Source organism: Caloramator quimbayensis (assembly GCF_900167605.1).
GTDB lineage: Bacteria > Bacillota > Clostridia > Clostridiales > Caloramatoraceae > Caloramator_B > Caloramator_B quimbayensis.
Genome location: NZ_FUYH01000005.1, coordinates 57,672 through 115,342, shown reverse-complemented (window position 1 = coordinate 115,342; position 57,671 = coordinate 57,672). Strand labels below are relative to the sequence as shown.

Here is a 57,671-nt window from a genome sequence, read left to right as displayed (position 1 = left end):
TTTTCTAATTCATATATTTCAGTTTTTCCTTCTGCTAAAATAGATGCAAGCATAATGCAGGATTTTACCTGAGCTGAAGGAACATCCATTTGATAACTTATTCCATGAAGTTCTTTTCCCCTCACAACAATTGGTGAACAGCCATTATTATAAATAGACTTTATATCTCCACCCATCATGCGAATAGGCTTAATTATTCTTTCCATTGGCCTATTGTTTAATGAATCATCTCCATAAATCAGGAAGCTGCCTTTAATACCTGAAAGCAATCCGCAAATCAGCCTCATCAATGTTCCTGAGTTACCAGAGTATATGAAAGAATTAATATCTTTTATTTTGTTCCTATTATTTCCTCGTATCTTAAGCAATCCATTTTCAATCTTAATATCAGCACCTATAATTCTCATAGCCTTAAGGGTATTAAGGCAATCTTCGCTGAATAAAAAGTTTTTAACCTCAGCACAGCCCTGTGAAATAGAAAGCAGTATTGCAGCTCTATGGGATATAGATTTATCTCCGGGAAGATTAAATTCCCCTTTTAAGTTTTTTGATTTCTTTATAATTATATTCAAATTATCATTCCACCTATGTAGTTATAAAGATTTACTATGTTTTTATATATAGACTTAAACTCTTCAAAGTTTACGGATTGTTCCCCATCGGAGAGTGCTTTATCAGGATTTGGATGAACCTCAACCATAATTCCATCAGCTCCAGATGCTATTGCAGCAAGGCTCATAGAATTTATGAGTTCTCTTTTGCCTGTACCATGACTTGGATCCACTATTATTTTAAGATTTGTTTTCTGCTTTATTACAGGTACACAATTTAAATCGAGGGTATTTCTTGTATAAGTCTCAAAGGTTCTTATTCCTCTTTCGCAAAGAATTATATTGCTGTTTCCTTCAAGTGCAATATATTCAGCAGCGCTCAGCCACTCCTCTATTGTTGCAGATATGCCTCTTTTTAAAAGTATTGTCTTACCTGCTTTCCCGACTTCTTTTAAAAGAGGATAGTTATACATATTTCTTGAACCAATCTGGATTATATCAGCAATCTCAATAAGACTTTCTATATCCCTTAAATCAAGAAGTTCTGAAACTATTTTTATATTATACTTTATTTTTATAGACTTTAATATCTCAATTCCCTCTTCTCTGAGGCCTTGGAAGCTATAGGGTGAGGTTCTTGGCTTAAATATACCTCCCCTTATGTATTCAACACCGCATTCTTTTAAAAAAGCTACAGTTTCTTCAAATATATCATAGTTTTCAACGCTGCAGGGACCTGCAATGATTAAAGGCTTTTCTCTTTCTTTTGCTTTATTATTGTTTTCTTTTTTTAAAACTTTTTTTAGTTTAACCACTTTACCACCTGCACATACTGTAAATCTTTATTTTGTAAATTCCTTTAAAGTTTCATGAATAAAACTTTCCTTTATTTCAGATGTAATTATAGCATGACCAATACCATCAGGTAAAACCAATTTATTATCATTTGATATTTTTTTCTTATCTTTTTTTATGTATTCAAGTATATTTTCAATTTTTAAATCAAATTTTACTGGAAGATTAAAAAATTTTAGTAAAGAAATTAATTTATCATAAGATTTTGTATCTATAAGTCCAAGTTTAAGTGCAATAAATGATTCTGCCGCCATACCAATCGATACTGCCTCGCCATGCAGAATATTAAAATCAGATGCGCTTTCAATACCATGTCCTATTGTATGTCCAAAATTCAATATATGTCTTTTATCAGTATCAAGTTCGTCCTCTTCAACTACCCTGCCTTTTATTTTGACACATTCATAAACTATATGAAGTAGTTTATCTGCTTCCCTTTCCATGATTCCTTTTTTGTTATCATTTAAATAATTAAAAAAATCTTTATTGCAAACAAAACCATATTTAATAACTTCAGCCATCCCATTAATATATTCCCTTAAGCTTAAAGTCTTTAAAAAATTAACATCAATATATACTAAATCCGGCTGATATATATTACCAATCAGATTCTTTATATAATTGAAATTGTATCCATTCTTTCCTCCTATGCTGCTGTCACACTGAGATATTAAAGTTGTAGGTATTTGAACAAATCTTAAACCTCTCATAAATGTTGAAGCAGCAAATCCTGCTAAATCTCCTACAACTCCTCCACCTATCGCTATAACAGCTGTTTTCCTATTTACCTTTTTTTTTATCATATCTTCATATATCATTGAAATTGTATCATAGTTTTTATAATCTTCACCTGCTTTTATAATAAAAATCCCTGAAGCTTTATCCGTCAATAAATCGAAATACGTTTTATGGATATTATAAACATTTTCATCGGTTATAATATAAAAATTTTTTAATTTATGATTTTCAAGCTGAAATAATAGGTTATGCCATCCTGAAGTTATAATTACATCATATTCTTTTGATGCCTTTATCTTTATCTCTTTCATCACTAAGGCTCCTTTATAAAATGTACTATCCATATTATAGCAGACAATTAGAATTTTAACACTAACAAAGTTAAAAAGACAGCATTGCTTATGCTGTCTTTTTAATACTAATAAATTTAATAGTTTAATCTCTTTTGAAATTTTAAAAAGCAATTATAAATTAGCTGCACATTTTGCACAGATTGTTGGATGCTCCTTATTCTGACCTACAGTTTCACTATAAGTCCAGCATCTTTCGCATTTCTCACCTGGCGCTAAAGATACAAATACTGCGAGATCACTATTAACATCTGAAACATAGCATCCCTCTGAAAGATTCTCAAGTCCACTGTGAAGTTCAACCTTTGAAACTATAAAAACAGTTTCAAGGTAGCTTTCCACTTCCTTAAGGAACTTATAAGTTTCTCCCTTTGCATAAATATCTACTTTAGCATTAAGTGAATGTCCTATTGTTTTATTTGCTCTTGCTATTTCAAGAGCCTTTGAAACCTCGGTTCTTATATTCAGTATGTTATCCCATCTGTTTTCAAGTTCTTTATCAACGTATTTTTCCGAAACTTGCGGCCAATCAGAAAGAAGTACGCTATCATATTTATCTGAAGCATCATGAGGCATAAAGCTCCATATTTCCTCAGCAGTAAAGGAAAGAATTGGCGATATCATCTTTACAAGGGATTTTAATATATCATACATAACAGATTGTGCTGCTCTTCTTTCCTTAGAATCAGCTTTAAAAGTATAAAGTCTGTCTTTAATTATATCAAGATAAAAATTGCTCATATCAACAACGCAGAAATTGTGGATTGCATGATACATAATATGGAATTCATATCTGTCGTAGGCCTCAGTAACCTCTTTAATTAAGTGCTGAAGCTTTAAAAGTGCCCATTTATCAAGTTCATTCATGTCTTCATATTTAACCATATCAGTATCAGGATTAAAGTCATAAAGATTTCCCATTATATATCTTGCTGTGTTTCTTATCTTTCTATAAACTTCTGAGAGCTGCTTTAATATATCCTTAGAAATTCTTACATCATTTTTATAATCAGCAGAAGAAACCCAAAGTCTTAAAATATCTGCACCGAATTCGTTTATAACATCCATTGGGTCAATTCCATTTCCAAGGGATTTTGACATCTTCTTGCCTTCTCCGTCTACAACCATTCCATGGGTTATAACTATCTTGTAAGGAGCTTTCCCTCTTGTTGCAACTGCAGTTAAAAGGGATGATTGGAACCATCCTCTGTACTGATCATTCCCTTCAAGGTACATATCCGATGGCCAGCTTAAATCTTCTCTTGTATCTAATACTCCTGCATGGCTTGAACCTGAATCAAACCAAACATCCATAATATCAGTTTCTTTAGTGAATTCACTGCATCCGCATTCGCATTTTGTACCCTCTGGTAAAAGCTTTTGTGCTGAAAGTTCATACCAAGCATCTGAACCCTTTTCGCTGAATATATCAGCAACCTTTTTTATTGTTTCCTTTGTAATGAGCTCCTTTCCACAATCTTTGCAATAGAATATTGGAATTGGGACTCCCCAGATTCTCTGTCTTGAAATACACCAGTCCGCTCTTTCAGAAACCATGCTTGAGATTCTATCCTCACCCCAAGCTGGAACCCATTCTACTTCTTTTATAGCATCAATCGCTTCATCTTTAAAATCTTCAACAGAAGCAAACCACTGCTCAGTAGCTCTGAATAATATAGGATTTTTACATCTCCAGCAGTGAGGATAGGAGTGAGTTATTTTTTCATCTGCAAGCAACGCCCCTGCATTTTTTAAATCCTCAAATATTACCTTATTTCCTTCTTTATAGGTCAATCCTTCGTATTTTCCTGCTTCCTTTGTAAACCTTCCTCTGCCATCAACAGGATTTAAAACATCAAGGTTGTATTTTTGACCTATTATAAAGTCCTCTTCACCATGTCCAGGTGCTGTATGAACACAACCCGTACCAGATTCTAATGTAACGTGATCTCCAACTATAACAACTGAATCTCTTTCATAGAGAGGATGTTTTGTTACCTGTCCTTCAAGCTCACTTCCTTTAAAGGATGCAATTATTTCTCCTCCCTCAAGGTTTGCAGCTTTCTTTAAGTTATCTAAAAGTTCTTTAGCTACTATATATATTTCATCATCAAACTTTGCAAGTACATATTGAAAATCTGGTCCAAGGCATATTGCAAGGTTTGCAGGTATAGTCCATGTTGTAGTAGTCCAGATAACATAATATACTTTATTTAAATCTACATTAAGATTTTTAAATAAACCTTTGTCATCCTTAACATTAAATTTAACATATATTGAAGATGATGTTTCATCAGCATATTCTATTTCTGCCTCAGCAAGAGCTGTTTCACAAGAAGGACACCAATATACTGGCTTTAGTCCTTTGTAAATGTATCCTTTTTCAGCCATTTTCCCAAATACTTCAATTTGTTTAGCTTCAAACTTAGGTTCCAGAGTAAGATACGGATTTTCCCAATCACCTGTTACTCCAAGCCTCTTAAACTGCTCCTTCTGCTTTTCAACCTGATCTAAGGCATAATCTTTACAGATTTGTCTAAACTTTAAAGGACCTACTTCATGGGCTTTTATTCCGAGTTTCTTTATAGCCTGAAGTTCAATTGGAAGACCATGGGTATCCCACCCTGGAACGTAAGGAGTATAATATCCACGAATTGCCTTATATTTATTTATTATATCCTTTAAAACCTTATTTAAAGTATGACCAAGGTGTATATCTCCATTCGCATAGGGAGGACCATCATGTAAAATAAATGAATCATTTCCTTTGTTTTTATTTAATGACTTTTCATAAATATTTTTTTCCTCCCAGAATTTTAAAATGTTAGGCTCCTTTTGAGGAAGATTTGCCCTCATTGCAAAATCAGTTTTTGGAAGATTTAGCGTTTTACTATAATCCATTTCTTTCCCTCCTGTATTAAATATATTACATCGTAGATTAAAAACAAATAAAAAAACAGACTTCCCCTGGGGCGAGAAGTCTGTCGCGGTACCACCCAATTTTTTACTTGATTTTAATAACGGCAGAAAAATAATGCCGGCACGGCTTACTTAATTCAGCCTGCAACTCGAGGGTGATTTTCAACATATTTATATCCTGCAGGCTTTCACCTTTACCCTGCTCTCTGTAAGGCATCAATATGTTTACTCTTCCCTGTCATAGTTTTTCAATATTATGCAATAATATACTACAAAGCAATAAATATGTCAATATATAAAGAATTACAGCATAAAATTTTTTACTCTTTATCAAGCTCTCTCAGCTGTGCTTCGAGCAGGGATTTAAATCTTGATTTAAACATATTATATTCTTGTTTTAATACTTCATATTCTTTATTTATTTGAAGCACATTCTGCTGGGCCTTATTTATAATATCATTTGCCTGTTCCTGAGCATTTTTTAAAATAAGTTCCGATTCCTTTTTGGCAGATTCCTTTGCCTGATCAGCAGCTCCCTGAGCTAAAAGAAGAGTGCTTTGAAGAGTAGTTTCTATATTTGAATATTGCTCGAGTTTTTCATTGAGAATCGATATCTTTTCCTTTTGATCCATACATTCCTTATAAAGTTTTTCATAATCCTCTAATATTTGATCTAAAAATTCATCTACATCATCTATATCATAACCTCTAAACGCTTTTTTAAATTCCTTATTGCTTATTTCATTTGGTGTAATACTCATAAATTCTACCTCCTATATATATTTTTTTATTAATAAGGAAATCCTGTCCTTCTTTGTTATTCCTAACAAACTATTTATATAAAATCTTCCATATCCTCTTATTGAAACCAAATCACCTTCATTAAGCTTCTTTGAAGAATCGTCACATAAGCAATAGTTTATTTTAACACTTCCATTTCTAATAAGTGATGAAGCTTTTTCTCTTGAAAGATTAGCAGCAGAAGAAACTATACAATCTAATCTCAATGATGCTACATTTATTTTCTTTTCGCTAAACTGCTGTATCCTCTCCCTCGCATCATTATAATTAATTTTTAATGCTTTAACTCCTGTATTTTTTATTTTGGTTAAGTTAAAACATACATAATCACTAATTTCCTTATGTAAATATACTTCAGCTCCATCCTCATATAAATTTATATCTCCAACTTTTTCCCTTTTTATTCCAAGCGACAATACTGCTCCTAAAAAATCCCTGTGAATCAGATTTTCAAATTTAAAGTTTCCACTTACTTTAATTACATCTATAGGAGCACTTCCGTCATATTCCTCAGTACCTATTATCCCTACAGCTCTTTCAAAATCCCCTAATCCTCCAAAAAAAGTCACAAATAATCCTTCCTCAAAACAGACTTTTTTTAAAAATTCCTGAGCATCTGGAGAAATAAAATCCGTCTGTATATATTTGAAACTTTTTTTTGCTCTTTTTACTTTATCTAAAAGTTCAATACAAAGCTGCTCATCATCTGTAAAATAATAAGAATATTTTTCTATATCCATATATCCACCTGCATATTCTTTAGTATATAATCTATAAATTATAGCAAAATATTTAAAATCAATCTTTTGATTATATCAAGAAACAAAATAGCTATCATAGGTGAGAAATCTATTGGAAGATTTGGGGCAACAGACTGTTGTAATCTAAAACAAGGCACTATTATAGGATCTATAATAGTTCTAATTATCCTTATTAAATTATTATTTTTAGGAGGATTTATAAAGGATAATAATGCATCGATAATTATAAGTATCTCTAATAAATCTATAAAAGCCTTTATTGCTGAAATTAAAGCATACTGCAATTTTACTCCTCCTATCTATCATTAAAAGAGAAAAAATTATTTCTGCTGATTTCGCTCTTTAACTCATTTGATACCTCCACATTTTCAGGAGCAAATATATAAATCGATTTTGTTATTTCTTCAAATGAACCGTTAAGAGCATAACATGCACCAACAATATAATCTATCATCCTCTGAGCATGTTTTGAATCAACTTCAATCATATTTATTACAACTGTTCTCTTAGACTTTACATCGTCAATAATCTCCATTATATCTTGGAACTCAACAGGTTTTTTCAGAACTATCCTGGGAAGAATATTATTATTTTTTATGCTTACTATTTTATTCTTCTTAGAATTAATTACCTGAGGAACTTCTTCAATTTCATCATCAGTATCTTCACTTGATACATCTTCCTCTTCATAATCAGTAAGTCCAATTGCTCCCATCATCTTATTTAAAGGCTTAAACAAATTACCTGACATTTCTATCCCTCCTAATATTTTCTTTCTCCAAATATTCCTGTACCAACCCTAACAATATTAGCTCCCTCTTCAATAGCTATTTCAAAATCTGCTGTCATACCCATTGACAAATATTTTATATCAAAATTGTCGTATTTATAGTCCTTTAAATTTTCAAAAATTATTCTCATCTTTTTAAAATACATCCTTGCCTCTAATTCATTATCGGACTTTGGAGGTATTGTCATTATACCGGATATCAAAATATTTTTAAAATCAATCAATTTTTCAATAAATTCTTCTAACTCTTCTTCATATATTCCTGATTTAGAATCTTCTCTTCCTATATTTATTTGAATAAGAACAGGCATAATCTTGCCTATCTTTTCTGCTCTCTTATTTATTTCCTGTGCTAATTCAATGCTGTCCAAAGAATGTATCATTTCAACCTTGTCTATAATATATTTTACTTTGTTTCTCTGAAGATGACCTATCATATGCCATCTAACATTTTTAACCTCATCATACTTTGATAATATTTCTTGAACCTTATTCTCTCCAAAAACTTCAAGCCCTAAATCTCTTGCTTTTATTATTTTCTCTGCGCTCTGAGTCTTACTTACTGCAATAAGCATAATTTCTTTTGGATTTCTTTTAGATTTTTCGGCTGCCCTTTCAATCCTTTCCTTAACATGTTCTATATTTTCAGATAAATTCATCCTACCACCTCTAATTATACTTTTGCCATAATTTTGTATTTAATACCTTCTTTTCACTTAAATATACGTTATACTTATATATTCTTCATATAATTTCAATATCCTTCAATTTATTTTTATATTTTAATATTAATCATTATAAGAAGCATTAGTTTATCTATCAATGTATGTAGGAAGTAGGAGGACTTTGCAGGACTTTTGAGGAAAAAATATATTATTAAATTTAATCCTGATTAATCAAATATTAAGAAATTTTATACTGATTAATTGAATTTGTATTATTTTATAGGGCATGTTATTATATAATCACACAGATAATAAATGTGTTTCATATCGTTAGGAGGTTTTAAAATGGTATCCGATAATGGGGTATCCCACAAACGGGTATTCCACAAGAATGATGAATCTTTTACCTAGAGCCGACATCGCAGATGCAACCAAACCAAAATATGAGAAAGGGGAGGATATTATGGATATCGGCAACATTAAAATGGTAAAAGAAAATTTAATTGAGGTAAAAGAGGTTAACAACAAAGAAAAGAAACCTGTTGAAACAAAGCACGGTTGCATAAAAATGAATGACTATTTCTCATTCTAATTATAAAAAGCCCCAGAAATTCTGGGGCTTTATTATTTTGTTTAACTATTTACAAGATAATGCAAATCATTCCTCCATTGCCTTCATTTATAATTTTTTGAATAGTTTTTTGTAGTTTTTCCTGAACATCCTCAGGCATCTTAAATAGTTTATTCTGAAGTCCTTCTTTTACAAGTTCCTCGAGAGTTCTTCCAAACATATTTGACTGCCATATCTTTTGAGGTTCATTTTCAAATTCTTCAAGCATAGCCTTTACAAGTTCTTCACCTTGTTTATCTGTTCCCATAATAGGAGATACCTCAGTTTGAACATCTGCCTTTATTATATGCAGCGATGGAGCGCTTGCTTTTAGTTTTAATCCAAATTTGTTTCCCTGTTTTATTATTTCAGGCTCCTCAAGTCTTAATTCGTCTACTTGTGGAGGAACAAGGCCATATCCTGTTTCTCTAACATCCTTTAATGCTTCTGAAACTCTGTCATATTCTCTTTTAGCAACAGTTAAATCTTTCATCAGGCTGAGAAGCTCATACTCTCCCTCTATGCTGTAACCGGAAATTTCTCCGAGAACCCTAAAGAATAGTCCGTCTTTAACCTTCATTGTTACGCTTGCTCTTCCATCTCCTAAATTTATCTCATCGAGATTTACATCCCCAACAAACTCATACTGCCTATATCCATTAACAGCAGGTTTAATATCCCTTAGCTTTTCAAGGATATTTACTGAATTTCTAATGGCAACAATAAAATTCTTTTTCAGCCAGTGCTCATTTTCAAGACATTCAACCCACTGTGGAAGTTTTATACCTATCTCTCTTATTGGGAATTCATATAATACCCTTTCAAGTATATTATGAATATCTTCTATCTTCATATTAAGTGCATCTACTATATAAACAGGAATGCCGTATTTTTCCTCCATGTTTTTTCTAAGTCCAATAGTTTCTGGGCTGTAAGGATGTACTGAATTTAATAGAATTATAAAAGGTTTATTTAACTGTTTAAGTTCATTTATTACCTTTTCCTCAGGCTCAATATAATTTTCCCTCGGTATATCAGTAATTGATCCATCTGTCGTAACTACTAAACCAATAGTTGAATGTTCTGTTATAACCTTTTTGGTTCCTATTTCTGCAGCCTGTATAAAGGGTATCTCCTCCTCAAACCAAGGAGTTTTTACCATTCTTGGCTGCTCATTTTCAATATGTCCTGTTGCTCCATTTACCATATAACCTACGCAGTCTACCATTCTAACCCTCATTTTTGCATTATCATTTAATTCTATCTCAACTGCTTCTTCATTTGGTATAAACTTAGGCTCAACTGTAGTTATAGTCTTACCTGAACCGCTTTGAGGAAGCGTATCCTTTGCCCTCTCCTTTTTATATGCGTTGTTTATATTTGGTATTACAAGCAATTCCATGAATCTTCTAATAAATGTAGATTTTCCTGTCCTAACTGGTCCAACTACTCCTACGTATATGTCTCCCTGAGTTCTTTCAGCTATATCTCGGTATATATCAAACTCCTCCACAGCTCTACCTCCTATATATTTATCTTCTAAATATATATTGTCTGTCCAATTTATTTAGAACAAAAAATTTACATGTAAGTTTATATTAAATTCAAATATATTTTATATTTTTAATCACAGCGATTTTATATCATCCATATTTTAATATAAGAGGTGATATTATTGTTATCTGCTGATTGTGTTTTTGAAGGCGGAGGAGTTAAGGGGATAGGTCTTGTAGGCGCGATATGTTATCTTGAGGAGAAAGGGTATACATGGAACAAACTTGCTGGAACATCAGCAGGTGCTGTAATTGCATCTTTATTATGCGCCGGTTATTCAGCAAATGATATTAAAAGCATAATCTTTGGTTTCGATTACAAAAAATTTTTAAATGTAAAGGATATATCAGTATTATCTTCAATAATAAGACCCTTTGATTTTTTTTCGCAAAAAGGATTGATTTCTGGAGATGAAATAGAAAATTGGATTCGAGAATCTTTAAAAAAGAAAGGAATCAACACATTTAAAGATGTATCTTTAAACGGGAAATCAAAATTAAAAATTATTGCTGCTGATATTACAAGGAGAGAACTTTTAATCCTTCCTGACGACTTAGAAAAATATAATATTAATCCTTTAGAATTTGAAATAGCAAAGGCAGTTAGAATGAGCATAGGAATCCCATTTCTATTTAAGCCGGTAAAATTAAAATACAACAATACTACTTGTTTTATAATAGATGGAGGAATTTTAAGCAACTACCCGATATGGATTTTTGATGTACCTAAAAAGCCACGCTGGCCAACCTTTGGTTTCAAGCTTGTTGAACCTGATGTTTCTAATAGCAGCATGGGTAAAAACGATTTTTTCTCCTATTCCATAGATATAGTAAATACTCTTTTTTCGAAAAACGAAGAAATATATGTGAAAGAGAAGGATTGGGTCAGAACTATTCCAATACCAACCCTCGGTATAAAAACAATTGAATTCGATCTAACCGAAAAAAAGAAAAAATCTCTCTTTGATTCAGGATATAATGCAGCTAAAAAATTCTTGGATAACTGGAATTTTGAAAAATATATATCTGATTATCGTTCATAAAATACAAAAAATCAGCATATAGCTGATTTTTTGTTATTTCCATATCATCTGTGCAACTTCTTCAATCTCATGCTTTTTATCCCTAAGCATAAGCTCGGAAACAGCATATTTGGGATTTTTGTTTTCAAACAAAACATTATAAAGTTCCTTAGTTATTGGCATCTCAACTCCAACTTTATTTGATAATTCATATGTAGATTTTGTAGTGTTTATGCCTTCAACTACCATCTTTACCTCTTTTATTGCCTCTTCAACTGTTTTACCCTGACCTATTAAAATACCTGCCCGTCTGTTTCTCGAATGCATACTTGTACAGGTAACAATTAAATCTCCTATACCTGAAAGCCCTGCAAATGTCAAAGGCTGTGCTCCGAGAGCAACTCCAAGGCGTGCAATTTCTGCTATTCCTCTTGTCATTAAAGCTGCCTTAGTATTATCCCCATAACCTAATCCATCTGATATTCCTGCTGCAAGAGCAATTATATTTTTCACAGCTCCTCCGACTTCAACCCCAATGATATCTGGATTTGTATATACCCTGAATTTAGGAGTTATAAATATATCCTGTATATATTCTGCAGTCTTTTTATCAGTAGAAGATGAAACAACAGTAGTTGGAATATCTCTCGACACCTCTTCAGCATGACTTGGTCCAGATAAAACTCCTATTCTATTTTCTGGGAAATATTCCTCAATCACTTCGGACATCCTTTTTAAGCTGCTATTTTCTATACCCTTTGCGAGGCTTACAAAAATCTGCTTATTTTTAACCATTCCCTTTAATTTGGTGCATACTTCTCTAATTCCATGGGAAGGAACAGCCATAACAATAATTTCAGATTCATTTATACATTCTAAAAGGCTTTCAGTTGTACTTATACCTGCTGGTATTAAAACTCCTGGAAGATAACGTATATTCTCTCTCGAATGATTTATCTCATTAAGAAGCTGCTGATTTCTATCCCATATGGAAACATCATATCCTTTTTTTGAAAGCAATACAGCAATTGCACTTCCCCAGCTCCCTGCTCCTAAAACAGAAATTTTCATATACCCACCTCTAATCTTCTTTTTTAGGCCTGAATATAAGCCTTACAGGTGTCCCATCAAGTCCAAAATGCTGTCTTAACTGATTCTCAAGATACCTTTCATAAGAAAAATGAACTATTTCAGAATCATTTACAAAAAATACAAACGTAGGCGGTTTTGTAGAAACTTGAGTTGCATAATATATTTTAAGTGCCTTACCCTTTTCAATTGGAGGCTGTTTCATCATAACAGCTTCGCTTATAACCTCATTTAATACTCCTGTTTTAATTCTTAATGCATGCTGACTCGCAACATGTTTAATAAGTTCAATCATTTTAGGTATTTTTTGTCCTGTCTTTGCTGAAATAAACGCAATAGGTGCATAAGAAATAAAGGACAGCTTGTTTCTTATAGTCTTTGAAAATTCATTCATAGTTTTATCGTCTTTTTCTACAGCATCCCATTTATTAACAACAATTATAACTCCCTTTCCTGCCTCATGCGCAAGCCCTGCTATTTTCTCATCCTGTTCAGTTATACCTTCAGTTCCATCTATCATAACAAGGCATACATCTGCTCTTTCGACTGCTGCAATTGCTCTTAAAACGCTGTATCTTTCAACATCTTCTTTAACCTTGCTTTTTCGCCTGATTCCAGCCGTATCTATAAATAAAAATTTATCTTCACCTATTATAACATAGCTGTCGATTGCATCCCTTGTAGTACCTGGGATATCGCTTACTATTGATCGTTCCTCTCCTGATAGTCTATTTAAAAGTGAAGACTTACCAGCGTTTGGCTTTCCTATTATTGCAACTTTTATTTCTGCATCCTGTGAGTCATCATCTTCCTCATCTTTAAAATGTTTTATAATTTCATCAAGCATATCTCCAAGCCCAAGACCTGAAGAAGCAGAAATTGTGACAGGATCCCCTATACCTAAATTATAAAATTCAAAGGCATTTGCTTCAAGATTTAAATTATCAACCTTATTTACAACAAGCACCACTGGTTTTCTCGTTTTTCGAAGCATTTCTGCAACTTCAGTATCCGCTGGAGTTAGTCCTTCTTTTCCATCAACCATAAAAAGTATTACATCCGATGTTTCAATCGCTATTTCTGCCTGTTTTCTCATCTGCTGAAGAATAATATCTTCACTTTCAGGCTCAATTCCTCCTGTATCTATAAGGGTAAATTTATGTCCAAGCCATTCGCTCTCACAATATATTCTATCCCTTGTAACTCCGGGAGTATCTTCAATTATTGCTATTCTCTTGCCCGCAAGCCTGTTAAATAGTGTTGATTTTCCTACGTTTGGTCTTCCAACAATTGCAACTATTGGTTTTGCCATTTTATCACCTCTTCTTCAATTTTTTCAACTAAATCCTCACCTGTATAATCACATAGCATAACTTTAACATCAAGCTCCCTTTCAATATCTTTTATAGTTATATCATCAAGAAAAACATATTCATCAGCTTTAAGCATATTTTTAGATATCAATAATATTTTTTCCTTTAAAACACCTTTAAGCTGCGCAATTATATCTTTTCCAGTTAAAAGCCCTGCTACATTTATTTTATCTCCAAAAAAATCATTAACAATTGGATAAACGTTTATTTTTATATTAAGTTTTTCTTCAATTAATTTCATTATATCCTTTAAAAAGCTGTAAATCATTGTACCTGTTATTGCAGCAAAGGCAAGACCATTTCCATCAACATCAGTAAATTCAAGAGATGTTTTCACTGAATGTTCAAAATATCTTGCCATTCCTATTCCATCTTCAAGCTGAGCAAAATCTTCATAATGCTCATAATCAGGAAAGTTTCTCTCTGCTAAAAGATAAAATTCATCAGCAAGCCTTACAAAGGGCTGATCTATTTCCTTCATAAATTTTTCTTGAATTTTTTCTACTAAATCAATAACTTCTGCTGCCGACTTTTTATCGTAACTTTTTAAACCATCTTCATTTTTTCTGTGTTTTGTAATTCCAACAGGAACAACTGCTACATTTGATATAGCAGGATAGAAACTAAAAAGATCATTAATCGTTTTTTTCAGCTCCTCTTTGTCGTTTATGTCAGGGCACAAAACAATCTGGCAGTTAATCGATATTCCTCCATCTGTAAGCATTTTAAGCTGATTAATTATATTGCCGGCTCTTTTATTGTTTAACATTTTAATCCTTAGTTCTGGATTTGTAGTATGGACAGAAACATTAATAGGACTTATTCTATACTTTATTATCCTTTTTAAATCCTCATCGCTTAAATTTGTCAATGTAACAAAATTACCCTGAAGAAATGAAAGCCTTGAGTCATCATCTTTAACATAAAGGCTCTCCCTCATTCCTTGCGGGAGCTGGTCTATAAAACAGAATATACATTTGTTATGACACCTTTTGGGAGTGTCCATAGATAAGTCATGGATTTCAATACCCATATCATCATAAAAATCTTTTTTAACTTTAGCGCTTACTATTTCTCCTGTTGGCTTTGCAAAAGTAATATTGATATTTTCATCACATATTAAAAACTTATATTCTATAATATCTCCAATTTCATTATCATTTATATTAAGGAGCATGTCTCCCTTTTCTATTCCTATCTTTTCTCCAATACTTTTTTTTCTTACTTTACTAACTACTATATTGCTTATCATCTTTTCAACTCCATAACAAATTTCATATTGAATAATATCATTTTATTGCATAAATAGCAAGCTTCATAAAAAGTTCTATAAAAAAGGACTGCCTTTTGTTTTAAGACAATCCCAAATTATACTTCTTTAACATCTATACAAGGTAAATAAACGCTAAAAGTAGTTCCTTTACCACTCTCGCTTTTAACATCTATACTTCCATTAAAAATTGTTAAAATATGTTTTACTATTGCAAGTCCAAGTCCTGTCCCTCCAACGCTTCTTGAACGTGCCTTGTCAACTCTGTAAAATCTTTCAAAAAGCCTTGAGATATGCTCTTTTGATATTCCTATGCCATTATCTTTTATATCTATTCTCGACATATGATTATCAAGAGAAATGATTATTTCAACTTTTCCATCCTTAGGAGTATATTTTATAGCATTATCTATAAGGTTTATAAACATTTGTTTAAACTTATCTCTGTCCCCATATATATATAGACTTTTATCATATTTTTCATATATGAGTTTTATACCCTTATTCCTTGCTGCAGGTTCCATTATACTATAAATTTCTTCAAGGGATTCATTAATATTTATTTTTTCAAAATTAGCACTGTAATCTTTGTTTTCAAGCTCTGATAGTGTTAATATATCATTTATAAGGCGTGTGAGTCTTTCTGATTCAACATAAATTATATCCAAAAATTTATCTCTTGTGTTTTTATCTTCAACAAATTTTAAAGTCTCAGCAAATCCCTTTATTGATGTTAAAGGGGTTCTCAGTTCATGAGAAACGTTTGCCACAAAATCTGATCTCATCTTCTCTAATGCTCTTATCTTTGTTATGTTCTGTATAACAAGGCAAAGTCCTATATTTTCCTTATTCTTTTCATAATTAATTACTTTAACTGTCTTTACTCTAAAGTACATAGGATTAGGATTATTTATAACGACTTCATTTTCAGTATCAACATCATAATTTATAATATTTTCTATTTCCGTATTTCTTATAACCTCAATAAAATGTTTTCCTTCCACTTCTTCGCTTATAGAAAAAAATTTTTTTGCAGCAGGATTCATTAGAAGTATTTTTTCATTATTATCAACAACAATAACTCCATCCTCCATACTGGTTAATATAGATTCAAGTTTATTCTTTTTGTCAGATAAATCATTTATTGTTTCCTGAAGTCTGTCAGCCATTAAGTTAAAAGCATGTCCAAGCTCTCCTATTTCATCCTTTGAAGAAAGATTAATTCTTTTTTCATACTGTCCAAGCGCAATTCCTGTTGCTATTTTAGTCATTTGTATTATAGGCCTTGTAAATCTATTAATATAAATAAATCCTAATAGAGAGCAGAACAGCAATCCAAAAATCACAGTAAATATAATCAATTTAATAATATGTTTTTGTACGTAGTCGATATTATATAGAGGCATTGCAAGTCTAATTATATAGGATTGATTATTTGCAGTATATTTTAATGCATAATAGTACATATATATCTTTTCAGTGCTGCTGTATCTAATTGACATTCCTTCTTCATTATAAAGTGCAGCTTTCACTTCAGGCCTGTTCAAATGATTTTCAAGTTTTTCACTTGAAACATCTGACTCCCCAATAACCTTTCCATCCTGCCTTATTATAGTAACTCTTTTACCAATACTGCTTTTTAACTCTTTAGCAGTACTATCATAGTTTTTATTTTCACTTAAATCAATAAAATAATCCTTAATAAGACGTGCATCGGACTTTAAGCTGTCTTTAACATTATCAAGTATAATATTCTTTGTAAAACTGTATGACATATATCCTGTAAAGGTAACGCCAAATAAAAGTATTAAAAACATAAATAAATATAATTTTTTTCTCATATACCTACCATCACTGTTCTTTAAATTTATATCCGATTCCTCTTATAGTTTCAATGTATCTTGGATTTTTGTCATCATCCTCTATTTTTTGTCTTAGATGTCTTACATGCACATCAACTGTTCTCGTCTCGCCATAATATTCATATCCCCATATTTTATCAAGTAAAAAATCTCTCGTTAAAACTTTTCCTTTATTCAATATTAAAAGTCTTAATAATTCAAACTCCTTTAATGTTAAATCTACTTTTTTACCTGATTTTAGTACTTCATGTTTATCAAAATCAATAATAAGATTGTCAAGTTTTATAACCTGTGAGCTCTCTTCTTTTTTATTTCTTCTCATTACCGCTTTTATCCTTGCAAGAAGTTCTCTTATTGAAAAGGGCTTTGTTATATAATCATCGGCCCCGAGTTCAAGTCCAAGAATTTTATCAAACTCTTCTCCCTTTGCAGTAAGCATAATAATTGGTATATGTTCTATATCTTTATCCTTTTTTATTTCTTTACATACATCAAATCCATCCATTTTAGGAAGCATTATATCAAGAAGTATTAAATCGGGTTTTTCCTCTCTTGCAATATTAAGTCCTTCATTTCCATCATAGGCATAAAGAACCTTATAACAATTCATTTCAAGATTATATTTTATTAGCTCCACTATGTTTGACTCATCATCGATTATTAATACTTTTTCATTAGGCATACTATACCTCCTATACTAATTGTATAAAGGCTCCAAGCCTTCCGCTTGTTTCACATTCTCTCCTATAAGAAAAAAACATATTACCGTTGCAATAAGTACAAAGTTTAAATGCATCTATATTGCTCTTTAAGATTCCACATTTTAAAATCTGATTTATATTTTCCTGCCATAAATCAACGTAGTATTTTTTATTTTTTTCCTGCACAAATGTGAATTTTGAAGCTACATCAAAACTCACTTCAAAACAGCAGGGGCCTATAGAGGGACCTATTGCAGCAGCAATAGTTTTTTCACTGCATCCCATTTCTTTTATCATATAATCTATTACAATGGATGTTATGTTTTGATGTGTTCCCCTCCATCCTGCATGAACTGCTGCTATAACATCATTTTCATAATCACAAAGCAATACGGGAACGCAGTCTGCCGTAAGCACTCCAATAGCTATATTTTTTGATGATGTGATTAAGGCATCTCCCTCTTTACCAATAATATCTTTATAATTTTTATCATCAACAACATAAAATTTATTTCCATGTACTTGTTTTAAATATACAAAACAATTTTCATTCATTTCAGCAGATTTTAATATTTTTTCATAGTTTGTTTTTATTTTTTCTTTTTCATCTTCATTAAATGCATTAAGGCTGAAATTATTCATTTCATCATTAGAATTAATTCGTGTACTGAAAAAATGTCTTATTTTATCGATTTTTTCAAATTCAGGTGAGCACAAAAATTCTATTCCATCTTTATTTTTTAAAATAGGATATTCCATAAAATCACCTATTCCTAATATTCTATCGTTATTATTTTTCCTTCTTTTAAACTGTTTTTAACGTCAATTATTCTTTGATTATCAGAGCCTCTAAAGGGCAGTTTCAAATTTTTCTTTGACAAAACAAATGGGCCGTCTATAAGAATATCTATATTTTCAAGAAGCCTTCTTTTATTTTCATCATTTAAAATTTCTTCAAATTCAAATCCAGTATAGCAAACAATATGTAATGATTCTTTTTTTAATTTTTCAGCAATATAAGAAAATTCAGCAGTTTGATAAAAAGGATCTCCTCCGCTGAAAGTTACGCCATCTATAAAAAAGCTTTCCCTAATATCCTCGATTAATTCATCTGCATCTACAATATATCCTCCATTAAAATCATGGGTTGATGGATTGTGACATCCAATACAGTTATGAGCACATCCTTGAGCAAAAACAACATATCTAATCCCTGGACCGTCAACTACACTTTCTTTTAAAATTCCTGAAATTCTTATATTCATTTAATCATCTCCATAAACCAAATCATTAAAGCATCTATCTAAATTATATCATATTAAAACATAAATCTTTGTTAATATTAAGTTTTAAATTTAATATTTATTTAACATAATAACTATGTTTTGCCTTAAAATAAAGCCCATAAACTGCTATTGCCAATATAAAAAATTTAAAAAGCTCTATAGAGCTAAAGGCTGTGCAGTTTATGGGCTTTAAACTTTATAATAAAATTTTAAAATTCTCTCCTAATTTTTAATTTTAACTGTGTTTAACCCTCATTTTAAGCTCAGACTTTTTAGCGTCATTAAATCTATCTATAGTTGATAGATACCCAGTTATTCTTCTTATCCTTCTTATATCTTCGCTTCCGCATTCAGGACAACTATCTTCATTTATTATTCCGCTGTATCCGCATACTCTGCATTCATCTATTGGGAAATTTACTCCTGCATATCCTATATCACACTCTGCCATCCATTTTAATATTTTTTCAAGGGCATCTATATTGTTTTCAACAGATGAAGGAAGTTCTATATAGGATATATGTCCTCCATTGCATAGCTTATGGAACATCCCTTCTCTTTTTATCTTTTCGAATATGCTTATATTGAATTCAACAGGTATATGGTATGAATTCGTATAAAAGTCCTTATCAGTTACTCCTTCAATCAATCCAAAGATATCTCTGTCCTTTGGAACATATCTTCCTGCTGTACCTTCAGCAGGTGTTGCATAACAAACAAAGTTTAAATGTGTTTCCTTAGTAGTTTTATCGCAGTAATTTCTTATATATTCAACTATCTCTAAACCAAGTTTTAAGGATTCTTCAGATTCTCCATGGTGTTTTCCTGTCAAAGCCTTAAGTGTTTCAGCAAGGCCAATAAATCCTATTCCTAAAGTTCCATTTTTAATAGCTTCTCTTATTTTGTCTTCCTCTTTTAGGTTTTCAGAACCTATATAAAGCTTTTGTCCCATCAAAAATGGCAAATCTTTAACTCTTAAATTTGCTATTACCTCAAATCTATGCAAAAGTTGCTCTTTGCATAAATAAAGTATTTTGTCTAATTCATCATAAAACTTATCAATATTGCCATAACCCGCTTTTAGAGCAATTCTTGGAAGATTTATAGTAACTGGAGAAATATTCCCACGGCCTGCAGAAACCTCAGGACCATTTACATTAGCAATAGTTCTTGTTCTGCAGCCCATATATGATACTTCATCACCAAATTTTTCATTAAAGCTCGAATCCATGAAGCTAAAGGTTGGATTCATTCTATGCCCGGCAACTTTTAATGCAAGCCTGAACAAGTCGTAATTAGGATCCTCTTTTTCAAAGTTGATTCCTTTTTTAAGTCTAAAAACAAGATTTGGGAAAATTGGGCTCTCACCCTTTCCAAGGCCTTTATCAAAAGCCATAAGCATAGCCTTTATAACCATTCTTCCTTCTTCACTTGTATCAGTTCCAAGGTTAATACTGCTGAAAGGTACCTGAGCACCAGCTCTCGAATGCATACTGTTTAAATTATATACAAGAGCTTCCATGGCTTGATATACCTCGTCATAGGAAGGCTTTTCCTTAAAACTTCTTATAATTTCTGCCATAGACTTATCAAAATGCGGAAAACTCTGCCCTCCAAACATATCGTTTTGGTTGCTCTGAAGAATAATAGCTGCCTGTGCAGTTGCAGAAGATATTCTCTTAGGAGGCCTTATATACCCATATCCGGTGTTAAACCCATTTAGCATAAGCTTTGTTAAATCTATCTGAAGGCAGTTAAGGGTTTTGCCATAAAAATCTAAATCATGTATATGTATATCACAATTCAAATGAGCTTTAGTCATTTCTTTTGGAATAACATTATTTAAATAATACTGTTTACTTGCAGCTGAAGCTATCTGAAGCATTTTTGCAGAAGGTGAATTGCCAACATTTGCATTTTCTCTGCTTGTTTCAACTAATATTTCTTTAACAATATCCATTAATTCAGTTTTAGCTTCTCTATATCTTGTTCTTTTAGCTCTATATAAAATATATGCCTTTGCAGTCTTAGCATGTCCATCTTCAATCAAAATCTTTTCAACGCAGTCCTGAACGAATTCTACATCAGGTATTTCATCCTTAGACATCTTACTTAGCATATAATTTATAACTTTATCGGATAACTGTTCAGCAGTTGCAAAATCAGAACCTCCTACTCCCTGTGCAGCAAGAAATATAGCCCTTGTTATCTTATCCTTGCTGAAATTCACAACTCTTCCATCTCTTTTTTTAATCTGTGTAAACATTTCATTCCTCCTACTTTTCCTTTAGTATTTTTTGAAGCTCCTCCATAAAAGTATTAATATCCTTAAATTGCCTATATACTGAAGCAAATCTTACATAAGCAACATCATCAAGCTCCTTTAACCTTTGCATAACAAGTTCTCCTATAAAGCTGCTGCTAACTTCCTGCTCCATAGTATTATAAACCTGTTTTTCAATATCATCAGTTATAGATTCAATTTGAAGTATAGATACAGGCCTTTTCTCACAGGATTTTAATATACCGTTTAAAATCTTTCTCTTATCAAAAGGTTCTCTCTTTCCATCTTTTTTAACAACATATACTGGAATATCCTCAACCTTCTCATAGGTCGTAAACCTCTTTTGACACTTTAGACATTCTCTTCTTCTTCTAATTGAGGTATTGTCCTCTGTAGGCCTTGAATCGATTACTTTTGTCTCATCATAATCGCAAAACGGGCATTTCATTACATCACCCCAGTTCTTTATCTATATATAGTATCGTATTAAATTATATATTCTATATATAGTTTTGTCTAATCGTAAATATTTTTATAAAAACTATTTTTGGGGTATTTTATTTAATTTCAAAGTTTAGCTAAAGAATGCTATAAAGTTTTATCCTTTTCATCGTTTGCATTTTTTGAAGATGTATCAACAAGAATAACATCAATTCCAATTACCTTTATTTGGCTCCATTTAATTTGAATTTCATCTTTTTTTCTAAAAACCGACAAAAAATTGTTTTGAGGAGGAATAACTATGCTTTCAATCCTTTTTAAATCATCATCAAAAATTATATCGCTAATAAATCCAAGCCTTTTTCCCTCAGAAATATCTATAACTTCCATCTGCCTTAAATCAGATGTAGTCAATGTATTTTTTGTTTCATATCTATCCTTCATTTATTTCACCTCCATAATTAAAGTATATGTTCAATTACAGATTCAAATGCCATAAAAAAAACAGCAGAAATGCTGTTTTATAATTCAAATATACTTTTTCATATGATTTAGAGCAGATTTCTCAAGCCTCGATACCTGTGCCTGAGAAATGCCTATTTCATCTGCAACTTCCATCTGAGTTTTTCCTTCAAAAAATCTCAACGTCAAAATTAGTTTTTCCCTTCTGTTTAATTTTTGAAGGGCTTGCTTTATGGATATGTTTTCAATCCAGCTGTCATCATGATTTTTAGTGTCGCTTATCTGATCCATAACGAATATAGCATCACCGCCGTCATGGTAAATAGGCTCAAACAGCGAAACAGGATCTTGAATTGCATCGAGAGCAAATACCACTTCTTCTCTTGGTATTTTAAGTTCCTGAGCAATCTCTGAAACTGTAGGCTCCTTATTATTTTTTGATATCAGGCTATCCCTCACCTGAAGAGCTTTATATGCTATATCCCTTAAAGAACGGCTGACTCTTATTGAATTATTATCTCTAAGATATCTTCTTATTTCCCCAATTACCATTGGAACCGCATAGGTTGAAAATTTTACATTTTGATTTAAGTCAAAATTATCAATAGCCTTTATTAATCCTATACACCCCACTTGAAATAAATCATCAACATTTTCTCCTCTATTATTAAAACGCTGAATTACACTAAGTACCAGTCTAAGGTTGCCATTGATAAATTTTTCTCTGGCACCTTTGTCTCCCTGTCTCATCTTTATAATCAACTGTCTCATTTCTTCATTACTTAAAACCGGCAATTTTGAAGTATTTACTCCACAAATCTCTACTTTATTAGTAATCATGTGTCAGCTTCATCCCCTTCAGTATAGTTGTATTAAAATTATTTCCGAAGGAGATTTTTTTTATTCAATAAGACCTTTAAATAAATATTACAATTTGGACATGCATTATTATATCATTCTTGTAATTTCTCTTTTAAGTCTCTTAATAATTCTTTTTTCAAGCCTTGAAATATATGATTGAGAAATACCAAGTATATCTGCAACTTCCTTTTGAGTTTTTTCTCCTCCACCTCCAAGGCCAAACCTAAGTTCCATAATTTGTTTCTCTCTGCTGCTAAGTCTTGCCATGGCACTCCTTAAAAGCTGTTTTTCAACTTCATCTTCTATATAATGATATATAAGATCGTTATCAGTGCCTAATATATCCGATAATAAAAGTTCATTTCCATCCCAATCAACATTTAAGGGCTCATCAAAGGATATTTCTCCCCTCACTTTACTGTTTCTTCTAAGATACATAAGTATTTCATTTTCTATGCATCTTGACGCATAAGTTGCAAGCTTTATCTTTTTTGTTGGATCGAATGTATTAACTGCTTTTATAAGTCCTATAGTACCTATGGAAATCAAATCTTCTACGCTTATTCCAGTATTTTCGAATTTTCTTGCTATATATACTACAAGTCTTAGATTTCTTTCAATAAGAACAGCTCTTATTCCCTCATTGCCTTCCTTTAACTGCTCTACTAAATCTTTTTCTTCTTCATTACTTAGCGGAGGCGGTAGTGCTTCAGCTCCTCCGATATAAAAAATATCCTGTATACTAAATATCTTCCACTGTATATAATTAATTATTTCCTTTATTTTTTTCTTAATAAAGTCAATAAAATTTTCATTATTTTTCAAACTTACCACCTCTATTTTAAAATTTCTGGATATGCAAGAGCTTGATAATCACCATAAACTGATATTGGCTTATTATACAGAGCAATTATTGGTTCCTCAATAACATTACATTTATTCTTGTATTTTACTATAGCCATATCGGCTCTAATTGCGATTAAAATACCGTTTTCTGTGCCTAATGCTCTATAGGGAATAATCCTTATCCTCGATTTAAGCTGTGAAGATATGATTATCTTAGTGATTGATTCATAGTCATAATCATCAGCAATACACTTTTTTAATTCATCTGGAAATATGTCGAGTAAAGACTTTTGATAGACAACTATTACTGGAACATTTGTTACTGGGTCTTTTAAAGTATTTCCTGTATCTATAAGTGCAGTTATGCTGCATCTCTTATTATCAAGTATAATTTGTATCTCAATTTTATTTTTTTCAGTTCCATAAAAGTTCTCCAAATAGTCAAATCCTATTTTTACTAAAATAATAGCAATTAGTATACCGATAATAATATAATTAGAGGAAATATTAGTTAAAAGAAAAGTTCCGCTTGCAATATCTATTTCCTTATAAGTTAAATAAAATATAGCTAAAATGCTTCCTCCAATTATAAACGCTTCAATATAAAAGAGTATAACTATTTTTAAAATATCCCTTATCTTTCGAGGCGTAAACGCAATAATAAGCATGATTATCGACATCAAAAATTTCATTAACAAACAATATAGGAACTGAAAATCAGGATAAAAAATGAATATTACATAAAAAGCCCCAAATAATGATGCTAAAATCATCTTCCATTCTTTAGTTTTATATTTACACAATCTTTTAAGCAAATATATTAAAAGATAATTCATAAAAAAATTTTCAAGAAGCAGTACATCTATATAAACAACATCCCCCATATGTCCACCCCTCAGTTGACATTATCCTATAGTTACATTATAGAACCATGTATATGTAAATTTTGTCAGTTTATAATTATATAAATATAATTTTTTTCATAAAATTATGATTACATATTTGTCAAAATTCCAAAATAAAAAGAAATTCTACATACAATACCTTTTATAAAGGTCTGAATGTAGAATTTCTTAAAACTTTTAAAACAATTATCTTCTGTTTCTTTGATTTCTTATAAATGGTGGAATATCAAGATCGCTATCGCTAACGTTTATTTCAGTATCTCTAACAAATTGTTTGCTGTTTTCAATCTTATTTTCTTCTTTTTTAGAAACTTTGATTTCATTATATTTGTCAAAGCCAGTTGCAATAACAGTAATTCTTATTTCATCATCTAAAGATTCATCAATTACTGCACCAAAAATTATATTAGCATCTGCATCTGCAGCTTGTTTAACTTGGTCAGCAGCTTCATTTACTTCAAACAATGTAAGATTTGAGCCTCCAGTTATATTTAAAAGAACACCTGTTGCTCCATTTATTGTTGTTTCAAGAAGAGGACTCGAAATAGCCTGTTTTGCTGCCTCAACAGCCCTGTTCTCTCCTGAAGCCTTTCCAACCCCCATATGAGCAAGTCCACGATTTAACATTATAGTTTTAACATCTGCAAAATCGAGATTAATAAGTCCTGGTATCGTAATAAGGTCAGATATACCCTGTACACCCTGTCTTAATACATCATCTGCTATTTTAAACGCTTCAGTAATAGGTGTTTTCTTATCTACTACTTGTAATAATCTATCATTTGGAATAGTAACAAGTGTATCTACTTTCTCCTTTAGTCTTGCAACTCCCTGCTCAGCATTTAACATTCTTTGTTTACCTTCAAAAACAAAGGGTTTTGTTATAACGCCAACTGTTAATATTCCAAGTTCCTTTGCAATTTCTGCAACTACAGGAGCTGCTCCTGTACCTGTTCCTCCACCCATACCTGCAGTTATAAAAACTAAATCTGCCCCTTTTAATGCCTGAGTAATTTCCTCCTTTGTTTCTTCAGCTGCTTTTTGACCGATTTCAGGATTTGCACCTGCTCCTAATCCTTTAGTCAGCTTGTCTCCTATCTGTATTTTCTGTCCTGCCTTTGAAAGATAAAGAGCTTGTTTATCAGTATTAACAGAAATAAACTCTACTCCCTTTAATCCAAACTCTATCATTCTGTTTACTGCGTTATTTCCACCGCCGCCAACACCAACAACTTTTATTTGAGCTGTTTGATCTAATTCAAATTCAAAATCAAGCACATTATTCCCTCCCTTTGTATTCTAAAAAAAATCCGCAAAGAACTCTTTAATTTTTGTAATAAAACTTGGTTTTTCAATGTCTTCTTCATCCTCTTCATTGGTAACTGCAATTTCCCTTTGAGGCTGAGCTGATTTATAATCAATCGAGCTTCCTCTTTTTTGTTTGAGTTCATACATTGCTATACCTACCGCCGCTGCATAAACGGGACTTGCAACACCAATATAATTAGGATATCCAAACCTTACTGGAACATCAAAATAGGATTGTGCTACATCTTGTATGCCTTTTATATTAAAAAGCCCTCCTCCTGTTATAACGATTCCAGCTGCAAGGCTGCTTAGTGTTTCATTGTTGTCTATTTCATTTTTAATAAGATACATCATCTCAGAAAGTCTTGCATCGATAATCTCTGCAACTTCCATTATATGAATTTCCTTCTGTCCTTTACCGGCTAAATTATTAATTTTTATAACCTCATCATTTTTTATCATATTTGGTGATGCTACACCATACTGTCTTTTAATTTTTTCTGCATCTGCTGAAGATATTTTAAGTATTATAGAAATATCATTTGTAATATGATTTCCTCCAACAGGTATAACTTTAGTATAAGTCAATGAACCTTTTCTGAAGATTGAAATATCTGTAGTTTCGGCTCCCACGTCTATCAAAGCAACACCAAGTTCCTTTTCATCTTCATTAAGTATAACCGATGAAGTACCTATTGGTTCTACAATAATTCCATCAACAGTAAGACCTGCTTTTTGCACACTCCTTATTATATTCTGAACAGTTGTACAAGAAGCAATAATTAAATTAGCATCAACTTCAAGCCTTACTCCAACCATTCCAACAGGATCCTTTATATCACTATAACCATCAACTATAAATTGTTCTGGAATAATATCTATAATTTCTCTACCTGCTGGTACTGCAACTACCTTTGCAGCCTGAATAACTCTTTTAACATCTTCACTTGTTATTTCTCTATCTTCCCTCGATACAGCAATAACACCTTTGTTCTTATAAATATTAGTGTAACCACCTGCAATATTTACATATACAGATTTGACCTGAATATTGGCCATCTGTTCAGCCTGTTTTACTGCATTAATAATAGCCTCGACAGTTGTATCTATATCAACTATAATTCCTTTTTTAACACCTTTACATTCGGAGGTTCCAACACCAAGTATATTAAATTGCTTTTTGTTCATTTCTGCAATTAATACACATACCTTAGAAGAACCTATATCTAACGATACAACTATATTGCCCATTTACTCTTAACCTCCTTTTCTTATTCTTATCTTAATTATTCAACAAAAGAAGCCAATTCCCTCTTTAACATCAATTAAAATTATTAAAAATTTATATATATATATTGTCGTTATTAAAAATGTAAACTTTATCAATTTTTTAACTAAATATTAATTAAAATTTATTTTTTATTATTCCATCTTTTTAATATATCTAACTGTAAATTTTTGAGTTAATTCATTAATAGTTATTTTATCTTTTTTAACTATTTTTACATAGAGGCCTCTATCCTTTATTTGAGAAACGTAACTCTCAGGAAGTGACAATGCATATTGTAACGCCTCAGGATCACCAATCGCTAATATTTCAAAGGGAGGTACTATGTACTCACCATTTACCATTATAACAGGCCCTTCACATGTTATTGCAGTCCTATCATTAATTCTTTTTTCATTGATTGATATTGCTTCTGCGCCTGCATTTTTAAGTTCATTTACAACTCTTAAAAGGTCTGAATTATGTGTTATATAATTCATTATTTCTTCATTATTTACATAGTCATGTCTATCATCTATAACAATCATTATCCCTGATCCTTCAACCTTCGATTTCCCTGCAAACAACTTAATTTCATTAAGTTCTTTTTTTAGAGTGTCGGTTACGCTTTTATTCTTTTGATTGCTTTTATAATAATTTGTAAGCTTGTTTTCAAAATCGTTTTCATCTTTATAAAGACCTTTAATCTCAGCTTTTAATTCGTTAGCCTCTCTATTATACTTCTGATATTGCTGGTAAGTTAGAATAACAGCCGGCTTAGATGTTGTATTGACTATAAAGGCTGATAACAGAATTCCAGTAAGTATCCCTGTAAAAAGCAGCAGAGCCTTACCTTCGTTAAACTTCATCCTTATTCCTCCCTATTTATAATTCTATCTCTACCTTTTTCGATGAGTTTTCTTCTAATAATTGCGAAATTGTTAAACAGCCTGCTTCCAAATACTAACACTGCTGCTAAATATATTGGAACATTTAATTGATCCCCTAAATACGTTAATCCTGCTGCCAAAACGATGTTGCCAAAAAAACCTGATATAAATATTTCTGAATCGAATTTATTTTCAAGTGCAGCTCTCAATCCTCCAAATACAGAATCCAATGCTGCAAGTATTGCTACGGGAACATAGGAAGTTAATGAAGCAGGAATATCAACTTTAAGAAAAAGACCTATCAATATGCCGATTATTAGTCCAATTAAAGGTATCATCTTATCACCTTCCTGTTTTTATAAACTTATACTGTATATTTTTATTATACTTTAATATTTTTATATTTTGCACTTGAGTTATTTTTACATTTATCCCTGCAAGTTCTTCAAGTTTATCTTTTATTCCTCCAGGCATTTTAAAAGCCCCTTCGAGGATTTTAGGATCTCCTATAGCCTTAATTGTAAAGGGTTCAATAGGGCTGAATTTTTCATCGTTAATTTTAATAGCTGCTCCTGCTTCCTTAATTTGTGTACTTCCAACATATCTTTGTTCATTTATCGATATTGCCTCAGCACCAGCAGCATTTAATTCATTTATTATATCAATTATATCTGTTGAATATATCATAGTAGTTCCATCGTTTTTTATTTCATTAGAAGGAGTTAAAGTCATAATTATACCTGGTCCCTCAACATCAGTAAGGCCAGAAAGCACTCTAAGATTATCAAGCTCTGTTTTCATTTGATTTGCTACTTCATTTTCACTTGAAACAGATTTTTCTATCTCATCTACTTTACTTTGATATTCCTTAACCTTAGCAGAAAGGTCATCCCTTTGCTTTCTGAGGGTTTCAACTTCATTAACAAGATCTTCTATTCTCTTATAACTATATTTGCTTCTATTACTGTATGTTGATTTAAACTGAAGGGAAATCATAAGTCCTAATATAATACAAACAAGTCCTATCGTAAGCTGGTATTTTAATTTTTTCATGAGTCCCACTCCTTTAATTACTTCTAAATACAGCAGTTCCCTCAGGCAGTATTTCAATATATCCTTTACTGCCTTTAACTGTTGAATCCTTTAAAATTGAAAAAGCATAAGATAATTTGTAGTCAAAGTTTGACCAATCTCCTATATTAATTATAACTCCATCTTTTGTTGTCAATATTATTTTGTATGGATTGCTTAAATTTACGCTGCAAAATGTATTTTTGCATTCAGTAAAATCACAAATAGTCAAAACTTCCTTTAAAGCCTTTTGAAGCACTGTATTATTAGCTGCGATGTTTTGATTAGGAACATATTGCTTAACAGTTATACCTTCAATTAAAGGTATGCTGCCATCGGGGAATTGATTTATAGTTTGAATCATATTTCCTTCCCCATCTAAATTAATAAATGTATTTTCAAACTTTATAATTCCCTTAACTTTTTTCTCTTTAACATCTATAATAATCGTCGATGGAAGTTTCTTTTTTATATTAACACTTTCTACATAAGGGTTGTTTTCTATTTTATCTATCATTTTATTTTTATCTGCCAAAAATATATTTTGATTCTTAGCTTCACAGAGAGCTATTATTTCTTCTCTTTTTATAAACTTATTGTTTTTTACAACTATATTGTTAATTAAAAAATAGTCTGATTTTAATATTACAGATAAAAAAAGTACTAAAAAAATTAATAAAAAACAAAGCTTTAAAAATAATTTTCTTTTTCTTATTTTCTTTTCAATTTTTTCCTTAACCATATAATCTACCTCTTTATTTTATAAAACCTCCTCTATTTTATCTTTTATTTTCTAAATTGAGGAGGTTGAAAATTACTTTATCAATTCTTCAATTATTTTACATATCTTTTCTGATGCATCTATTACAGCAAGTTTTGATGAATTTTGTGACATCTTTTTTAACATCTCTTTATTATTAACAAGGTTTAATATCTGATCTTTAAATATGTCACTTTTTAACTGATTTTCTTTTATTACAACTGCAGCCCCATTCTGTTCAAGGGACATAGCGTTATATTCCTGATGGTTATTTGCAACATAAGGTGAAGGTATAAGAATCGCAGGTATTCCAAGAGCAGTTATCTCTGATAGAATCGTAGCACCTGCCCTGCTTATTATTATATCACAAGCGCCAAGGGCATCCTGCATATTAAAAATATAAGGTTCTATAACAATTCCTCTAAATCTTTTATCGCTCTTTTTATAGTTTAGCTTTCTAACTATTTCATCATATTGCTGCTCCCCTGTAACAAACAAAAGCTGTATGTTATTCTGTATAAGGGATGGTATTATTTCAGATACTGCATTGTTTATGTTTTTTGCACCTCTGCTGCCACCAACTACAAGAATTAAAGGTTTATTATTATCAAAATTCCATATACCTCTCGATTTGGTTTTATTAGTATTTAATATCTGACTCCTTATAGGGTTTCCTGTAAATACCACCTTGTTCTTAGGAAAATATTTTTCAGATTCTTTAAAAGTTATAGCTATTTTTGAAGTAAAATGTGACAAAATCTTGTTCGTCATTCCTGGGAAAGCATTTTGTTCATGGATTATTGTCGGAATTCCCTTCAATGCTGCAGAAAGAACTACTGGTCCGCATACATATCCTCCAGTTCCAATCACAATATCAGGTTTAAATCCTTTTATGATATTTGATGCCTGAAAATATCCTTTAAAGGCTTTTATAACAGCTGAAGGTGTTTTTAGAGTAATTTTTTTATTTAATCCCTCTACACTAATTAATTTTATTTCAAAACCTTCCTTAGGAACTAACTTTTTTTCAAGTCCATTCTCGCTGCCAATGAACAATATTTCACATTCTGAATATTTTTCTTTTATCTTTTTTGCAACAGCTACTCCTGGATATATATGTCCTCCTGTTCCTCCACCTGATATAATAACTCTCATACAACTCAACTCCATTTCACGATGTCTGTCTCGATATATTAAGTAGTATTCCTAATGCTACCATTGTAAATAAAAGTGATGAACCTCCATAACTTATAAGTGGAAGTGTAACACCAGTAATCGGCATAAAAGACGAAACAACCAAAAAATTTATGCTTGATTGAACTGCTATTAAGGATGTAATCCCTGTAGCAATGAGACTTCCAAATTTATCCTTGCAATTTAGAGCAATTCTATATCCTCTCCATACCAAAAGAGCAAACAATATAATAATAAATAATACTCCAATAAATCCAAGTTCTTCAGCAATAATAGAAAAAATAAAATCGTTTTGAGCTTCAGGAATGTAATACAGTTTCTGATGGGATTGCCCAAGTCCAACTCCTAACAATCCACCGGACCCTAAAGCATAAAGGGATTGTATTGCCTGATATCCGTCTCCTAATGGATCGGCCCAGGGATTTCTAAAGGCAAGGAATCTTTTCATACGATAAGGTTCAATTTTAATTCCAATCACAGCAACAATTATTCCAAGAATGAAAATGCCTGCTAAGTGATTTATCTTAGCACCGCCAGCAAACAGCAGCATAATTGCTACTGTTACGATTATTACAGCAGTACTCATATTAGGTTCCAATAATATTAAAAAAGCAAATAACCCTGCAATTAATAATATTGGAATAACCCCTTTGCCAAAGCTTTTTATCTTTTCTCCTTTTCGAGTTATATTATCAGAAGTATATAAAATAATCATAAGCTTTGCAATCTCAGAGGGCTGAATTCCCAAGCTTCCAACTCCTATCCATCTTTTAGCTCCATTTACTGCTGGCATAAATAATACAATAATAAGGAGAAGAATAGTTACTATCATCCCTAAAAAAATTAATTTTTTGTTTTTTAATTTTCTATAATCTATATTCGCAGCTGTGAGCATTGATACAATACCTAACGAAGCCCATATGATTTGTTTTTTTAGATGATGGAAACTGTCATTATAAAATTGTTTATCTTCCCACATGCTGGCACTAAATACCATATTCACGCCTATCGACAACAATATCAATATTACAATAAAAAGTGGAAAATCAATAGTGCCACTTTTTTTATTCATGGTTTACCTCCTAAAAACTTATTGCTAAAAATCCTATCAGGCACAATATAGCTGTAAATATACAAAACCATGCAACTATTTTAGTTTCATGCCAGCCTTCCTGCTCAAAATGATGATGAAGAGGAGCCATTTTAAATACCCTCTTACCCGTGGTTTTAAAAGAAATAATCTGTATAATATCTGATAAAGTTTCAACAACATATATCCCGCCGACAATTACAAGTATAAAAGGCATCCTTAATAATACAGCTAAAGCTGAAATCGCTCCTCCTAAGGCAAGAGAACCTGTATCACCCATAAAGACCTGTGCAGGATATGAGTTGTATTTTAAAAACCCAAGAAGGCTTCCAGATAGAGCTCCACAAAAGAGTGAAAGATCCTTATCTCCAAGTCCATAAGTAACTATAGCAAAAAATATACTTACTATTAATGTTACCCCTGATGCAAGTCCATCAAGTCCATCAGTTAGATTAACAGAATTAGTAACTCCCACAATTACAAACATCATAAAAGGTATATAGAATATTCCAAAATCAACCATGCTGTTTGTAAAAGGAATGTGTATGACGCTTCCTATATCCTTATTAATATATGCATAATAGGATAGTATAAAGGCAAAGGTAATTTGACCTATGAGTTTTTGATAAGCTCTAAGGCCAAGGCTTCTTTTCTTAATAATCTTTAGGCTGTCGTCAAGAAAACCAATAAACCCATAGCCGACGGTTGTTATAAGTGCTACATAGAGAGGTCCTGACATCTTCCTTTGAACAATAAAAGTTGTGATAATAATACTTAAAATAAATATTATTCCTCCCATCGTAGGTGTTCCAGCCTTTTTCAAATGACTTTTAGGACCATCATCCCTTATGTTTTGTCCAAATTTGAATCTTTTTAATGCAGGTATTATTATAGGTCCTATTAATAGTACTATAACGAATGAAATTATTGTTGCATAAATTGTTATTTGCATTTTCTCCTCTCCTGTCTTTTCAAACTATAAAAGTCTTTTATAAAATTTTATATTATCATAATAAATTTGACAGTTTTTTCTTTTGATAAAAATCTATTCATTAAGCAGCTCATTTACGATTTCACGTTCATCAAAATGAATAGTCTTTTCTTTTAATATCTGATAGCTTTCATGGCCTTTTCCAGCTATAACTATTACATCTCCTGCCTTAGCATTATCTAAAGCATATTTTATTGCTTCTTTTCTATCTTCTATTATAACATAAGCGCATCCTGTTTTGTCTATTCCAGGCAGTATATCTTCTATTATAGACTTAGGGTCTTCAGTTCGAGGGTTATCAGATGTTACTATGCAAAAATCTGATAGTTCTCCTGCCGCTTTGCCCATTAAAGGTCTTTTTGTTTTATCCCTGTCTCCTCCACATCCAAATAATGTTGTTAATCTTCCTTTAGTGTATTCCCTTGCTGTTTTTAATATGTTTTCTATGCCATCTGGAGTATGCGCATAATCAATAACTACTGTAAATCCTCTTTTAGATATAATCTTTTCGCTTCTTCCAGGCACTGACTCTAAATTTTCAAGACCTTTTTTAACAGCACTCAAAGGAATTCCCATTTCAAGGCAGGCAGCGGCTGCTCCAAGAGCATTATAAACATTAAATTTTCCTGGCAGATGAAGTCCTATTGAAACAGATTCATCCTTATATTTAAGCTTAAAGTTAGTTCCTTTTTCGCTGATTATAACATCCTGTCCTTTAACATCTGCATCATTTTCTATTCCAAAGGTTATAATCTTTCTATTTAGTTTATCTACTGCTCTTTTACCATACTTATCATCAACATTAATAACAGGAATGTCACAGCATTCAAAAAGCTTCATTTTAGCATTAAAATAATTTTCCATTGTTCCATGAAAATCGAGATGATCCTGAGTTAAATTTGTAAATATACCCGCTTTAAACTTAACGTCAAAAACTCTTTTAAGTTCAAGAGAATGGGACGATACCTCCATAATACAGTACTCTATCCCTTCTTTTTTCATATCAAAAAACATTTTTTGAAGATCCATAGACTCTGGTGTAGTTCTTTTTGCCTCTTCCTTTTTATCTCCAATAATATTATAAATAGTCCCAAGGAGGGCAGTTTTTTTGTTATAGGCATCAAGTATGGATTTAATCATAAATGTAGATGTTGTTTTGCCATTAGTGCCAGTAATACCGATTATATTTATATCTTGCGAGGGTTTTCCATAAAAATTAGATGACATGAGTGCCATTGCTTCCCTCGTGTCTTTTACTTTTATAATAGAAGCATTTCCATTAATATCTATATCTTTGCTTACAACAATTGCACTGGCTCCGCTGTCTATCGCTTTTTGAGCAAAAATATGCCCGTCAGTTTTTACTCCTTCTATACAAAAAAACATACTATTTGGTTTAACGCTTGATGTGTTGTATGACAAAGATTCTATTTCTCTGTCTTCACCTATTATAGACATATAATCGATATTTTTAACTATCTCTGATATTTTCATATTTACCTCCTTAATGTTTATAGCACAATATGGAAAAACCATATTGTGCTAGCATCAATCCTCAGGCTGCTCCAGAATTATTTTTATCAAAGTACCCTTTTTCACCTCTGTTTTTGGTGAAATATCCTGAGAAGCACCTATTCCATCGCCCATAAATGAAATATTAAGTTCTAATGACTTTGCCAAATCGTCTATCTCTTTTTTAGTCATACCTTTAAAATCTGGTACTGCAACCATAGCATTATTATTCTTTTCAACGCCAAGATATAATGTTATTTTAGTGTTTTCAATAACGCTTATACCCGGCTTAGGACTCATATCATAAATAATATTTCCATTCCCTTCTATTTCATAATCGATTTTATTTTTCTTAAGTATTAGACCCGCTTCCTCAACATTTAATCCTCTAACCTCAGGTATTACAACTTCTCTGACTACTTTTGGAGAAGAATCTTTGCCTGTATCCGGCTGCATATCATAATATCTGAATATATCTTCAAATAGAGTTTTTGCAAGGGGTGCTGCAGTACTTCCTGAATAATAATTAGACGGATCTGGTTCATCTATAGAAAGAATCATTACAAATCTTGGGTCGTTCGCTGGTGCCATCGCTGCAAAGGATGAAATATACTTTCCTTGTGCATAATGGCCGTTTTCAACTACCTGAGCAGTTCCTGTTTTTCCACCTATATGATACCCTTCAATATAAGCTCTTTTTGCAGCTCCATAGGTTACAACGCTTTCGAGTATTTCTCGAAGTTTTTTGGCTGATTGAACAGATATCGCCTGTCTCACAACTTTTGGCTGAATTTCCTTTATTACTGAAGTATTTCCATTTTCATCAGTATTTAAAATCTTTTTTACGATATGAGGTTCCATTAATTTGCCATCGTTTGCAACTGCAGCAAAAGCTGCTAAGTATTGTATGCTCGTTACTGATATACCCTGACCAAATGCTTCAGTTGCAAGTTCTACTTTCCCAACTTTTTCAATGGGCCTTATTATACCTTTTTCTTCTCCTGGAAGATCGATATTTGTTTTCTTTCCAAGCCCAAAAGCATTATAATACTTATAAAGCCTATCCTTTCCGATTCTCTCTCCGAGAATCATGAAACCTACGTTGCAAGAATTCTGAAGTATTTGCTGGAAAGTTTGAACACCATGTCCTTGTCTTCTCCAACAATGAATAATTCTATCGGCAACTTTATAAGAACCATTACAAACAAATCTGTCGGAGTCGCTTACTAAATTTTCATTTATAGCTGCTGCCGCAGTTATTACTTTAAGTATGGAACCCGGTTCAAAGTTGTAATTAACAGTTCTGTTTTTCCATAATTTTACTGACTCTTCAACGGAACCTTTAACTGGATTATTAGGATCAAAATCTGGTTTTGAAGCCATAGCTAATATTTCACCGGTTTTAGGATCCATAATAATAGCCGATACCTGTTTTGCTTTATATTCAGCAAGACCTCTTTCTAAAGCTTTTTCTGTGTAATACTGAAGATATTGATCAATAGTCAGAACTACATCATTCCCATTTTTAGGGGGATAATAGTTTGCTATTTTATATGGCAGCTCCCTATGATAGGCATCAGTTTCTCCCATGTATCTGCCTTCTACTCCCTTTAAATCATTATTATACTGCAGTTCGATTCCCGAACGCCCATCACCATCGATATTAGTGCTTCCGAGAACCTGAGATAGAAAATTACCATTTGGATAGTAGCGTTTTGTATCTTCAGAAACAATAATCCCCGGAAGTTTCAGCTCTCTAATTTTATTCCCCTGTTCTTTTTCTATTCTTCTTGCAATGGTAACGCAGGCAACAGGAGCTCCATTAGACATCCTTTTATTGAGCTTTGAAAGTATACTTTCCTTGCTCATATTCAAAATAGGAGATAGCTTTTCAGCTATCTCTTCCTTGGTTATTTTCTTACTTTTTTCCTTATCATTAATATCCTTCAAAAAAGCATCTACTCTTTCAACATTGCCGCTTACTGCGAGTGGATTGCCATTCCTATCAAGGATATTTCCCCTTCTTGCTGAAATTCTAATATCATTAGTCCATTGCTCAACCGCCCATTTTTGAAGCTGCGGTGACCATATAATCTGTACATAAGCATATCTTCCAACGATAATCGTCTGAATAAAAAACACAACAAGAAGAATTAAAACTATTCTCTTTTTTACTGTAATGTTTGTTTTAGGTTCAGTATTCAAATAAATACCCTCCTAATATATTAATCCTAGTAGTCTTTTTACAAAGGTTATTTTATCATCTTTCTGCTGCATAGTGTCAGAAGCTGTGAGGGGTTTTACGTCAACATATTTTATATTCTGTTTATCTGGTACAACCATTCCATATTTAGCAATGGCTGATTCTTCAATATTTTTTATATTGTTATATTTTGCCATCTTAACTTTTATATCTTCACTTTGCTTTTGTGCCTGTTTAATTTCTTTTTTTATAGAATGAATGTTGTTTGTAATCTTTATTATAGCGGCAAATCTGCAAAGGCTCAAAAACGAAAGAAGGAATAATACCGTTACATATCCTATTATCTTCAGTTTAGCTTTTGTTTTCTTTTTATTATTAACCCTTGGATTTTTTCTTTTTTTCTCCTCTTTAATTATATCCGGTTCAAAATCATATGCAACATTTCCATAGGAATAAGGATTTTTATTATTTGCCATTACCAATTTATTCACCCCCGCATCTCTTTAGAACCTATAATTTTTCTGCAATTCTAAGCTTTGCACTTCTTGATCTTGGATTTTCTAAAAGCTCATCTTCTGAAGGCAATACTGGTTTTTTAGTAATAACCTTAATTTCTGGCCTTTTATTACAAACACACACCGGAAAATTCGGAGGACATGTGCACGGATTTTCTCTTTTTTTAAAAACATTCTTTACTATTCTATCTTCAAGGGAATGAAAAGTTATAATGCATAACCTCCCATCCTTTTTTAATACGTCAATACAATCATTAACAGCTTTTTCTAAAATTTCAATTTCCTTATTTACTTCGATTCTTATAGCCTGAAAGGTTCTTTTTGCTGGATGGGGACCTTCTCGTCTTGCCGATGCTGGAATAGCAGCCTTTATAATATCAACCAGTTCAAAAGTAGTTTTTATGTCTTTCTTTTGTCTCTCTTTAACTATAAATTCAGCAATTCTTTTGGCCCACTTCTCTTCGCCATATTCTCTTATAACTCTTTCAAGTTCCTCCTTTGAATATCCATTCACAACATCCTCTGCAGTAAAGTCATTGTCATTATTCATTCTCATATCGAGGGGAGCATCATTCATGTAGCTAAAACCCCTTTCAGGTTCATCTAATTGATGAGATGATACGCCTAAATCAAGCAATATCCCATCTACAAAATCAATATTTAAGTCATCTAATATATGCTTTATATTGCAAAAATTGTCATGAACAAAGGTAACATTTGAAAACTCAGAAAGCCTATTTTGGGATGCCCTAATAGCATTCATGTCCTGATCTATGCCTATAAGCAGTCCTTCTTTGTTGAGAAGGTTTAGAATCTCTTTTGAATGCCCTGCTCCTCCTAAAGTACCATCTACATATATTCCATTTTTTTTAATATCTAAACCATTTATACATTCGTTAAGAAGCACAGATTTATGTTTAAATTCCATAGTATCATCCTTTTTTATATTATATTCCTATTCCAAGGTTTGACATTTTCTCAGCTATCTCTTCATAATTTATATTTTGTGTATTGTATTCATCCCATTTTTCCTTACTCCATATTTCAATTCGCGTAGAAACTCCTATACTTACTATATCCTTAACGATATTAGCATATTCAATTAAATTTTGTGGAATCAAAGCTCTTCCTTGTTTATCAATTTCAATATCAGCAGCACCTGAAAAGAAAAACCTGACAAAAGCCCTTGCATCCTTATTGGTTAGCGGAAGAGATTTCAGCTTTTCCTCAAGTTTTTTCCACTCCTCCATAGGATAGCAATAGAGGCATCCATCAAGGCCCTTAGTAATTACAAAGGAATTACCAAGTTCTTCTCTGAATTTTGAAGGTATTATAATTCTATTTTTTGTATCGAGTGCATGTTGATATTCCCCTATAAACATATTAATTCACCACATCTTTACTCCACTTTGCTCCACTTTAAACCACTACATCATATTATTCTATGCAAATTATAAAAATCCTTCTTTGTTTACAAATTTTTATAATTAAATAATTAATTTAATACTTCTTAATTTAATATTAAATTTATTATTGCATCTATAAATATTGCAGTGTAGAATGCTATAGTTTATAATTTATTTGATAATAATATCCACAGCATTTTTATTTTACGAAGTCAAGAAAGGAAGATAGAGAAATGAAACTTGGAATAGTGGGTTTGCCAAACGTGGGCAAAAGCACCCTTTTTAATGCTATTACACAGGCAGGAGCAGAAGCTGCAAATTATCCCTTTTGTACAATAGAACCTAATGTAGGTGTTGTTGCGGTACCTGATTATCGTCTCGATAAACTCGCACAAATGTATAACCCAGAAAAATATACTCCAGCAGTTATAGAATTCTACGATATAGCAGGTCTTGTTAAAGGTGCAAGCAAAGGAGAGGGATTAGGAAATAAATTTCTGTCTCATATAAGAGAAGTTGAAGCTATTGTACATGTGGTAAGATGCTTTGAAGATGCTAATATTGTACATGTAGACGGAAGCGTAAATCCAATAAGAGATATTGAAACTATTAATCTCGAGCTTATATTCGCTGATATGGAAGTTCTTGAAAAAAGAATGGATAAAACGAGAAAATCTGCACGTTCAGGAGATAGAAAAGCTCAGGAAGAATTAGAATTTATGGAAAGAATCTATAAGCATCTTGAAGAAGGAAAACCCTCAAGGACATTAGATATGAATGATGAAGAAAGAGAACTAATAAAGCAGTATTTTCTTTTAACATCAAAACCCGTACTGTACGCTGCAAATATTTCTGAAGATGAACTTATTAATGGATATGAGGATAATAAGTATATAAAAGCTGTTGAAGAATATGCAAAAAATGAAGGTTCTGAAGTAATACCAATATGTGCAAAACTTGAAGAAGAAATAGCTTCCCTCGATGGAAATGAAAAGCAGGCATTTCTTGAGGACTATGGACTTGAAGAACCTGGATTAAACAGGCTTATAAAAGCAAGTTATAAACTTTTAGGATTAATCAGCTTTTTAACTGCAGGGCCAAAGGAAGTTAGGGCTTGGACAATAAAGAAAGGAACAAAGGCTCCACAGGCAGCAGGAAAAATCCACTCTGACATGGAAAGAGGATTTATAAGGGCAGAGGTTATTCCCTTTGAAACTCTAATAAACTGCGGTTCTGAAGTTTCTGCAAAGGAAAAAGGATTAATAAAGTCTGAAGGAAAAGATTATGTAATGCAGGATGGAGATGTAGTTGTATTTAGATTCAATGTATGATATGCCATTGAAAGCCAAAGCTTTCAATGGCTTTTCTTTTTTTGTCTATCCGCTGTAAATGCATTTTGATATTTTATCATTTTTTCTTTTATCCTGTTTTTTATTAATTCAAAAACTTTATCATCACTCTTTAAACTTTCATCAGTCATAATTTCCATACACTCTTCAATATCTTTTACAGCATAAATAGAAAACTCTTCTTTGTCAACTGCTTCAATGACTGCATCCTTTAATACAAGCTCATCTATATTTGAATAGGGTATTATTACTCCACAGTTTTTAATTCCGTAGATTTTACATATATCATAAAATCCTTCGATTTTTTCATTTACTTTTCCAACGGGCTGTATCTCTCCTCTTTGATTTACAGAACCGGTTACAGCTATATTTTGCTTTATTGGTATATCTGAAAGGCTGGATATAAGCGCAATAAGCTCTGCAGATGACGCGCTGTCGCCATCTATTTCACCATACATCTGTTCAAAGCAGATGTTTGCATTAAAGGATATAGGTATATCCTGTCCAAAGGTTTCCCCAATATATCCAGATAATATAAGTACTCCCTTGCTGTGAATATTTCCGCTCATTTTTGTTTCTCTTTCAATATTGATTATTCCGTTTCTACCAGCAAAAGTTGTAACTGTTATTCTGTTTTGCTTTCCAAAAGCGAAATCCCCATAGTCTATTACCGCCAAGCCATTTATTTCTCCAACTTTTAAGCCCTCAAGATTGATTATATATTTGCCCTCTTTATACATATTAAGGAGTTTATCTCTAATAATCCCATGTCTTTTTTCCATAGAAGAAATTGCACTGCCGACATTTATCTTTGTTATATTCTTCTGAGAATTTAATTTTGCATTTGAATCCGCAAGATCTATAATATCTACTATTTTATCAAAGGATGCAGTTAAATAATTCCTGCTCTCTGCTATTCTTGAAGAATACTTTATTATTTCAATTATGCCATCCCTGCTGATTGGAAGTACATTATTTTCATCACAATAATTGCTTATAAATCCAAGGAATTTTAAAATTTCTCCATTATTATTTTTTATTTCATCTTCAAAATCAGCCTTTATTTTAAACAGTTCCCTAAATTCTTCATCATAATTAAACAAAAGATAATATATAAAAGGAGTTCCAAGCAAAATCACCTTTATATCAAGAGGAATATTTTCTGGTTCTAATGTCGATAGTGGAATTATATCGAATTGGTTTTTTAGATTTTCAATAGAAATATAATTTGATATTAGACTGTTTTTTAAAGCATTCCATCCCTTATAGCTTGATAAAAGCTTAAGAGCATCAATAACGATAAAGCCACCGTTAGCTTTGTGAAGACTTCCTGCTTTAATCATTGTAAAATCCGTGACCATCATTCCCTGTTTATTTTCATATTCTATAATTCCAATCAGATTATGAAATTCTGGCTCATCTTCAAAAATCACCGGAGCCCCTTCATTTTTATCATGAGATACTATTACATTTACATAATACCTTTTATAAAATTCCTCATCATATTTTTCATTAGCTTCATCTCCATCCATAAATGCATCAATGTTTTCAGTTATATCTTTCTGCATATCTTTAAGATAATCAGTTATCTTAGGATTGTACCCGTATTCTTTTATAAGATCGTCAATTTTACTTCCTATCAATTCTATACATGCATCATCATCTAATTTTTTAAGTTTATCCTTCATCTCTTTCTTTAGCTGCTTGCTTTTTCTAATTGCTTCAAGGGCAATTATTTTTAATTCTGAAACATCTTCGTTTATTTTATTTTTTTCATCCTCAGACAGCTCATTATATTGTCTCTCAGTCATTTCATCAGTTCCGTTAATAAGAGGTATAAAAGCAAAGCCTTCACCTGTGCTTTTTACATTAAAGCCTTTATATTTTGCGATATCATATAATTTATCTACATATTTCAATATTTCCTTTTGATAAATATCAATTATGTCATTTCTTTTCTTTTCATAATCTTCGTTTGAAAAAAAATCCGGCACTTCGTAAAATAGACTATCGATTAAATTACTTACATCATCTTTGAATTTAACTGATGTACCAGACTTTAGCCAAATCGCCAACGGTATGTTGTTATCTTTAAAATTATATACATAACACCAATCTAAAGGCGCAGGCATTTTTTTTGCATATTCTTTTATTCTTTTAATTACATAGCTTCTTTTTCCGCAGCCATTATTGCCAGAAACATATATATTATACCCTTTCTTATTCATTAACAATCCAACTTCAATTGCATCTACAGCTCTTTGCTGCCCAATAATTTCTTTAAAAGGAGTAATTTCTTTACTCGACTCAAATATCGGAAGTGAACTAAAGTCCATTTTTAAGTCATCTGATGTAAGCTTTTTATATTTCATAACACTCCCCCCTTTGCTTTAATATATAATATTCCAAAAATGTAATTTTAAATATTACTTTTTTTGATTTAATAAAAAAGAAGGTATAAATTTAAAATTCATACCTTCTTTTTTATTATCTTCCTATTATCTTCAAAGAAGAACTGGCACCTATTCTGCTTGCACCAGCTTCAACCATAGATACAGCATCTTCAAAGCTATGTACTCCTCCCGATGCCTTAACTCCCATATCATCGCCAACAGTCTGTCTCATAAGTCTAATATCTTCAGCCTTTGCTCCCCATTTGCTAAATCCTGTTGATGTCTTTACAAAATCCGCTTCAGCTTCCTTTGCAAGTTTACAAGCTATCACCTTTTCTTCATCAGTTAAAAGGCAGGTTTCTATTATTACTTTAACAAGTGCTTTACCCCTTGCCGCTTCTACAACAGATTTAATATCATTCTTTACATAATCATATTCTTTCGCTTTTAGCATTCCGATATTTATTACCATGTCAACTTCATCGGCTCCATCCTCAATCGCCTTTTTAGTCTCAAAAGCTTTAACTTCACTATTTGATGCTCCAAGCGGGAAACCAATTACAGTACAAACCTTAACACTGCTTCCCTTTAAATTTTCAGAAACTAATTTTACATAGCAGGGATTTACACATACCGATGCAAAATTATTCTCCTTTGCCTCAGCACATATTTTTATAATGTCCTCCGGCGAAGCTTCTGGTTTTAGTACGGTATGGTCAATTATAGATGCAATAAATTCTTTAGTTATCATTTTATTCCTCCTCTCATCAATAGTAATTTTATTATATAATATAAAAATATTCAAATAAATTATTTGCATTAACGCATTAAATTATTGACATATTAAATTAATAAATGCATAATATATTAAAAATATTATAATAGGTGGTGTGTATTAATGGATAGAGAAAAAAACAAAAACAACAATAATAATCAATGCAGCAATGAAGACATAATAAAAAACCTCGAAAGCAGTTCTTTATCGAAGGAAGAGATGGAAAATTCAGAATATATATTTTGGGTTAATTAAAAGGGATTAAGCAAAGGTTAATCCCTTTTAATTTTTATTAAATAAAAATTATTTAATAATATTATAAGCTAAACTTGTTTACTAATAGTTTGACTTCCTGCCTGTTGTTTTGGCGGTAATTTTTTAATGAATGTGCCGCTGACATTTAAATTGCTTTTATCTTCAGTTATCATAGAAAATTCATTTGTAAGTTCAATGGCTCCTCTCGGGCAAAAATCAGCACACATCTGGCAAAAGGTACATCTGCCCATAAAAAAATTCATAGTAATTTCTTCACCATCATCTGTTTTTTTAGTGGATTTAGTTATAGCTCCTGGTGCACACACTCTAATACACATTCCGCATCCAATACATTTATCACTCTTAAACAAAATCCTCCCTCTATATCCTAAAGGTGCTTCTTTCTTTACAAATGGATACCTCTCTGTACTGGGCTTTTTAAAAAGAGAATTTACCGCTTCCTTTACGAAGGGAAAATTCATTTATTATCCCTCCTTTTATTTTTTAATATCTCAACAGCCTTATAAAGTCCATCTATAATGGCTTCAGGTTTTGGAGAACACCCTGGAACATACACATCAACAGGAACATAATAATCGAGAGTATGCAAAACGCTGTAGCTGCCTGCAAATATATTGCCTGATGCAGGGCATGAACCTAAAGCTACAATAACTTTAGGATTTGGAACCTGAGCAATAGTCCTTATAACTCTATCCTTTGACTGTTCAGTAACCGGCCCTGAAACAACAATTATATCTGCATGCCTTGGAGTTCCTGTTAATTTAAATCCAAACCTTTCCGCATCATAACGAGGTGTTAAAGTAGCAACGAATTCTATATCACAGGCATTGCAGGAACCAGCATTAATATGAAACAGCCATGGAGATTTTTCGAAGGATTTTTCAATAATCTTTTTAAACAATTTATTACCTCCCTACAATCCTAACCAAACTAATATAAGGCTTAGAATAGATAGTGCCGTTGGATACGTCCAATAAAATTTAAGCATCTGCTCAACCCTCAGTCTTGCAGTAACTGCTCTAATCAGGGAAACTGATAATATAACTACGATTATGCACAATACATATTGAATTGCAGCGTCAAATAAAATTATTCCTGTCCCATTACCGCTTAAAAATAAAGTTACAAACAAAGATGAAAATATGAAAATCTTCAAAGCATAATTCAGCTTATATATTCCAAGGGGAAAGCCGCTATATTCAACTAAAGGCCCCTCACAGATTTCAACTTCTGCTTCTGCAATATCAAAGGGCAGGCTCCCGACTTCACAGGGTATTACAAAAAGCATAGCTAAAAATGCTGGTATCATGCTCCAATGAAACAGCATCGGTCCTTTAAGGGATTGATATTCAACAATTTTTGATAAAGAAAAAGTAACCATACCGTCATTAACTGCCATCCCTGCTTTTTTCCCTACAGCAAGAAGAGCTATTATTAGGGGAAGCTCATAGGAAACAATAGAGACCATTTCTCTTGAAATACCAACTCCTGCATAGGGTGAGCCTGAAGATGAACCTCCTATTATAAGGGAAACTGCAGGTATAGTTAAAAGGTATATAATAACTATAACATCTGCAACAGCATTAAAAGCACTAAATTTAAATATAGGAATAAATAATGATATAGTAACAAGACTGATAAGCCCTGCTACAGGCGCAGCTATAAAGGTTCTTTTTGCTGCTGAGTTTGGTATAATAGTTTCTTTGCCCATAAGCTTAAAAAAGTCATAGAAAGGCTGAAGTATAGGGGGACCTATTCTTTTTTGCATCCTTGCAACTATCTTTCTATCTATTCCAGCAAGTATTAAACCTGCAAAAAAGCAGAACAAAAAACCAGGAAAAACGAAAATATAAAACAAATATTTTAATATTAACAATTTTACCCCTCCTATGGAACAAGTAAAAATATATAAGCAATAACGATAGCTGCTGTTGAAATAATCCAAAGAGTATAATCGTTAACAACACCGCTGTGAGCAGAATGCATAAAATTAAAATACTTTCTAAAATCATATTTTAGACCCCAGAAAAGGTCTGCTCCTCCAACCTGAGAGTATTCACTCTTTTCACCGCTGTAAAAGGTATCATATTTGTAATCTTCAATTTCCTTTGAAACAATGCTCCTTCTGTTAACATCTATTCCACCTGCTAATACTGTTAATGTAAAGGCTAAAAGTATTATTATAAATAATATAAGATAGTATTCAGGTCTCCAGTATCCTGCAAGTTTATAGTTAATATTAGGTACAGGCACTGTTTCTTTAAAATACTTTTCAGCATATCCATCCTTTAGCATTGCATCTATGTATTTTCCTATGTTAAGTGTAGCCGATACTGCAGGAGTTATTAAATACTTAGTAACATATTGTGGAAGTATACCTGTAATGAAGCACATAAATGCCATTATCCACATAGGTATTCTCATTCCAATTGGAACTTCCTTTGCATTTTCACATTCCTTTGATAGCTGACCAAAAAATACCGATTGAGTTACTTTTATAAAAGATGCAAGAGTTAATACGCTTACAAGAAGTGCAATTATAGTAACTATAACAAAGCCTTCTTCATAAGCTGACTGATATATGAGCCATTTAGAGACGAATCCATTAAAGGGTGGAAGACCGCTTATTGAAAATGCTCCAATTAAAAATATCAATGCAGTATGAGGCATCTTCTTTGCAAGGCCTCCGAGCTTATTAAGATCAGTAGTGCCAACAGAATAAAATACCGCTCCTGCACAAAGAAAAAGCAATCCTTTAAAAAGAGTATGATTCAATGCATGATATAATCCCCCTGTTATTCCAAGGGCTGTTGAAAGTCCTATTCCTGTTATTACATATCCTATCTGTGAGATGCTGTGAAATGCCAAAAGCCTTTTAAAATCGTTCTGAATAAGGGCCATTGTAACCCCTATAAACATCGTTATAGTTCCTAATATAATTATCAAAATCTGCATTGAAGGTAAATTTATACTTTGAAAAAGCATATATAAAAGTCTTATCATTCCATAAACCCCTGCTTTATTTACCATACCTGAAAAAAGCATAGATATGGATGAAGGCGCTGTCATATATGCATCAGGCGCTGCAGCATGGCATGGAACTATAAAGGATTTTACAGCATATCCCGTAAACATGAGTCCTAAGGAAAATAAAGTTATAGGAGTATAGTTTTTGTGCATTAGTGCTGCAATCTGAGCCATATTTAGGGTATGAAGCTGAGCATATAATAATGTAGTCCCAGCAAGTATAAAGGATGAGCCTATGGAGCCAATAACTATATATTTAAATGCTGCCTCAAGAGCCCCTTCAATATAGTTTCTAAAAGCAGTTAATGCAACCGCTGCAAAAGTAAATATTTCAATCATTACAAACATATTAAATATGTCACCAGAGAGTACAAATCCCATTACTCCCCCTGAGAGCATAAGATATAGAACATAATATTTATCTAATGTATCATCATTTTCCATATATTTAAAAGAGTATATTCCTGATAAGAATACAGTAAAGGATACAAGCAGTGCAAAGAATAAGCTAAGCTGATCGACTTCAAGTCCTATTCCAATTGCCCAATCGGAAACAGGTATCCAGTTACCCATCCAATATGATATTACTTTCCCTTCAAGCATAATAGGTTTTATAAGAAGCAGTATAAGCAGAAAGGATGTTCCTGTTGATAAAAACGTAATAATATTTCTAACTATTGAGCTTTTTCCTCCAAACAGCGCATTCAAAAAAGCTCCAAGAAATAAAATTATTATCGAAAGCACTGGATAATGCTGCATCATCCATTCAACCTCCTTACTTTATCTGCATCTATCGTCCCATATTTATCTTTAATCTTAATTACAAGAGATAAAGTCATTGCAGTAACACAAGCACCAATTACTATTGAGGTTAAGGTTAATGCCTGAGGAACAGGGTCTACAAAAAATGTATCAGGTTTTATTTCATTAAACGTAAATATTGGAGCAGAACCTCCTGCATTAAATCCAACGCTTACAATAAGAAGATTAACGCCATAATCAATAAGGCTTAAACCTATTACAGTTTTAATAAGATTTTTCTTTGTAACAACCGTATATATCCCAAGTACTATAAGCAAAAATGAGCAAATATAATTTTCAAGTATCAAAAAATCACCCCGCTTTAATGATTGCTGCTGCTATCGCTATGCAGCAGTCCAACCATAAGAAGAATTAAAAAACCCACTCCCGTTAAAACTTTATAGCCTACTGAAAAGTTCATCCAAAATATAGTTCCTGAACTATATAAATCTCCTATATTTCCTGTTTTATAAAATATATTTCTGCAAAAATTAGCTCCAAATATTATTCCAACAAGTGCAAAGAAAGAATAAGCTATTGCACCTACAGCTTCATTTTTACGCAAAAATTCAATATTAAAAGTTTTCTTTAGAGTATCATTTCCATAGCCAAGATATATTAAAATTACTGATGAGGCTACCAATACTCCTCCCTGAAATCCTCCTCCAGGGCTTAAATGTCCATGAAGTATTATATAAAGCCCAAGAACGAGTCCAACAGGAGTAAATTTATCAGCAGCACATTTTACGATAATGTTTTTAACTTCAATGTTTTTTTTCATCGAAATCATCCCTCTTTCTCCTGCCATTTTTTAAAATAACAAAGGAACCCGATACGGCAGTAAGCAATATGAAAGATTCTCCTAAAGTATCATAACCTCTAAAATCAAAGACAACAGCAGTTACTGCATTTACTGCATGGGTTTTATTCAAGTTTTCCTTTACTATTATATTTGAAACTCCATCAGAACTTTTAACATCGTAGTTTGAAGGATTTTTAATTAAATCATAAGCCCTTGTATCCTTACCATCATAAGTTCGAGGAAGTTTAGCTGCATAAATCATAGTGTAGATTCCCATTACAGTTATAACAGACAGGGAAAAATAGGTAAAAAACCTTTTCATCGCCTTTCTCCTCCCTTTACTTTTCTCAGAGCAACAATAAATATAACAGGAGATAATACAGCTCCTACAGCTGCCTCAGCTATAGCTACATCAGGCGCATGAAGCATAATAAACTCTAAAGCTGTAAATGAACCTAATATGCTCAATGCTATTATTGATGATAATAAATTTTCAAAGTAAACCGTAAGAAAAGCACAAAGGAGAATGCCAATAATAACTAATGTATTTAAAATAACTATGCTATTTGCCATCAGCAATATCCCTCCCATAATCATCGCAAACAAATTTTTTATCCGGTCTTATACCATATTTATAGGCAGCTTTGCAAATTGCATGTCCAGCAATCGGATTTGTTAAAACTATAAACATTCCTATTACAAGAACCTTAACCCCTGTGCCTATATTCCCGCTCCAAAAGGAATAAACAGCTCCTCCAAGCACAGCCCCTAAAGTTCCAAGAGTTGCTATATTAGTGCTGGACTGCATCCTGCAAAAACTATCCGGCATCCTTATAATTCCGACAGTTCCTGCAAAAGCGAAAAAGCACCCAAAAATCAAAAATATATCTACAATTATCCTCATAACCTTCCCTCCAAGTACCTTGATATAAGAACAGTACCAATAAAGCCAAGCAGTGCTATTATAAGAGCTATATCAAGATATATTCCTCGTCCGCTGTATAGTGAAAACAGTATTAGAGCAACGGATGTCATAATATCAATGGAATCCGACGCAACTGCCCTGTCCACAACATTAGGTCCCTTTGCAACTCTATATATAAGCACAATGCTCAGCAGTATATAAAATACCCCTGCATAAATAAGCTCTATCACTTCCATATCCCCCCTATTCCTTTTTCAAGAGTACCTTTTATAGTTTCTCCTGCTTTTTCAGAATTTGTAGTAGCAACATCTATCCAATGAATATAGTAATAATTTTTACCATCCTCCTCTGCTATATCCATAGTAATAGTTCCTGGGGTTAATGTTATTGAATTTGCAAGCATAGATAAAGCATATTCTGATTTTAAATCAGAGGGAACTTTTACTATACCTGGCTTTACAGGAAGTGAAGGATTAAGTGCCCTTTTGGCAACATCTATATTGGCTTTTAAAAGTTCCTTTGGAAAAATTAATAATACATAACGCAAAAGAGAGCCAAACCTTGAAGTGCTAAATAAATAAAATGGATTATCATGTATAAAAAACTTTGCTGTAAAAACTGCTACAATTAAGCTTACAACAGCACCCACAAGAATCTCTTCTAAGTTAAATGCAAATGTAAATAACATATAAAATACAAAGCATAAAATAAAAGTAGATATTACAGCAGATAGACTTGTTTTTTTCAAGCATACCCCTCCTTTTTCTAATTTTTCTGTCTTTTTTAAATAAATCATTCAACTTCCAAACTATCGATGTATAATTCACGTCCAGAAAGTATTTTTAAATCAGAGCTTTTACATATTGGACATTTTATTTTTATATTCTCCATTATATTTTCACATTCGCAATTTAAACATTTAATCCTGAGCGGAACTGTTTCTATTTTAAGAACTGCTCCCTCAACTACCGTACCCTTTGAAGCTATACTAAAATACTCCTGCAATAGGCTTGGCATAATTCCTGATATTATTCCCACTTTAAGTCTTATCTGTATTATCCTGTTTACCTCATACTTTTTAACTTCTTCTTCAGTTATTTTAATAATTCCTTCGATTATAGAAAGCTCATGCATATCATCTATCTGTACAGGAAAAACACGGGTCAATACTTGCAATTATAAGCCCCGAGTCTGCAATAGTATTGCCTCTTAACATAAAAGGTATTGTTGGAGCATTTTTAAAAGTGGGAACATGTATGCTGAGCCTATAATTAGTCTGCCCTCCATCGCTTATAAGATAGTGAGATAATTGCCCCCTTGGTACTTCATGCCTTGCAGTAAATTCTCCAAAAGGAACCTTGGGCATTTTTACTCCGAGGTTTATAGCACCTAAGGGAAGATTTTCAACTGCCTGTTTTATTATCTTCATACTCTCTTGGAACTCAAGAACTCTTACAACCACCCTCGCCAATACATCTCCATTTGAAAGAACAGGTACATCGAATTCAAAATCATCATAGGATGAATAGGGAGCATTTTTCCTAACGTCTGTATTAATTCCAGAAGCTCTTGCATGAGGTCCCACCGCTCCTAATCTCAAAGCATCATCCTTAGAAAGAACACCTACCTTTTTAGTCCTCATAGCAATGGTTTTATCAGTTAAAAAGATATCCTTAATCCTATTATGTTCATTGCTTAAATCCTCAATCATTTTAAGTATTTTCTTTCTCTTTTCATCGTCTATGTCTCTTCTTGCGCCTCCTATGGTTATCATCGCATAATTTACTCTGTTCCCTGATATTTCTTCAAGAATATCCATTACTTTTTCTCTTACATTCCATATATGCATAAACATGCTGTCAAATCCTATTATATGGCAGGCAATTCCAAACCAAAGATAATGAGAATGAAGTCTTTCAAGTTCTGCTATTATAACCCTTATATACTGCCCTCTTTTTGGTATCTCCATATTTGAAATATTCTCCACCGCCATAGCATATGTAAAAGGGTAAGAGTGAGAGCATATTCCGCACACTCTTTCAACAAGTACAAGAGTTTGAATAAAGTTCCTCTCCTGTGCTATTTTTTCTATTCCTCTGTGATTGTAACCAAAAAACACCTCTGCATCCTTAATTATTTCCCCTTCAGTATATAATTTTGCATGTATAGGTTCTTCTAATGATGGATGATTGGGTCCTATTGGAATCGTATAACTCATTTTATTCTTCCTTTACTCCTGATAAATTTTGTCTTAACTTAGATAGCGGAGTAACAAGTATTTATCCCTGTCCTTCTAACATAGTATCAGGCATAAAAAGCCTTCCTTTGATTTTAAGTCCTTCAAATTTAACATCGATTAGCTCTTCAAATTCTCTTTCAGGCCATGCTGCTGCAAGATCATAAATATGAGATATAGTCGGAAGAAGTTTTCCCCCTACAACTTCATAAGCTTCGATGCAGTTTTTAACCTCATATTGATATGAAACAACATTCTGCCCCTCTTTATCAACATAACCATGAATCATCACAAGCTGCCTTCCATCTTTTTTCATATTGCTTGCAATATCTACAATCTGATTTTTATTAATAGTTGTTTTTTTGTATTTTTGCATCTTTTCCCCTCCTAAACCCTTTTAAGGATTTTATAAAAATAATAATAAACAATTTAACAAATCCTCGGAAGCTGCATACCTGATAGCTTTGTTAATATTCTTGTTCCGCCTATTTCAGTTTTCAGCGTTACCCTTCCTTTATGATTAGATGTAACTTTACCTATTATAGCTGCTTTTTCTCCTCCCTCTGTTTTTCTTAATTTTTCTATAAGTTCTTCAGCAATATCAGGGGATACTACCGCTGTTATTTTACCTTCATTTGCAGAATATAATGGATCTATTCCAAGTATCTCGCAGGCTGTATTAACCTCATTAGATACAGGAAGTCTATCCTCATATAGCTCTATTCCAAGCTCTAATCCTTCAACAAACTCATTTAAAGTTGTAGCAAGACCTCCTCTTGTAGGATCCCTCATTATTTTAATATTTTCTTTAAAATACAATATTTCTTTAGATAATACATTAAGAGGCCTGCAATCTGAAACTAAATTTATACCTGTAAACAGCTGCTCCCTCTCTAACATTACTGCTACTCCATGATCTCCAATATTTCCTGTAACTATTACCAAATCACCATCTTTCATTCTGTCTTCCCCTAAAAAATCATATTTTAAAGTTCCAATGCCTGATGTATTTATAAAGATACCATCTCCCTTTCCTTTTTCAACAACCTTTGTATCACCAGTAACCACCTCAACATTGCACATTTTTGCTGTTTTCTCAATTGATTCAATTATTCTTAAAAAGTCTTTGGTTTTAAAGCCTTCTTCTATAATAAAGCTAAGGCTTAAATACCTCGGCTCTCCACCGCACATACAAATATCATTAACTGTACCGCAAACCGAAAGTTTTCCAATATCTCCTCCAGGGAAAAAATATGGATTTACAACAAAACTGTCCGTTGAAAAAACCATCTTCTCAAAGCCCTCTAATACGGCACCATCTTTAAGTTTAGAAAGTTCCTCGTTTCTAAAATGGGGAAGAATGATATCTTCAATTAGTTCTGATGTTTTCCTGCCTCCGCTCCCATAGGATAAAGTTATAATATCATCCATTATCTCACCTTCAATCAGAATACTTATAAGCTGCAGCACAGGCTCCTTCGCTTGAAACCATGCATGGGCCTTTGGGATTTTCTATGGTACATACTGTTGAAAACAATTTGCATTCTCTCGGGTCAATCTTTCCCTTTATAACTTCTCCACAGCTGCAAAAATCATTGTTTTTATAGGGATTTAAATCCAAATTAAATTTTTTAACCGCATCATATTGTATGTATTCATCCTTTAATTTTAAGCCGCTGTTTTCAATCCATCCAATTCCTCTCCATATATCATCGCAGGGCTCAAAATACTTATTCATAATATTTCTTGCTATTTCATTACCCTTTTGCTTTACTGCTCTTATGTATTCATTTTCAAGTTTAAAATCTTTATTTTCTCTCATTTGTATCAGCCTATATATTGAATAAATTATATCTCCTGCTTCAAAGCCGCAAATTACAGAAGGAATTTTAAACTCAATCTCAAGAAATCTAAAGCCTTCTTCACCTATTATTACTGCAACGTTTCCAGGACACAAGAAACCATCAATATTAAAGTCATTCATATTTATTAGTTTTCTTAAAACCGGCTCCACCATTTTATGCAGACTAAATACGCTAAAATTATTTACCCCTTCATTTATAGCTCTTTCAATTGCAATAGCAGTACTTGGAGCTGTAGTTTCAAAACCTATTCCTATAAAAACAACCTCTTTATCTTTGCAGCATTGAGCTATCTTTACAGCATCTAAAGGTGAATAAACAACTCTGATATCAAAGCCCTCTGCTTTTCGTTTTTCAAGGCTTGTACCGTCGATTGAGCCTGTTACTCTTATCATATCTCCATAGGTTGCAATTAAAACATCCTTATTTTTTGAAAGAAACAAAATATCATCTATTCTTTCTGTTGGAGTTACACAAACAGGACATCCAGGGCCAGAAATTAACTTTATATTTTTAGGCAATATTCCCTTTATTCCGGATTTTGCGATTGAAACGGTGTGAGTGCCGCATATTTCCATTATCCTTATTTCTTTATCATATTTAGTAAGAGCGCTTAGAATTTTTTCAATATCTTTAGGCTTCTTAAATTCATTCCAAAGCATCTGCAACCTCCTTAATAAGCCTTAAGTTTTCAAGGGCGGCTTCTTCTTCAATTTTTTCAATAGCAAATCCAGCGTGTACAATTACATAATCCCCAAGATTAACATCTTTTATAAAATCTATTCTTATATCCCTTCTTATTCCTAAACTTTCTCCAACAGCATCCTTGCCATTGATTTGTATAACCTTAAGAGGTACTGCTAAACACACTTTATATCACCTCCATGATATGCAATTAAGCACTGACCTAAAGCTATCCCCTCATCATTTGCAGATACCCTGCTGTGACAATAAACATTAAAACCCTTTAATTCTATATTCCTTTTAACTTGAGGCAAAAGGTACATATTCTGAAATACCCCTCCGGATAAAACCACATCCTTAATACCTGTCATTTTACCTATTCTTTCAACAATCATGCTTGAGACATATATGAGGGTATTCATAAATTTTGCTGAGATGATGGATGGCGATATGTTCTTTCTGACATCATATACAACTTGTTCAATAACATAAGTCCAATCGAATTTCAAAATATCATTGATATCTTTTATTTCAAATTCATAATACTCCTCAGTTTTTTGAGATATATTCTCAAGAACAACTGCTCCCTGCCCCTCATAGGATGCTTTCTGTTTTACATTTGTTATTGAAGCAATAGCATCAAATAGCCTTCCTATGCTGCTTGCATATGGAGTATTTATTTTTTTATTAAGCATTTTTTCTATTGCTAAGTAGTCTTCATAAAATCTAAAATCTTCAGGAATTTTATTATATGTTTCATAGAGAACTGAATATCCTATTCTGTATATATCTTTAACAGCTCTGTCACCGCCAGGCAAAGGTATTGGTTTTATACTTCCTAATCTTTTGAACCCGCTGTAATTCCCTGCAAGAAACTCTCCCCCCCAAATCGTGCCGTCAATTCCATAGCCTGTACCATCCCAAATAACCCCAATAACATCTTTTTTTAAATTATTATCTGCCATACAGGATGCCATATGAGCGTGATGATGCTGAACAAAGCACAGCAAAACTCCATCTTCTTTTGATTTTTTTATTGCATATTGAGTTGACATATAATCAGGATGAAAATCGCATGCTATTTTTACAGGTTTAACATTAAAAAGATTTTGGAAGTGATTTATCTGGTGCATGTAGAAATCAAAGGTTTCAATATTTTTCATATCTCCTATATGCTGGCTTAAAAAAATATAATTATTTCTCGAAAGAGCAAAGGAAGATTTTTGTTCTGCTCCACAGGCTAATATCTTTCCTATATCCTCATTTATTTTTATAGGGAAAGGAACATATCCTCTCGACCTTCTAAGAGGATATTCTTTTCCGTTAAATTCTCTAACAACCGAATCATCGCATCTTACATAAATATCTCTATCATTCATCAAAAAACCATCTGCAATAGAAGACAGCCTTTCTAAGGCTTCCTCATTTTTATACTCTATCGGAAAATCCGATAAATTTGCACTGGTCATAACAAGAACATCTAAATCCTCTTCAAAAATCAAATAATGAACAGGAGTATAAGGAAGCATAAATCCGAGGTATCTGTTGTCCATTGAAATATATTCAAAAGTTTTATCATACTTTTTCCTCAAAAGAACAATAGGTCTTTTATAAGAAGTAAGCATTTTTTCTTCAGCTTCATTTATAAAACACCATTTTTTTATACTTTCAATGTTTTTTGCCATAAGAGCAAAGGGTTTTTCATCTCTGTGTTTTCTTTTTCTCAGTTCATTTACTGTTTCACCATTTAATGCATCACAGCACAGATGAAATCCTCCAATTCCCTTTATTGCAACTATTTTCCCTTCTCTAATATAATTTGCAGTTTCTTTTATTGGATCTTTTTCAATTTTGTTTCCCTCTTTATCAATAAAATAAATTTCAGGTCCGCAGTCAAAACAGCAATTAGGCTGTGCATGATATCTCCTGTCGTTTATTTCCCTATATTCACCTTCACACTTTTCACACATTTTAAAGTTCTTCATTGTAGTTTTATCCCTATCATAGGGAATGTCCTTTATAATAGTAAATCTTGGACCGCAGTTAGTGCAGTTAATAAAAGGGTATCTATAGCGCCTGTTTCTTTTATCAAATAGCTCTCTTAGACAGTCGTCACAAATACATACATCAGGAGATATAAGTGTAAATTTTTCTTTATTCTCGCTGCTTTTTATAATTTTAAAATCTCTATATATTGTTGTATTTTCAATCTCCTCTACCTTTATTTTTTCAATAACTGATAGTTTAGGGTTTTTAAATATTAAATCTTGTATAAAATTTATCAAACTTTTATCTTGTCCTTGAATTTCCATTAAAACACCTGAAGAGGTGTTTTTTATCCATCCTTTAATATTATAATCATTCACTAATTTATGAATAAATGGCCTAAACCCTACACCTTGAACTATTCCATTAATGTCTAACCTAATAGTTTTCAATTTATATCACCTTGCAAATATGTTCTATAACAGAATAACTTTTTAAAAATTCATAATACAATATGTTATAGAGTTGTATGTTATTATTTTAGCAACAAAGATATTTTGAAACAGTTTAAACCTCATTTTATCTAAATTTATATGATGTATTACATATTTTTTTTATATCTGTTATTATTATAATACATTTCAAAATAATTTTAAACATAATTTTCCATTATTATTTATTGTTTACATATTTTATTTTTATTGGTAGGTAAATTGAATTAATAAAAAATATTTTTAAAACTAAACTAATAAAAAAAGACTCTTCGAGAAAACAATAAAATATGATATAATTTACATTATGATTTTATAATTAAACTTATTAATATTGTTAATAATTATAAGTAAAGGGGATAGAGATATATGAGTTTTAAAGAAACGCTTGCAAAGAAATATGCTGAGGCCTATATGAAAAAATACGGTGACAGGCTTGCACAAGTTCAAGGTCATGTTCTTAGTGTCAAAGTTTCAACTAAAACCATACTTTGGATATATCATATACTTAAAGTAGATATACTTGTAAGACCTGAAAGAAGCAAATTCATTGTCAGAACCCAGTACACAAAAAAGCAATGGTTTAAAAAGCCTGAATTCATGCAGCTTTCTCAAGGAAACCTTGTTATAATTCAAGGAGTTAAGGGAAAGAAAGGAAAAGAAAACAGCGAAACAATACAAGTTCTTAATATAATGAATTTAACAACAAAGAAAGATCTAATACCTATAGATCATGACAAAATTAAAAAAGTACAGCAAAAACAGATAATAAGATAGTTAAAATATGAGCCCATGTTACTGTTATGATTTCCTAATAAAAAATTTAATTATAGCAGTAATACGGGCTCAATTAATTTTAAAT

At 32.1% G+C, this 57,671-nt stretch carries 62 protein-coding genes and 1 other annotated feature (1 of these 63 only partly in view); of the genes, 5 read left to right on the top strand and 57 right to left on the bottom strand.

What is annotated here, in order from left to right:
• The 9 genes from aroA to B5D15_RS04525 form a co-directional block, all read right to left on the bottom strand.
• On the bottom strand, window positions 1–572 hold the 5' portion of the coding sequence (aroA, locus tag B5D15_RS04565; RefSeq protein WP_078695935.1) for a 3-phosphoshikimate 1-carboxyvinyltransferase. Its footprint begins 733 nt before the window's first position; only the first 572 of its 1,305 coding nucleotides appear in the window; the start codon lies at window positions 570–572; its stop codon lies off the left edge, out of view.
• The gene (gene aroF, locus B5D15_RS04560; RefSeq protein ID WP_078695934.1) at window positions 569–1,366 is read right to left on the bottom strand and encodes a 3-deoxy-7-phosphoheptulonate synthase; all 798 of its coding nucleotides are present in this window, start codon (window positions 1,364–1,366) and stop codon (window positions 569–571) included. The genes aroA and aroF overlap by 4 nt, the downstream gene beginning before the upstream one ends.
• A 27-nt stretch (window positions 1,367–1,393) precedes the next feature.
• Window positions 1,394–2,455 (bottom strand): 3-dehydroquinate synthase, encoded by a 1,062-nt coding sequence (gene aroB / locus B5D15_RS04555; RefSeq protein ID WP_179122194.1) that lies wholly within the window; start codon window positions 2,453–2,455, stop codon window positions 1,394–1,396.
• Between the two features lie 153 nt (window positions 2,456–2,608).
• Window positions 2,609–5,395, bottom strand: a complete 2,787-nt coding sequence (ileS, locus tag B5D15_RS04550; RefSeq protein WP_078695932.1) for an isoleucine--tRNA ligase — start codon at window positions 5,393–5,395, stop codon at window positions 2,609–2,611.
• A gap of 64 nt (window positions 5,396–5,459) precedes the next feature.
• Window positions 5,460–5,664: a binding site (T-box leader), on the bottom strand.
• Between the two features lie 69 nt (window positions 5,665–5,733).
• Window positions 5,734–6,174: a DivIVA domain-containing protein gene (locus B5D15_RS04545; RefSeq protein ID WP_078695931.1), complete on the bottom strand. Its 441-nt coding sequence runs from the start codon at window positions 6,172–6,174 to the stop codon at window positions 5,734–5,736.
• Window positions 6,175–6,186: 12 nt separating this feature from the next.
• Window positions 6,187–6,954 (bottom strand): YlmH family RNA-binding protein, encoded by a 768-nt coding sequence (locus tag B5D15_RS04540; RefSeq protein WP_078695930.1) that lies wholly within the window; start codon window positions 6,952–6,954, stop codon window positions 6,187–6,189.
• A gap of 38 nt (window positions 6,955–6,992) precedes the next feature.
• On the bottom strand, window positions 6,993–7,259 hold the full coding sequence (locus B5D15_RS04535; protein WP_179122193.1) for a YggT family protein: 267 nt from the start codon (window positions 7,257–7,259) through the stop codon (window positions 6,993–6,995).
• An 11-nt stretch (window positions 7,260–7,270) separates the two neighbouring features.
• Window positions 7,271–7,726 (bottom strand): cell division protein SepF, encoded by a 456-nt coding sequence (locus tag B5D15_RS04530; protein ID WP_078695928.1) that lies wholly within the window; start codon window positions 7,724–7,726, stop codon window positions 7,271–7,273.
• An 11-nt stretch (window positions 7,727–7,737) separates the two neighbouring features.
• A complete protein-coding gene (locus tag B5D15_RS04525) occupies window positions 7,738–8,424 on the bottom strand; it encodes a YggS family pyridoxal phosphate-dependent enzyme (RefSeq protein ID WP_078695927.1) in 687 nt (228 codons plus the stop codon).
• Window positions 8,425–8,821: 397 nt separating this feature from the next.
• Between B5D15_RS04525 and B5D15_RS15380 the strand changes: the two genes are divergently transcribed.
• Window positions 8,822–9,022 (top strand): hypothetical protein, encoded by a 201-nt coding sequence (locus B5D15_RS15380; protein ID WP_179122192.1) that lies wholly within the window; start codon window positions 8,822–8,824, stop codon window positions 9,020–9,022.
• A 49-nt stretch (window positions 9,023–9,071) separates the two neighbouring features.
• On the opposite strand, the gene spoIVA is transcribed toward B5D15_RS15380, so the two are convergent.
• A complete protein-coding gene (spoIVA, locus tag B5D15_RS04515) occupies window positions 9,072–10,553 on the bottom strand; it encodes a stage IV sporulation protein A (protein ID WP_078695925.1) in 1,482 nt (493 codons plus the stop codon).
• A 156-nt stretch (window positions 10,554–10,709) separates the two neighbouring features.
• Between spoIVA and B5D15_RS04510 the strand changes: the two genes are divergently transcribed.
• A complete protein-coding gene (locus B5D15_RS04510; RefSeq protein WP_078695995.1) occupies window positions 10,710–11,636 on the top strand; it encodes a patatin-like phospholipase family protein in 927 nt (308 codons plus the stop codon).
• 33 nt (window positions 11,637–11,669) lie between these two features.
• Here the strand turns inward: B5D15_RS04510 and B5D15_RS04505 are convergent, their stop codons facing one another.
• The 27 genes from B5D15_RS04505 to mraZ all read right to left on the bottom strand — a co-directional run bounded on the left by B5D15_RS04505 (window position 11,670) and on the right by mraZ (window position 39,178).
• Window positions 11,670–12,686 carry an NAD(P)H-dependent glycerol-3-phosphate dehydrogenase gene (locus tag B5D15_RS04505; RefSeq protein ID WP_078695924.1) on the bottom strand — a complete coding sequence of 339 codons (1,017 nt, stop codon included), beginning with the start codon at window positions 12,684–12,686 and terminating at the stop codon, window positions 11,670–11,672.
• Window positions 12,687–12,696: 10 nt separating this feature from the next.
• Window positions 12,697–14,016 carry a ribosome biogenesis GTPase Der gene (gene der / locus B5D15_RS04500; RefSeq protein ID WP_078695923.1) on the bottom strand — a complete coding sequence of 440 codons (1,320 nt, stop codon included), beginning with the start codon at window positions 14,014–14,016 and terminating at the stop codon, window positions 12,697–12,699.
• The gene (locus B5D15_RS04495) at window positions 14,001–15,329 is read right to left on the bottom strand and encodes a DUF512 domain-containing protein (RefSeq protein WP_078695922.1); all 1,329 of its coding nucleotides are present in this window, start codon (window positions 15,327–15,329) and stop codon (window positions 14,001–14,003) included. The genes der and B5D15_RS04495 overlap by 16 nt, the downstream gene beginning before the upstream one ends.
• Before the next feature lie 116 nt (window positions 15,330–15,445).
• A complete protein-coding gene (gene pnpS / locus B5D15_RS04490; RefSeq protein ID WP_078695921.1) occupies window positions 15,446–17,188 on the bottom strand; it encodes a two-component system histidine kinase PnpS in 1,743 nt (580 codons plus the stop codon).
• A 10-nt stretch (window positions 17,189–17,198) separates the two neighbouring features.
• Window positions 17,199–17,891, bottom strand: a complete 693-nt coding sequence (locus B5D15_RS04485) for a response regulator (RefSeq protein WP_078695920.1) — start codon at window positions 17,889–17,891, stop codon at window positions 17,199–17,201.
• Window positions 17,892–17,901: 10 nt separating this feature from the next.
• Window positions 17,902–18,669 (bottom strand): peptidoglycan editing factor PgeF, encoded by a 768-nt coding sequence (gene pgeF / locus B5D15_RS04480; RefSeq protein ID WP_078695919.1) that lies wholly within the window; start codon window positions 18,667–18,669, stop codon window positions 17,902–17,904.
• Window positions 18,670–18,683: 14 nt separating this feature from the next.
• A complete protein-coding gene (nrdG, locus tag B5D15_RS04475) occupies window positions 18,684–19,175 on the bottom strand; it encodes an anaerobic ribonucleoside-triphosphate reductase activating protein (RefSeq protein ID WP_078695918.1) in 492 nt (163 codons plus the stop codon).
• Window positions 19,176–19,431: 256 nt separating this feature from the next.
• Entirely contained in the window at window positions 19,432–21,462 is a 2,031-nt protein-coding gene (gene nrdD, locus B5D15_RS04470; protein ID WP_078695917.1) for an anaerobic ribonucleoside-triphosphate reductase, read from the bottom strand.
• A 10-nt stretch (window positions 21,463–21,472) separates the two neighbouring features.
• Window positions 21,473–21,928 carry a transcriptional regulator NrdR gene (gene nrdR, locus B5D15_RS04465; protein ID WP_078695916.1) on the bottom strand — a complete coding sequence of 152 codons (456 nt, stop codon included), beginning with the start codon at window positions 21,926–21,928 and terminating at the stop codon, window positions 21,473–21,475.
• Window positions 21,929–22,068: 140 nt separating this feature from the next.
• Entirely contained in the window at window positions 22,069–22,365 is a 297-nt protein-coding gene (locus B5D15_RS04460; protein WP_078695915.1) for a YlmC/YmxH family sporulation protein, read from the bottom strand.
• Between the two features lie 84 nt (window positions 22,366–22,449).
• Complete coding sequence (gene sigG, locus B5D15_RS04455) at window positions 22,450–23,223, bottom strand: RNA polymerase sporulation sigma factor SigG (RefSeq protein ID WP_078695914.1); 774 nt, start codon at window positions 23,221–23,223, stop codon at window positions 22,450–22,452.
• 108 nt (window positions 23,224–23,331) lie between these two features.
• Entirely contained in the window at window positions 23,332–24,027 is a 696-nt protein-coding gene (sigE, locus tag B5D15_RS04450; RefSeq protein WP_423236568.1) for an RNA polymerase sporulation sigma factor SigE, read from the bottom strand.
• A gap of 53 nt (window positions 24,028–24,080) precedes the next feature.
• Window positions 24,081–24,974 (bottom strand): sigma-E processing peptidase SpoIIGA, encoded by an 894-nt coding sequence (gene spoIIGA / locus B5D15_RS04445; RefSeq protein WP_078695913.1) that lies wholly within the window; start codon window positions 24,972–24,974, stop codon window positions 24,081–24,083.
• 207 nt (window positions 24,975–25,181) lie between these two features.
• The gene (gene ftsZ, locus B5D15_RS04440; protein ID WP_078695912.1) at window positions 25,182–26,273 is read right to left on the bottom strand and encodes a cell division protein FtsZ; all 1,092 of its coding nucleotides are present in this window, start codon (window positions 26,271–26,273) and stop codon (window positions 25,182–25,184) included.
• A 21-nt stretch (window positions 26,274–26,294) separates the two neighbouring features.
• The gene (gene ftsA, locus B5D15_RS04435; RefSeq protein ID WP_078695911.1) at window positions 26,295–27,554 is read right to left on the bottom strand and encodes a cell division protein FtsA; all 1,260 of its coding nucleotides are present in this window, start codon (window positions 27,552–27,554) and stop codon (window positions 26,295–26,297) included.
• A gap of 171 nt (window positions 27,555–27,725) precedes the next feature.
• The gene (locus tag B5D15_RS04430) at window positions 27,726–28,439 is read right to left on the bottom strand and encodes a DUF881 domain-containing protein (protein ID WP_078695910.1); all 714 of its coding nucleotides are present in this window, start codon (window positions 28,437–28,439) and stop codon (window positions 27,726–27,728) included.
• A gap of 2 nt (window positions 28,440–28,441) precedes the next feature.
• Window positions 28,442–28,798 carry a small basic family protein gene (locus B5D15_RS04425; protein WP_078695909.1) on the bottom strand — a complete coding sequence of 119 codons (357 nt, stop codon included), beginning with the start codon at window positions 28,796–28,798 and terminating at the stop codon, window positions 28,442–28,444.
• Window positions 28,799–28,802: 4 nt separating this feature from the next.
• A complete protein-coding gene (locus B5D15_RS04420) occupies window positions 28,803–29,513 on the bottom strand; it encodes a DUF881 domain-containing protein (protein WP_078695908.1) in 711 nt (236 codons plus the stop codon).
• 13 nt (window positions 29,514–29,526) lie between these two features.
• Window positions 29,527–30,273: a cell division protein FtsQ/DivIB gene (locus B5D15_RS04415; protein ID WP_078695907.1), complete on the bottom strand. Its 747-nt coding sequence runs from the start codon at window positions 30,271–30,273 to the stop codon at window positions 29,527–29,529.
• A 72-nt stretch (window positions 30,274–30,345) separates the two neighbouring features.
• A complete protein-coding gene (murG, locus tag B5D15_RS04410) occupies window positions 30,346–31,446 on the bottom strand; it encodes an undecaprenyldiphospho-muramoylpentapeptide beta-N-acetylglucosaminyltransferase (RefSeq protein WP_078695906.1) in 1,101 nt (366 codons plus the stop codon).
• A gap of 16 nt (window positions 31,447–31,462) precedes the next feature.
• Window positions 31,463–32,557: a putative lipid II flippase FtsW gene (gene ftsW / locus B5D15_RS04405; protein WP_078695905.1), complete on the bottom strand. Its 1,095-nt coding sequence runs from the start codon at window positions 32,555–32,557 to the stop codon at window positions 31,463–31,465.
• A gap of 10 nt (window positions 32,558–32,567) precedes the next feature.
• Window positions 32,568–33,527 carry a phospho-N-acetylmuramoyl-pentapeptide-transferase gene (mraY, locus tag B5D15_RS04400; RefSeq protein WP_078695904.1) on the bottom strand — a complete coding sequence of 320 codons (960 nt, stop codon included), beginning with the start codon at window positions 33,525–33,527 and terminating at the stop codon, window positions 32,568–32,570.
• 93 nt (window positions 33,528–33,620) lie between these two features.
• On the bottom strand, window positions 33,621–35,060 hold the full coding sequence (locus B5D15_RS04395) for a UDP-N-acetylmuramoyl-L-alanyl-D-glutamate--2,6-diaminopimelate ligase (RefSeq protein ID WP_078695903.1): 1,440 nt from the start codon (window positions 35,058–35,060) through the stop codon (window positions 33,621–33,623).
• Window positions 35,061–35,114: 54 nt separating this feature from the next.
• Complete coding sequence (locus tag B5D15_RS04390; RefSeq protein WP_078695902.1) at window positions 35,115–37,283, bottom strand: stage V sporulation protein D; 2,169 nt, start codon at window positions 37,281–37,283, stop codon at window positions 35,115–35,117.
• A 12-nt stretch (window positions 37,284–37,295) separates the two neighbouring features.
• Window positions 37,296–37,757: a hypothetical protein gene (locus tag B5D15_RS04385; RefSeq protein ID WP_143287194.1), complete on the bottom strand. Its 462-nt coding sequence runs from the start codon at window positions 37,755–37,757 to the stop codon at window positions 37,296–37,298.
• Between the two features lie 34 nt (window positions 37,758–37,791).
• Window positions 37,792–38,724 carry a 16S rRNA (cytosine(1402)-N(4))-methyltransferase RsmH gene (rsmH, locus tag B5D15_RS04380; protein WP_078695900.1) on the bottom strand — a complete coding sequence of 311 codons (933 nt, stop codon included), beginning with the start codon at window positions 38,722–38,724 and terminating at the stop codon, window positions 37,792–37,794.
• Between the two features lie 19 nt (window positions 38,725–38,743).
• On the bottom strand, window positions 38,744–39,178 hold the full coding sequence (gene mraZ / locus B5D15_RS04375; RefSeq protein ID WP_078695899.1) for a division/cell wall cluster transcriptional repressor MraZ: 435 nt from the start codon (window positions 39,176–39,178) through the stop codon (window positions 38,744–38,746).
• Window positions 39,179–39,435: 257 nt separating this feature from the next.
• Here mraZ and ychF point away from each other — a divergent pair, with 257 nt between their 5' ends.
• Window positions 39,436–40,533 (top strand): redox-regulated ATPase YchF, encoded by a 1,098-nt coding sequence (gene ychF / locus B5D15_RS04370; protein WP_078695898.1) that lies wholly within the window; start codon window positions 39,436–39,438, stop codon window positions 40,531–40,533.
• Between the two features lie 23 nt (window positions 40,534–40,556).
• On the opposite strand, the gene B5D15_RS04365 is transcribed toward ychF, so the two are convergent.
• Window positions 40,557–42,923 (bottom strand): Lon protease family protein, encoded by a 2,367-nt coding sequence (locus B5D15_RS04365; RefSeq protein ID WP_078695897.1) that lies wholly within the window; start codon window positions 42,921–42,923, stop codon window positions 40,557–40,559.
• A 115-nt stretch (window positions 42,924–43,038) separates the two neighbouring features.
• The gene (gene deoC / locus B5D15_RS04360; RefSeq protein ID WP_078695896.1) at window positions 43,039–43,695 is read right to left on the bottom strand and encodes a deoxyribose-phosphate aldolase; all 657 of its coding nucleotides are present in this window, start codon (window positions 43,693–43,695) and stop codon (window positions 43,039–43,041) included.
• Window positions 43,696–43,842: 147 nt separating this feature from the next.
• Here deoC and B5D15_RS15750 point away from each other — a divergent pair, with 147 nt between their 5' ends.
• Entirely contained in the window at window positions 43,843–43,974 is a 132-nt protein-coding gene (locus B5D15_RS15750; RefSeq protein ID WP_278305489.1) for a hypothetical protein, read from the top strand.
• Between the two features lie 68 nt (window positions 43,975–44,042).
• Here B5D15_RS15750 and B5D15_RS04355 read toward each other — a convergent pair whose 3' ends face one another.
• The 18 genes from B5D15_RS04355 to hypF form a co-directional block, all read right to left on the bottom strand.
• Window positions 44,043–44,456, bottom strand: coding sequence for a 4Fe-4S binding protein (locus B5D15_RS04355; protein WP_078695895.1), 414 nt, complete (start codon window positions 44,454–44,456; stop codon window positions 44,043–44,045).
• Window positions 44,453–44,896 (bottom strand): NADH-quinone oxidoreductase subunit B family protein, encoded by a 444-nt coding sequence (locus B5D15_RS04350; protein WP_078695894.1) that lies wholly within the window; start codon window positions 44,894–44,896, stop codon window positions 44,453–44,455. The genes B5D15_RS04355 and B5D15_RS04350 overlap by 4 nt, the downstream gene beginning before the upstream one ends.
• 12 nt (window positions 44,897–44,908) lie before the next feature.
• Window positions 44,909–45,871 carry a respiratory chain complex I subunit 1 family protein gene (locus B5D15_RS04345; RefSeq protein WP_078695893.1) on the bottom strand — a complete coding sequence of 321 codons (963 nt, stop codon included), beginning with the start codon at window positions 45,869–45,871 and terminating at the stop codon, window positions 44,909–44,911.
• A gap of 11 nt (window positions 45,872–45,882) precedes the next feature.
• Window positions 45,883–47,784, bottom strand: a complete 1,902-nt coding sequence (locus tag B5D15_RS04340; protein ID WP_078695892.1) for a proton-conducting transporter transmembrane domain-containing protein — start codon at window positions 47,782–47,784, stop codon at window positions 45,883–45,885.
• Window positions 47,781–48,131, bottom strand: a complete 351-nt coding sequence (locus B5D15_RS04335) for a sodium:proton antiporter (protein ID WP_143287192.1) — start codon at window positions 48,129–48,131, stop codon at window positions 47,781–47,783. Before B5D15_RS04335 ends, B5D15_RS04340 begins: the two co-directional genes overlap by 4 nt.
• Before the next feature lie 14 nt (window positions 48,132–48,145).
• The gene (locus tag B5D15_RS04330; protein WP_179122191.1) at window positions 48,146–48,613 is read right to left on the bottom strand and encodes an MnhB domain-containing protein; all 468 of its coding nucleotides are present in this window, start codon (window positions 48,611–48,613) and stop codon (window positions 48,146–48,148) included.
• The gene (gene mbhE / locus B5D15_RS04325; protein ID WP_078695890.1) at window positions 48,588–48,947 is read right to left on the bottom strand and encodes a hydrogen gas-evolving membrane-bound hydrogenase subunit E; all 360 of its coding nucleotides are present in this window, start codon (window positions 48,945–48,947) and stop codon (window positions 48,588–48,590) included. Before mbhE ends, B5D15_RS04330 begins: the two co-directional genes overlap by 26 nt.
• Window positions 48,944–49,198 carry a hydrogenase subunit MbhD domain-containing protein gene (locus tag B5D15_RS04320; protein WP_078695889.1) on the bottom strand — a complete coding sequence of 85 codons (255 nt, stop codon included), beginning with the start codon at window positions 49,196–49,198 and terminating at the stop codon, window positions 48,944–48,946. The genes mbhE and B5D15_RS04320 overlap by 4 nt, the downstream gene beginning before the upstream one ends.
• Window positions 49,188–49,529 (bottom strand): monovalent cation/H(+) antiporter subunit G, encoded by a 342-nt coding sequence (gene mnhG / locus B5D15_RS04315; protein ID WP_078695888.1) that lies wholly within the window; start codon window positions 49,527–49,529, stop codon window positions 49,188–49,190. Before mnhG ends, B5D15_RS04320 begins: the two co-directional genes overlap by 11 nt.
• Window positions 49,526–49,786, bottom strand: a complete 261-nt coding sequence (locus B5D15_RS04310; protein ID WP_179122190.1) for an MrpF/PhaF family protein — start codon at window positions 49,784–49,786, stop codon at window positions 49,526–49,528. The genes mnhG and B5D15_RS04310 overlap by 4 nt, the downstream gene beginning before the upstream one ends.
• Window positions 49,777–50,298, bottom strand: a complete 522-nt coding sequence (locus B5D15_RS04305) for a Na+/H+ antiporter subunit E (RefSeq protein WP_242948688.1) — start codon at window positions 50,296–50,298, stop codon at window positions 49,777–49,779. The genes B5D15_RS04310 and B5D15_RS04305 overlap by 10 nt, the downstream gene beginning before the upstream one ends.
• Window positions 50,299–50,342: 44 nt before the next feature.
• Window positions 50,343–50,717, bottom strand: coding sequence for a hydrogenase maturation nickel metallochaperone HypA (gene hypA / locus B5D15_RS04300; RefSeq protein ID WP_179122189.1), 375 nt, complete (start codon window positions 50,715–50,717; stop codon window positions 50,343–50,345).
• Complete coding sequence (locus B5D15_RS04295; protein WP_078695885.1) at window positions 50,686–51,768, bottom strand: hydrogenase large subunit; 1,083 nt, start codon at window positions 51,766–51,768, stop codon at window positions 50,686–50,688. Before B5D15_RS04295 ends, hypA begins: the two co-directional genes overlap by 32 nt.
• A 61-nt stretch (window positions 51,769–51,829) precedes the next feature.
• Window positions 51,830–52,162, bottom strand: coding sequence for an NADH-quinone oxidoreductase subunit C (locus tag B5D15_RS04290; protein ID WP_078695884.1), 333 nt, complete (start codon window positions 52,160–52,162; stop codon window positions 51,830–51,832).
• A 53-nt stretch (window positions 52,163–52,215) separates the two neighbouring features.
• The gene (gene hypE / locus B5D15_RS04285; RefSeq protein ID WP_078695883.1) at window positions 52,216–53,217 is read right to left on the bottom strand and encodes a hydrogenase expression/formation protein HypE; all 1,002 of its coding nucleotides are present in this window, start codon (window positions 53,215–53,217) and stop codon (window positions 52,216–52,218) included.
• A gap of 10 nt (window positions 53,218–53,227) precedes the next feature.
• Window positions 53,228–54,310 carry a hydrogenase formation protein HypD gene (gene hypD / locus B5D15_RS04280; RefSeq protein ID WP_078695882.1) on the bottom strand — a complete coding sequence of 361 codons (1,083 nt, stop codon included), beginning with the start codon at window positions 54,308–54,310 and terminating at the stop codon, window positions 53,228–53,230.
• A complete protein-coding gene (locus B5D15_RS04275; RefSeq protein WP_078695881.1) occupies window positions 54,297–54,518 on the bottom strand; it encodes a HypC/HybG/HupF family hydrogenase formation chaperone in 222 nt (73 codons plus the stop codon). The genes hypD and B5D15_RS04275 overlap by 14 nt, the downstream gene beginning before the upstream one ends.
• Window positions 54,509–56,770, bottom strand: a complete 2,262-nt coding sequence (gene hypF / locus B5D15_RS04270; protein ID WP_078695880.1) for a carbamoyltransferase HypF — start codon at window positions 56,768–56,770, stop codon at window positions 54,509–54,511. The genes B5D15_RS04275 and hypF overlap by 10 nt, the downstream gene beginning before the upstream one ends.
• Before the next feature lie 408 nt (window positions 56,771–57,178).
• Between hypF and B5D15_RS04265 the strand changes: the two genes are divergently transcribed.
• Entirely contained in the window at window positions 57,179–57,586 is a 408-nt protein-coding gene (locus B5D15_RS04265) for a hypothetical protein (RefSeq protein ID WP_078695879.1), read from the top strand.
• Window positions 57,587–57,671: the final 85 nt, after the last annotated feature.

Coding starts and splice junctions, on each gene's coding strand:
- aroB (WP_179122194.1), bottom strand. CDS start 2,455: ATGAAAGAGATAAAGATAAAGGCATCAAAAGAATATGATGTAATTATA.
- ileS (WP_078695932.1), bottom strand. CDS start 5,395: ATGGATTATAGTAAAACGCTAAATCTTCCAAAAACTGATTTTGCAATG.
- B5D15_RS04545 (WP_078695931.1), bottom strand. CDS start 6,174: ATGAGTATTACACCAAATGAAATAAGCAATAAGGAATTTAAAAAAGCG.
- B5D15_RS04540 (WP_078695930.1), bottom strand. CDS start 6,954: ATGGATATAGAAAAATATTCTTATTATTTTACAGATGATGAGCAGCTT.
- B5D15_RS04530 (WP_078695928.1), bottom strand. CDS start 7,726: ATGTCAGGTAATTTGTTTAAGCCTTTAAATAAGATGATGGGAGCAATT.
- B5D15_RS04525 (WP_078695927.1), bottom strand. CDS start 8,424: ATGAATTTATCTGAAAATATAGAACATGTTAAGGAAAGGATTGAAAGG.
- B5D15_RS15380 (WP_179122192.1), top strand. CDS start 8,822: ATGATGAATCTTTTACCTAGAGCCGACATCGCAGATGCAACCAAACCA.
- B5D15_RS04505 (WP_078695924.1), bottom strand. CDS start 12,686: ATGAAAATTTCTGTTTTAGGAGCAGGGAGCTGGGGAAGTGCAATTGCT.
- der (WP_078695923.1), bottom strand. CDS start 14,016: ATGGCAAAACCAATAGTTGCAATTGTTGGAAGACCAAACGTAGGAAAA.
- B5D15_RS04495 (WP_078695922.1), bottom strand. CDS start 15,329: ATGATAAGCAATATAGTAGTTAGTAAAGTAAGAAAAAAAAGTATTGGA.
- pnpS (WP_078695921.1), bottom strand. CDS start 17,188: ATGAGAAAAAAATTATATTTATTTATGTTTTTAATACTTTTATTTGGC.
- B5D15_RS04485 (WP_078695920.1), bottom strand. CDS start 17,891: ATGCCTAATGAAAAAGTATTAATAATCGATGATGAGTCAAACATAGTG.
- pgeF (WP_078695919.1), bottom strand. CDS start 18,669: ATGGAATATCCTATTTTAAAAAATAAAGATGGAATAGAATTTTTGTGC.
- nrdG (WP_078695918.1), bottom strand. CDS start 19,175: ATGAATATAAGAATTTCAGGAATTTTAAAAGAAAGTGTAGTTGACGGT.
- nrdD (WP_078695917.1), bottom strand. CDS start 21,462: ATGTTTACACAGATTAAAAAAAGAGATGGAAGAGTTGTGAATTTCAGC.
- nrdR (WP_078695916.1), bottom strand. CDS start 21,928: ATGAAATGCCCGTTTTGCGATTATGATGAGACAAAAGTAATCGATTCA.
- B5D15_RS04460 (WP_078695915.1), bottom strand. CDS start 22,365: ATGAAGGATAGATATGAAACAAAAAATACATTGACTACATCTGATTTA.
- sigG (WP_078695914.1), bottom strand. CDS start 23,223: ATGATTACTAATAAAGTAGAGATTTGTGGAGTAAATACTTCAAAATTG.
- spoIIGA (WP_078695913.1), bottom strand. CDS start 24,974: ATGGGGGATGTTGTTTATATAGATGTACTGCTTCTTGAAAATTTTTTT.
- ftsA (WP_078695911.1), bottom strand. CDS start 27,554: ATGGGCAATATAGTTGTATCGTTAGATATAGGTTCTTCTAAGGTATGT.
- B5D15_RS04430 (WP_078695910.1), bottom strand. CDS start 28,439: ATGAAGTTTAACGAAGGTAAGGCTCTGCTGCTTTTTACAGGGATACTT.
- B5D15_RS04425 (WP_078695909.1), bottom strand. CDS start 28,798: ATGATACCTTTAATTGGACTAATAATCGGCATATTGATAGGTCTTTTT.
- B5D15_RS04420 (WP_078695908.1), bottom strand. CDS start 29,513: ATGAAAAAATTAAAATACCAGCTTACGATAGGACTTGTTTGTATTATA.
- B5D15_RS04415 (WP_078695907.1), bottom strand. CDS start 30,273: ATGGTTAAGGAAAAAATTGAAAAGAAAATAAGAAAAAGAAAATTATTT.
- murG (WP_078695906.1), bottom strand. CDS start 31,446: ATGAGAGTTATTATATCAGGTGGAGGAACAGGAGGACATATATATCCA.
- ftsW (WP_078695905.1), bottom strand. CDS start 32,557: ATGAATAAAAAAAGTGGCACTATTGATTTTCCACTTTTTATTGTAATA.
- mraY (WP_078695904.1), bottom strand. CDS start 33,527: ATGCAAATAACAATTTATGCAACAATAATTTCATTCGTTATAGTACTA.
- B5D15_RS04395 (WP_078695903.1), bottom strand. CDS start 35,060: ATGAAAATATCAGAGATAGTTAAAAATATCGATTATATGTCTATAATA.
- B5D15_RS04385 (WP_143287194.1), bottom strand. CDS start 37,757: ATGGCAAATAATAAAAATCCTTATTCCTATGGAAATGTTGCATATGAT.
- rsmH (WP_078695900.1), bottom strand. CDS start 38,724: ATGGAATTTAAACATAAATCTGTGCTTCTTAACGAATGTATAAATGGT.
- mraZ (WP_078695899.1), bottom strand. CDS start 39,178: ATGTTTATAGGGGAATATCAACATGCACTCGATACAAAAAATAGAATT.
- ychF (WP_078695898.1), top strand. CDS start 39,436: ATGAAACTTGGAATAGTGGGTTTGCCAAACGTGGGCAAAAGCACCCTT.
- B5D15_RS04365 (WP_078695897.1), bottom strand. CDS start 42,923: ATGAAATATAAAAAGCTTACATCAGATGACTTAAAAATGGACTTTAGT.
- deoC (WP_078695896.1), bottom strand. CDS start 43,695: ATGATAACTAAAGAATTTATTGCATCTATAATTGACCATACCGTACTA.
- B5D15_RS15750 (WP_278305489.1), top strand. CDS start 43,843: ATGGATAGAGAAAAAAACAAAAACAACAATAATAATCAATGCAGCAAT.
- B5D15_RS04355 (WP_078695895.1), bottom strand. CDS start 44,456: ATGAATTTTCCCTTCGTAAAGGAAGCGGTAAATTCTCTTTTTAAAAAG.
- B5D15_RS04340 (WP_078695892.1), bottom strand. CDS start 47,784: ATGATGCAGCATTATCCAGTGCTTTCGATAATAATTTTATTTCTTGGA.
- B5D15_RS04330 (WP_179122191.1), bottom strand. CDS start 48,613: ATGATTTCGATGAAAAAAAACATTGAAGTTAAAAACATTATCGTAAAA.
- mbhE (WP_078695890.1), bottom strand. CDS start 48,947: ATGAAAAGGTTTTTTACCTATTTTTCCCTGTCTGTTATAACTGTAATG.
- B5D15_RS04320 (WP_078695889.1), bottom strand. CDS start 49,198: ATGGCAAATAGCATAGTTATTTTAAATACATTAGTTATTATTGGCATT.
- mnhG (WP_078695888.1), bottom strand. CDS start 49,529: ATGAGGATAATTGTAGATATATTTTTGATTTTTGGGTGCTTTTTCGCT.
- B5D15_RS04310 (WP_179122190.1), bottom strand. CDS start 49,786: ATGGAAGTGATAGAGCTTATTTATGCAGGGGTATTTTATATACTGCTG.
- B5D15_RS04295 (WP_078695885.1), bottom strand. CDS start 51,768: ATGAGTTATACGATTCCAATAGGACCCAATCATCCATCATTAGAAGAA.
- B5D15_RS04290 (WP_078695884.1), bottom strand. CDS start 52,162: ATGCAAAAATACAAAAAAACAACTATTAATAAAAATCAGATTGTAGAT.
- hypE (WP_078695883.1), bottom strand. CDS start 53,217: ATGGATGATATTATAACTTTATCCTATGGGAGCGGAGGCAGGAAAACA.
- hypD (WP_078695882.1), bottom strand. CDS start 54,310: ATGCTTTGGAATGAATTTAAGAAGCCTAAAGATATTGAAAAAATTCTA.
- B5D15_RS04265 (WP_078695879.1), top strand. CDS start 57,179: ATGAGTTTTAAAGAAACGCTTGCAAAGAAATATGCTGAGGCCTATATG.